This is a genomic window from Paraburkholderia humisilvae, assembly GCF_902859855.1.
Taxonomy (GTDB): Bacteria; Pseudomonadota; Gammaproteobacteria; order Burkholderiales; family Burkholderiaceae; genus Paraburkholderia; species Paraburkholderia humisilvae.
Genome location: NZ_CADIKH010000019.1, coordinates 115,344 through 166,907 on the forward strand (window position 1 = coordinate 115,344; position 51,564 = coordinate 166,907).

The following is a 51,564-nucleotide window of genomic DNA, read 5'->3' on the forward strand; positions in this document are numbered from 1 at the left end:
GCGCTCGGCGCGCAATGCGACATCGTGATTACGCTGGTCGTGAATGCGCAGCAGACCGACGCGGTGCTGTTCGGCGCCGATGGCGCCGCGCCTGCGATGAAGCCGGGCAGTGTGGTGCTATCGAGCGCGACGGTTCCGCCTGCTTTTGCGGCCGAGCTTGGGCGCCGGCTCGAAGCCGGCGGGCTGCTGATGCTCGATGCGCCGGTATCGGGCGGCGCCGCGCGCGCAGCGACCGGCGAGATGACGCTCATGACGTCGGGCCCCGCCGCTGCGTACGATGTTTGCGAGGACGTGCTGGATGCGATTGCCGCCAAGGTGTATCGCTTGGGCACCGAACACGGTATTGGCTCGAAGGTCAAGATCATCAACCAGTTGCTCGCGGGAGTGCATATCGCCGCCGCAGCGGAGGCCATGGCACTCGGCCTGCGTGAAGGCGTCGATCCGGAGATGCTGTATGAGGTCATCACGCACAGCGCGGGCAATTCGTGGATGTTTGAGAACCGCGTGCCGCATATTCTGCATGGCAACTATGCGCCACTGTCGGCTGTCGACATCTTCGTCAAAGATCTAGGCCTCGTGCTCGACACCGCGCGGACGACGAAGTTTCCGCTGCCACTGTCGGCGGCTGCGCATCAGATGTTCATGATGGCGTCGACGGCCGGCCACGGCGGTGAAGACGATTCGGCGGTGATCAAGGTGTTCCCGGGCATCGAACTGCCTAAGTCGGCTTGACGTTTGCGCCGCGGCAACGCGGCACGCACGCCGGGAAAACGCTCCCGCAGCTTGAGCCGGCGTGCGTCAGAAGGCCGTGCCGATCTGAAACTGGAATTTCTGGTACTGATCGCCCGCATGCTTGACCACCGGGAAGCCAAGGCTTAGCTTGAGCGGTCCGATCGGCGAGATCCACGCGAGGCCGAAACCGTAGCCGTAACGCAGGCCGTTCGCGCCCGTCGACGTGCCGCCCTGAGCCGGGTCGCCCCACACGTTGCCGCCGTCGAAGAACGTGAACACACGCAGCGTGCGGTCGTACCCGGTGCCGGGCAGCGGGAACGTCAGTTCGATATTGCCGACCGCCATCCGCGAGCCGCCGATCGGATCGCCGGTGGTCGCATCGCGCGGGCCGAGCGAGCTCGGCTCGTAGCCGCGCACCGAACCAATACCGCCCGCGAAGTAGTTCTTGAAGATCGGGAAGGTCTGGCCCGCGAGTCCTTTGCCGTAGCCACCCTGAAGATTGAGGCCCAGCACGAAACCGCGCGCGAACGAATAGTAGTACTGCGCCTGCGCGTCGAATTTCACGTAGGTGGTGTTGCCCGCAGGTGTGCCGTATTCGGCGTTCGCTTGCGAAAAATAGCCGCGGCTCGGCACGAGCGCACTATCGCGGTTGTCGCGCGACCAGCCGACGGTGACCGGCACGTTGTTCACGACGCGGCCAAATTCCTTCACGTAATCGAGGTAAGCCTGCGGCGTTTGTCCGTCGACGTCGAGCCGGTTCTGTTCCGCGCCGATGCCGAAGTACACGGTGTCCGCTTCCGAAAACGGAATGCCGAATTTCGTGTCCGCGCCGACCGTGATGATCCGGAAGCTCGAATCGGTCGAGAAAATCAGCGGCTGCACGGTGCGGTAATACGCATCGGTAATGCGTCTGATGCCGTCGACCGTGAAGTACGGGTCGACCTGCGTGACGGTTAGCGTGCGGAACGTCTTCGCCGTGTTCACGTTGACCGACAGACTCGTGCCCGAGCCGAATACGTTATCCTGGGAGACACCAGCGGACAACACCACCTTATCGGTCGACGAGAAGCCTGCGCCCAGCGTAATCGCGCCTGTCGGCTTTTCCGTTACGTCGACGTTGACATCGACCTGGTCATCGGTGCCTTCGACCGGCACGGTGGTGACGTCGACGTTCGTAAAGTAGCCGAGCCGGTTGACGCGGTCCTTCGATAGCGCAAGCTTGCTGGAATCGAACCACGAGCTTTCGAGCTGGCGCATTTCGCGGCGCACGACTTCATCGCGCGTGCGCGTGTTGCCTGTCACGTTGATGCGGCGCACGTACACACGCTTGCCAGGATCGACCTGTAGCGTGAGATCGACCTTGTGATGCTCCTGATCGATCTGCGGCACCGCATTGACCGACGCGAACGCATAGCCATAGTCGCCCAGTTTGTCGACGATCGCCTTGGTGGTGGCCTGCAGCTTCTCCGCGGAGAAGCGCTCACCCGGCTTGACCGTGATCACTTTCTGCAGTTCCGCCTCGCGATCGAGCAGGTTGCCCGCGAGCTTGATACTCGAGATTGTGTACGGTTCGCCCTCGTGCAGCGTGATCGTCAGGTACATGTCCTGCTTGTCGGGCGTAATCGACACCTGGGTCGACTCGATATTGAACTCGAGGTAGCCACGATTGAGGTAGTACGATCGAACATGTTCGAGGTCGCCGGTGAGCTTTTCCTTCGAGTACAGGTCGTTCTTCGTGTACCAGGAAAACCAGTTCGGCGTCGACAACTGCATTTCATCGAGCAGCGTGCCGCTGCTGAACACCTTGTTGCCGATGAAGTTGATCTGGCGGATTTTTGCGTTCGGTCCTTCGATAACCGAGAACAACAGGCCGACGCGATTGCGATCGATCGGCGAGATGGTGGTCGTCACTTCGGCCGCGTAATAGCCGCGCGTCAGGTACTGGCGCTTCAACTCCTGCTCGGCTTTATCGACGAGCGCCTTGTCGTAATAGCGGCCCAGCGACAGCCCGACCGAATTCAGCGCCTTGGTCAGGTTGTCTTTCTCGAACTCGTGAATGCCGGCGAAGTCGATCGTGCCGATCGCCGGACGCTCGACCACCGTGACGATCACGACGTCGCCTTCGGTGGAAATCTTCACGTCGTTGAAGAAGCCGGTCGCGTACAGCGCGCGGATGGCCGCCGAGGCTTTATCGTCGGTGAAGGTATCGCCCTGCTTGATCGGCAGATACGAGAATACCGTGCCGGGTTCGACCCGTTGCAGTCCGTCGATGCGAATGTCGCGAACCACGAATGAATCGGCAGCGTGCGCCGACACCGCCGCGATGCTCAAGCCAATACAGGTGAATGACTTCGCGCAGCGGGATAATAATATTCGTGATTTCATGCAGGCTAAACGAAAAGAAATCCGACCAGACGTCAGAATGGCTGCCGCGTCGCGTCAGTTGAATAACGGCGGCACGTGGAACAGAACGAAGGTTCGGCGAAGGCTCGTTGTTCTATTGCAGTCGCAATCCGGAAAGGTCGCTGCCTTTGGCAAGACCGGTTGCCAGCGCGAGCACCTCTGTCATGTGCGCCGCTTGCGAGCGGTGCAGCTGAAAGGACAACTCCGCGCCCCCGGGCAACCGGAACGTAAAAATCAAATAGGGCTTCCCGCCCGCATCCTTACCGAGCGCCCACGCTTCGCAGGGCATCGCGAACTTGACGCTCTTCTTCTTGCTCCGAATACGCTCGGACGAACCGATCGCATTCGACAGTGCCGCCAGCAGTTCATGCATGACCGAGCAATGCAACGCGATGCGATCGGGCTGATTGCTGTTCAGGATCAGATACTGACCATCCGCTGTCAGCTCGAACCCCTTGAACGAATCGATCGCAACAGCGGAGGGCGGGGTCATATGGTCACTCCATGACGAAACCAGACCACGAGGTTAGGTCAGATCGATGCGATTCATGTTACCTGCGGGTTACTGCATATTTCTTCCAAATAGGCGATCGATCGACTGGGTGCATCTCACTCAATTGCAAGCATCGCTGCAATCTGCGTGCAATCTGCGCACGCCTTCGATGCGCGTTTAAAGGGCTCTCGCGCATTACGTTTGCTTAAAAGCGCATGCTGCGAACTTCAATTCGTTTGTCGAATAAAGCTGCTAGTATCAGCGCGCTTCGATACGGTCCATTTATTCGCAAACACCACGTCATGAAAGACTTCGACACCTCCCCCGAATTTCCCGCGATACCGTCAAGGCGTGACTTTCTGATGAAGGCCGGCGTTGCATCGCTGGCAGCCGGCACCAGTTCGGTGCTTCCACGCACCGTGCTCGCCGCCGACGCGCCGGCTGACATCATCACGAAGAAGATTCCGCGTTCCGGCGAAGTGGTGCCGGCAATCGGCATGGGCTCGTTCATGACATTCGACGTGTTGCCGGGCTCGCCACGCGATCACTTGCGTGAAGTGTTAAAGCGTTTTTATCAGGGAGGCGGGCGTATCGTCGACACGTCGCCGCTATATGGTGAATCGGAAGTGAACGTCGGCGACCTGACCAACGGGCTTGGCATTGCCGAGCAGCTATTCTTTACCGACAAGATGTGGGTGACCGGAGAGTATCTGACCGACACCAGCCTCGCACGCAAGAGCCTCGATCAGTCGATGCGCCGCTTGTGGCGCAACAAGCTCGACGTCGTGCAGGTGCATAGCCTGACGAACGTCGAGATCATGGTGCCTTACCTGAATGAAATGAAAGCGCAGGGGCGCATCCGCTATGTCGGCGTGACACATCACGACCTGCACTATTTTGAACCGCTCGCGTGGTGGGTCGAGAACGGTCCCGTCGATTTCGTGCAGGTGCATTATTCGATCGCGACGCGTCCCGCGGAGAATCGCATTTTGCGCGCCGCGCAGGATCGCGGCATCGCGGTGATGCTCAATATGCCGCTCGAGAAAGCGCGTCTGCACAAGATTGTCGAGGGCCGGCCGCTGCCGGATTTCGCGAAGGAGTTCGGTGCGGCGAACTGGTCGCAATTCTTCCTGAAGTGGGCCATCGCGCATCCGGCCGTGACTTGTGCGTTACCGGCCACGACCAACCCTGATCATATGACCGAGAACATCGGCGCATTGCGTGGCCCGCTGCCTGACGAGGCCATGCGCGCGCGGATGGTGCGCTATATGGAGACCATTCCGAACTTCGATCGCGTGAACGATATGCCGTGGTATCCGGGCAAATCGTTTCATGGGCTCGTACAGTTGCACACGTAACGCGCGTCTGACGCAAACGAGGCCGCCATCATGCGGCCTCGAAGCGGCGTGGTTTCGCTAAACGTCGTGTCGTGTCGCGCCGGTCAGGAAGCCTCCAATTCGCGAATCGGTTTGCCCGCGAGCCACGCGCGAATCCCTTCGACGATCTGCGGATAGGCGCCGCGATACGTGTTCTCAGTCACATAACCGATATGCGGCGTAGCGAGCACGTTCGGTAGAAAGCGGTACGGATGCGCCGGCGGCAAAGGCTCTTCATCGAATACGTCGAGTGCGGCGCCGGCAATGCGCCGCGTCTGCAACGCTTCGATCAAGGCCGGCTCGGATACGATCGGGCCGCGTGACGTGTTGATCAGATAGGCGGTCGGCTTCATCGTGGCTAACTCAGCCGCGCCGACGAGGCCGCGCGAGCGGTCGCCAAGCTTCAGATGTATCGACACCACATCCGCTTCGCGGAATAGCGCTGTTTTGTCTACGTGCCGCGCGCCGGCTTGTGCGGCGCGTTCCGCCGTCAGGTTCGGGCTCCACGCAATCACATTCATGCCGAAGGCGGTGCCGAAGCGCGCCACCTGCGCTCCGATCTTGCCGAGTCCGAGCAAGCCGAGCGTCTTGCCATTCACGTCGACGCCAACACCGGTCTGCCAGCCGCCTGCGCGTACCGATGCCGACTCCCGATGCAGGTTTCGGGTAATCGCGAGAATCAGGCCCCAGGTCAGCGCCGGCGTCGCCGCGGATTCACTCGCGTCGGTGCCCGATACGATAATGCCGCGCGCTTTTGCCGCGTGCAGATCAATGGCGGCATTCCACATGCCGACCGTGACGATCAGCTTCAATCGCGGCAAGCTTGCGATCAGGTCCGCGTCGAACGCGGTGCGTTCCCGCATCAGCACGATGACATCGTACGGTGCGAGGCGCGCGACGAGCGCATCGCGATCGGCGACGTGATCATGGAAAAACACCGTATCCGCTTGTGGCCGCATGCTCATCCAATCGGCGAGTGTGGCGGCGATCTGCTGATAGTCATCAAGCACGGCGATATTGATCGCAGCGGTAGTCATTGAAATGATCTCCATGTTTGAACTGGGCACAGACGGTACATCCTTGCCGCAAGGCTTTCGGATGACCGACGGGGTAAAGACGAGCGGGTCGTGGAGGACACGGCAGCGACCCAATGGAGCATTGCGGCAGCCGACAATATTATTGACAACATTGACACTGATCCGCAGGCTAAAGTCGTCATACAATAAGACAGAGACTTGATTTGCGCAACTGGCTCAAACGACTGACTCAAACGATCGAGTTACGCAACCGGCTTACGCAACTCGACCGACCGGAACACGCATTCACTGCCACGACAAGCGCAGTGGCGCTTCCGGCACAGCGTTTCCTGAGCGAGACGGAGGAGACAAGCGGATGGCGCATCTTCGAAGCAGAGGACAGGAGGCGACAGCGGATGCCCGGCGCACAACGGGCGCAACGACCGTCGTTCTTCGAGATATTCAGCGGGCCGCAGTTGCGCACGACGGTGCTCGGCGCGATCTTCGTGATGGGCTGTCAAGGCGGCTACTACGCGATCTCCACATGGATTCCGACCTTCCTGAAAACCGAGCGGCATTTGAGCGTGATCAATTCGACCGGCTATCTGGGTTTTCTGATTGCCGGCAGCATCGCGGGTTATCTCACGGGGGCGTGGATATCCGACCGTTTCGGCCGCAAGACGTTATTCGTGTCGTTCGCGGTGGTTGCGATCGTCTCGGTGCTTGCCTATACACAGCTCACGATCAGCAATGACGTGATGCTATGGCTGGGCTTTCCGCTCGGGTTCTTCGGAAGCGGCTATCTGGCCGGTGTCGGTCCATTTTTGACAGAGCTGTATTCAACGCGTTTGCGCGGGTCCGGTCAGGGCTTCTGCTACAACTTCGGGCGCGGCATGGGTGCGCTGTTTCCGACGCTGGTTGGCGTGTTCTCGAAGCATTTTGGACTGGCCACCGCGATTGCGATTTTCACGGTACTCGCTTATGCGCTAATGCTGGCGAGCATCACGTTGTTGCCCGAAACCCGAGGTATTGCATTGGAGGACGTTTGAGTGACTGCAGCCAATAGTAATCGTGACGCGCCGCTTTGCCTTGCACCGCCTGCGCAGCAGAGCGGACCGACTGCTTTTACGATGCCGGCCGGGGCGGTCGATACGCATGCGCATGTCATCGGCGAGCCGCCGCTATATCCGTGGATGCCGGACCGCGCGTATACGCCTGTGCCGGCGCCGGCCGACGCGTACTTGAGGATGCTCGACGATACCGGTTCGACATATGGCGTGCTGGTTCAGGTCAGCGTGCACGGCCAGGACAATACGTTGATGCTCGAGACGTTGCGCGCGAATCGGGCGCGCTTGAAGGGGGTGGTCGTGCCGACGCTCAGGCTCGCGGACGCGGCATACCAGGCGATGGTCGATGCCGGTGCGGTCGGCATGCGCATCAATGTGCTGTTCGGCGGCGGCGGGATCACGTTTGCACAACTCGACGACTACGATGCACTCGCGCGGGACTGGGGCTGGCACATTCAGTTTTTGCTCGATGCACGCGATCTGCCCGAGCTCGGACCACGCCTGTCGAAACTGCGTTCACCGATCGTAGTCGACCATATGGGGCATTTGCCGATTTCAGCCGGGGTGCGGTCGAACGGCTTTCAGCGGCTCGTCGGACTGGTGCGCGATGGCGCGTGGGTCAAGCTATCGGGCGCTTACAGGCTCAGTGCCGAAGCGCCGCTGTATCAGGACACGATCGGCTATGCGCAAGCACTCGCGGACGCCGCGCCAACTCGTTGCGTCTGGGGTTCGGACTGGCCGCACGTCGCGCAATGGAACACGATGCCGACCGTCAGCCAACTGCTCGACACGCTCGCGCTATGGGTGCCCGACGCGGTATTGCGCAATCAGATTCTCACGACGAACGCCCATACGCTCTACGGATTTCAGCCATAGCGCCTGGCTTGCTAGTTGACTGACACCGTGTCGACCGCCGGCACCGTGGTGAGCACGTTGGCCGGCAGACGCTGCACCTCCTTCTTTGAAACCGCGCCGACGAACTTCCAGCCGGCCGGCAGCTTCACAAACGCGTACCCGGTCGGCTGGTCGACGAATACCGCGTAGAGGGGCGCCGAGTCGTGCGAGACGGCTGGCGCTGGCGTCTGCGCGCGGGCGGCAAGCGGACTCGCAAGCAGCATGACGGCGACCATTGAAAGGGGGGCTTTCATCTGAAACTCCTTTAGCTGACAATGCCTGCGCCGCGCACGAACATGATGTTCCGTTTTGCAGAACACCGTGTTCGGCGTGCGCGAAGACCATTTGTGTATTGGTTAATACATATTTGACCATCCATCGCGACCGATGTCCAGTGATTTCTGTTAAGATCGATACATAATTTAATCAGCGAACCTGCAACGGGAGACGCGACATGGCCGGCATTGAGCAGCGGCGCGAGCCCAGACCGCGCGGCAGACCGCGGGAATTCGACCGGCGCGCGGCATTGCGCAGCGCGATGGAGACTTTCTGGCTGAGGGGGTTCGACGCATGCTCGATCAGCGAGCTCGGCGATGCGATGGGCATCAATCCACCGAGCCTGTATGCCGCATTCGGCAGCAAAGAGGCGCTGTTTCGCGAAGCGGTCGAACTCTATGTCGATGCGGAGGGTGGGGCTGCGATGCGGCAATTGCACGCGCACGAATCAGTACGCGACGGTTTGCGCGCGATGTTTCGAACCAGCGCCGAACTCTTTACGGGCAAACGCCCGGCCAAAGGATGCATGATCTTTCTTGGCGGCATGAGCGTCAGCGCCGAGCATGAGGACTTGCGCGCGTATTTGCGCTCGTTGAGGCGCAAGGCGTCGACGGCGATCGCCGAACGCTTCACGCAGGCAAAGATGGGTGGCGAGCTTGCCGCCGATGCGGATCCGAAGGCGCTCGCGAGCCTGTGCATCACGGTGTTCGCGGGCCTGTCTGTCGAAGCGGCGGACGGCGTGCGACGCGCCGTCCTGTTCGATGCGATTGATCAGTTTATCGATGGATTGCCGTGGCGCAAGCGTGCCTGAAGAAGCTCAGGCAGCTTGCGCCCGCGGTGCGCGGTTACGCGAACCCGCCATTGGCCCGCAGAATCTGCCCGTTTATCCATGCGCCATCCGGACCGGCGAGAAATGAAACGGCGCTCGCGATGTCGTCGGGCGTACCGAGGCGTTCGAGCGGCGCCAGTTCGGCAAAGGTTTTGATCTGCTGCTCGGTCTTGCCCTTCAGGAACAATTCGGTGCCCACCGGGCCGGGCGCGATGCAGTTGACCGTAATGCTGCGTCCACGCAGTTCGTTGGCCAGCACGCGCACGAGCCCCTCCACCCCCGATTTCGATGCGATATACGCACCGTAATTCGGAAACGACTTGCCCAGTACGCTGCTCGAGAACGCGATAATGCGTCCGCCGCTGCCAAGCGCGTTAGCGGCCGCCGAAAATATCAGGAAGCTGCCGCGCAGATTGGTCGCGATCACCCGGTCGAATGTTTCGACGTCACCAGCCGCGATCGGCCCAAGCGGCATGATGCCGGCGCAATTCACGACCACGTCGACGCGTCCGAGGGTTTCGCGCGTGCTGCCGAACAGATGGGCCACGTCGTCGGTTTTCGCTACATCGGCTTTTATCGCAATCGCACGGCGCCCGAGTTTCTTCACATCTGACACGAGCGCGTCGGCCGCGTCGGAGTGGCCTGAGTAAGTCACGGTGATGTCGAAGCCGTCGCGGGCAAGGCGCGCGGCAACCGCACCGCCGATGCCACCCGATGCGCCGGTCACAATTGCAACCCGATTGGAAGTATCGGTCATCTGGATTCTCCTTTCATACACGTTGTCGAAGTAATGAATGTGATTTTAGACATCCTGTGTGAATGAACCAATACAGTTCGGTATCCGATTGTTATCGATGCACGTTCGTTTTTGAATGGGTGTGGCATAAAAGTTAAAGTACGATTTTTTATGCCATTGTTTCGCGACACGCGTGCTTAGGCGGCACGTGTCGCGAGACGCACCAGCAGGTCGGCGAGCAGATCCGGGTGGAGCACCATCGCGTCGTGGCCCGACGCGAGTTCTTCCCAATCCCAGCCGGGCAGCGAGCGTATCCGCTCGCGGATCGGCGCCAGCGCCTCGTACGAGGGCTGTACGCAATGCACATAGGTGCGCGGCAAGCCGTTGCCTAACGGATTTCGCAGTACCAGCGGGGTGCGGTAAGTGGCGAGTGGATGCGGCGTCAAACGGCGGCGCACCCAGTCCGCACGCGGGTGATCTTCAGGGATGCCCATCGCGCCGAGGTTCGGCACCGGCATCGCGAGCGGTTGTCCACTCGCGGTGATCGCTTTTAACCGCGCTTCGACAATATCGCGCGGCAGGATATCCAGCGCGGCCTGGCCGTTTTCAACGAGCAGACTGTCGAGGAACACCAGTGAGCGCAGCGCGTTGGGGCGCCGGTCCGCGACACCGGCGGCGACCAGCCCGCCATAGCTGTGCCCGACGAGCACCACGTCTTCGAGTTCTTCCGCTTCGAGCAGGTTTTCGATATCGGTAATCGGCACGTCGAGCGACGTTGCCGCGCTGAGCAGATGGTGGCGCTCGCCTTGACCGGTCAGCGTCGGCGTGAACACGCGATGTCCTTGTGCGCGCAGCGAGTCGGCGACGAATCGCCAGCACCAGCCGCCATGCCACGCACCGTGAATCAGCACGAAGGTATGGCTCGGCTCGGAGATGGACGGCGCAGGTGACGACGGGGCTTCGGAGGGCATGGTGTGTGCTCCATTCCGCACGCTTGTTGCGACGTGGTTTGGACGGGTAAGACCGTGATTCGCAGATGCTATCCGTATCGTGCACGCTGACACGTACGAGGACAAGGGGGCGGCGTTATGATGCCTCGTCGGCATGCGTGCCTTTTGCATTAGCGGCGCGTCTCGTGTCCCGTCACAGGAGGGCTGGCCCATGAATCACCTGCAAGGAAAGATCGTCGCCGTAACCGGCGCCTTCGGCGCGCTGGGTTTCGTCACAGCGCGGGTGCTGGCCGCGCGCGGCGCACAGGTCGCGCTGATCGGCCGCGGCGCGGCGCCTGCATCGGCAGCGCTGCCGGCGGAACTGGCGCAGGCGTGCGTCGTCGATCGCGTGGATCTCACCGATCCGCGGGCTGCGCAAGATGCGATCGCAACCATCACAAGCCGCTTTAATGGTTTGCATGCGCTCGTCAACATCGCCGGCGCGTTCCGCTGGGAGACGGTTTCGGACGGCAGCGCGGACAGCTGGGACCGGATGTTCAGCGCCAACGTGAAGACGACGCTCAATGCATCGAAGGCGGCGCTTGCGCATCTGACGGCCGCCGGCGGCAGCGGCCGGATCGTCAATATCGGCGCGATGGCCGCGTTGAAGGCGGGGGCCGGCATGGGCGCGTATGCGGCATCGAAGTCGGCGGTGATGCGTTTGACCGAGGCGCTCGCCGAAGAGCTGAAGGATAAGGGCGTGACCGTGAACGCTATTCTGCCGTCGATCATCGATACGCCGCAGAATCGCGCCGATATGCCCAATGCGGATTTCTCGCGCTGGGCCACGCCTGAACAGATCGCGAATGTGATTGCGTTTCTGTTGTCGCCGGAGGCGCAAGGCATCACGGGCGCGCTGGTTCCGGTGGCCGCGCGTGTTTGATGTTGTGTTTGATCCGATAGGGCGCGCGCGTGTTGCGCTGTGCTTCACGCGCGCGGCCGCCTGCCAGGACGGCGAGTGAAGATTGTGACGTATTGGGTTTTCCGTTAACGCGTCTTGCTCGACAACGAAAGCAGCGCATCCGTCGTCATCACGTCGCCGAACGTGTCCGCGATCGAGACGAGCGCCGCGCGGTGCAACGCTTTGTTCGTGACCGTGTCGTGGTCGCCCAGATCGAGATCTCGCGTGGCGCATGCATCGTCTGCGACGATCACGTTATAGCCGAGCGGCGCCGCGTCGCGTGCGGCGCCGGCGACGCACGCATGCGTCATCAGGCCGGCAATGATCAGCGTATCGATGCCTTTTTTCCGCAGGCGCTCGTTGAGATCGGTGGTCGGAAAGACGCTCACCGAGGTCTTTTGCACGAGCTGATGATGAGCGGCGGGCTGGATGTCGGCGTGGATCTGCGAGGTGGCGCTGTCTTCGGCGAAGATCGGGCTGCCCGCCGGCGTGACGTGCTGCACGTGGAACACGGCGATACCGTCAGCGTCGGCGCGTTCGATCAGCCGCCGGGTGTTCGCCAGCGCCTGCTTGCCGTCCGGAATCGGCAGCTTGCCGTCGAAATACTCGTTCTGGAAGTCAATCACCAGCAGCGCGGTCTTCGCTGGGTCGATCGCCTGTGGCGCGGTGGCGCCGGCAAGCGTCCGGATGGTCGGGTGTTGCATCGTGTGATCTCCCTGCTTCGGTGGAATGTGCACCGATTTTGAGGAGTATCCGCCGCTACGGAAAGGGGCCCGCATGACAGCGCGTGATGAAATCGGGCCAATCTGTTGCCTGACGCGGCGGGTCGCGCCGCATGGGCGAAGCGTTCACGACGGAAGCCGGGACTGGAACTGTTTGCGGTATGCCGCGGGCGCGATGGAGAAGGCCTGCGTAAAGTGCTGGCGGAACGTCACCGTCGACGAAAACCCCGCTGTTTCCGCGACGACGTCAATCGAACAGTTTCCTGTTTCGAGAAGACGCTGCGCCCGTTGCAGGCGATGATTCAGCAACCACTGAGTCAAGGTCGTGCCGGTCTTCTTGCGAAAGTGCCGGGTAAAGCTACGCACACTCATGCGCGCACGAGCTGCGAGGCTCTCCAGGCAGTGAGATTCGTCGAGATGTTCAAGCGTCCATGCCAGCGTCGTGGATAGCGGATCGCGGCCATCCGATTGCGGCAGTGGCTTCTCGATGTATTGCGCCTGCCCGCCGTGGCGATGAGGGGCGACGACGAGCCGCCGCGCGACGCGGTTGGCGATCTCGGCGCCATGATCGCGGCGCACGAGATGCAGGCAGCAGTCGATTGCGGCGGCCGTTCCCGCTGACGTCAGAATGTTGCCGTCTTCCACATACAGCGCTTTCTGATCCAGCTTGACTCGCGGATAGGCCGCTTTGAATTCTTCCGCCCACGCCCAATGCGTCGATGCTTTTCGTCCGTCGAGCAAGCCTGCTTCTGCCAGCACGAATGAACCGAGGCATAAGCCCACCACGCGGCAGCCGCGCGCATGCGCCGCGCGTAGCGCGGTCAGCAACGCGTCAGAGGGAGGCTGGGTGGTATCGCGCCAGGCCGGCATGATGACCGTATGCGCGCTTTCCAGCGCGGTGAGATCCCGGCGGATCGCGATATCGAAATCCGACATGGTCGGGATCGGGCCGGGCTTTTCCGCACACAGAACGACGTTGTAGCGAGGAACACCCAGCTTGAGCAGGTCGTCTCCGAAAACGACGCAGGGGACTGACAGATGAAACGCGCTAATCCCTTCGTAAGCGATGACCGCAATGGTGTGTGACACGCAATCTTCCTCAACAGCTCAAAAAGATTGGCCTGATCCTATCACAGGATGTCCGCCAGACTGCTTATGGATTGCCGCGAAATATCTGATGCTGCAGCCGCGAGAGATGAGGTTAATCGATCGACTTATATCGAAATAATTTCATCGTCTCGCGTACGTCTGGATGTATCGCTCAGGGGCAGCTTGTTATTTTTAGGACTATGAAGAAAATGGAAATTCAGGAAAAACGGATCAATAAACACGATTTGAAAATGGTTTCTTTCGAATCGGATCCGCTGGTTCGTAGCCGAAACGCAGTGATTGCGATCGACACCGCGATGCAGGACAGCTATGCAACGCTGAAAGCGGCGCTGCTGGCACATCTCGATCCGGTCATCATCGTCAACAATGACGACTGGGGTGGCACGTACACGCTGATTCACCATGGTGTGCGCGAAACACTCAGGCCGGTATCCGCCGTGTTCGAACTGGCCAAGTCGGTCAGCCATACACCGCTCGGGCTGTACGTCATCATCGCGCCGTACCTGGAGCAGCCCGAAGCGCAGGGGTGGGTGCCGGGTATCAAGGCGTTTCGAGTCGTGCTCCAGAAGGCGCTGGATAATCTGCAACGCACGGATCTGCCGCATGAAGGAAAAGTCGCGAGCCATCGTATTCTGATTAACGCGATTCGGTTTATCGATACTTCATTGGCCAATGGCCGTTTTAGCATCGAGAGCTTCGATGCGTTGACGGCCGGCGTCCATGACGATATCGCGACCAATATGCGCATTGCGGGCGAGGCGCAGGTGGACGGGGTCAGTGCTTTGCTGACCCGCTGGAAAGCGCAACTGGGCGAGAAAAACTGGAAGAATCTTTACGCGGTGGTGCTGTCGATGTGGACTACGATGATCGACAACCAGAATTCGATCATCATCCGGAAATTCATGAATCAGAAGCGGGTTGCCACTCATCTGATCGATATTTCGACCGCCGAAAAACCGGCTGACCCGATTCGCGTCGCACTCGACAATCTTGGCCGCATCGTGATGGACAATGTCGCGGCGGAGATGGTCTTCCCGACTGACAGAGTGCTCGCGGATTCGCTGAAGGGACCGCAGGACCTGCTGTCGAACGTCATCGAAAAGATACTGGTCTGTCCGCACGCGAACCGGCACGTACAGACCGCTGCCGCTGCGCTGTAAGTACCGGGTCCGCAACGCGTTGGTCGATGATCGGGTCGCCGTGGTCACGAACCCGGGAGACTGCGTTTCCGGTTGGCTGCGACGGCCCGCTGCGATGGTCCCTGCGACCACCCCGACACACTGACCAGGCGCCAGCCTCTCTCTCCGCGTTTTCCCGGTTGCGCGGAATTTCTGTCCGTGGAACACTCGCGGCCATCTGCTGTATCGGATTCGATTCCGGTATATCGGACGGCTTATCGGGCCGTTCAGGTTCGACGCAACTGCGCAGCATCGGTGAACATTCCTTCTCCAGACCGGGACGCCAACCATGAGCCTCGCCAAAGCACGCGTAAAACTCTTCTGCCTGTCCGCTCTTACCGGTTTGCTGGTGCTCGGCGCCTGCACGAAAGTCGACACGCCCGCGCAGAGCGCGGCGGCCGGTGATTCGGCGCTCAAGCAGGTGTTGCAGCGCGGCACGTTGCGCGTGGGCGATTGCCTGAGCTTTGCGCCGTTCGGTTTCTACGATCAGTCCGGCGCACCCGATGGCTACGACGTTGACCTTGCGAAAGAGCTCGCCAAACAATTGGGCGTGAAGCTGGAAATGGTCAATACGACGAGCGCGAACCGCATTCCGAACCTGCAGACCAGCAAGGTCGACGTCGTGTTCTGCAATTTCACACGCAATCTGGAGCGCGCGAAGGAGATCTCGTTCACGCACCCGTATGTGGTCGCCAGCGAGGCGTTGCTCGTGAAGAAGAGCAGCGGCATCACGTCGATCAAGGACATGTCGAACCGCACGATTGCGACGGTGAAGGGCTCGACGAACGGCGACGAGGTGCGCTCGCTGAACATGCAGGTCAAGATCCAGGAGTACGACAGCTCGCAGGCCGCGATTCTCGCGGTCAAGCAGGGCCAGGCCGACGCGATGATCGAGGACAACAACTTCCTCGCGTATCAGGCGAAGCTGGACCCTGAGCTGACGGTCACCGACGAAGCGCTGGTGCCGCTTGAATACAACGCGTTCGGCGTGAAGCAGGGCGATCAGGTGTGGCTCGACTATCTGAATCTGTTCCTGTTCCAGATCAACGCGTCGAAGCTGAACCAGCAGTTGTACAAGAAGTGGTTCGGCGTCGAGCCGCGCTATTCGCTGAACCCGCAGTTCTAACGCGTTGCGCGGCCCGTCGCCCGCGCGTTATCGCTTGCGCACCGGTTTGCGCACGGAGGAGCGATGAGCTATCAATGGATGACCCTCGCCGGTTATCTGAGCGATTTTGTTCATGCGGCATGGCTAACGCTGAGGGTCACGCTGCTCGCATTCGTGCTGGCGATGGCGCTCGGCCTGCTCGCGGCGCTGGCCGGTTCATCGCGCGCCGCGCCGCTGCGCTGGCTCGCGCGCATCTATATCGAGGCGATCCGCAACACGCCGGTGCTGCTGCAGATCTTTATCGTGTTCTTTGGCTTGCCGACGCTCGGCATTACGCTCGATGCGTTTACGGCCGGCGTGATCGCGCTCGGTGTCAATGTCGGTGCGTACCTCGCCGAAGTGTTTCGTGCCGGCATTCAATCGGTGCCGCGCGGGCAGCTGGAAGCGGCAACGATTCTCGGCCTCGAGCGTGCACAGATCTTTATCGACGTAGTGCTGCCCCAGGCTGCGCGCGCGGTCTATCCGGCGATCGTCAATAACCTGATCCAGCTGTTGCTCGGCACGTCGCTGCTATCGGCGATCGCGCTGCCGGAATTGAGCGGCACCGCGACCGTGATCAACTCACGCACGCTGCTCTATGTGCAGACCTTCACGATTACGCTGATCATCTATTTGCTGCTCAGCAACGGTCTTTCGTGGATCGCCGCGCAGATCGGCGCGCGGCTGTTTCATCCGCCGCTCGAACTGAAGAAACGCGCGCGCCGGCCGTTTTTCTTCGCACGCGAGGCGGACCGCACCTGAGCGCCACAGCACACCGGTAAGAGGCCGACGATGTCGAGCACATTGCTATTTTCCAGCCTGTCGATCCTGCTGCAAGGGTTGCTGGCCACGTTGCTGTTATCCGTCGCATCGATCGCGGGCGGCACGCTGATCGGCCTGTTCGCCGCGGTGCTGCGCTCGTTCGGCCCGCCCGGCACGCGCTTCCTGGCCAAGCTTTATACCGAGCTTTTTCGCGGCTCGCCGGTGCTGATCACGCTGCTCTTCATTTACTTCGGCGTGTCGTACTTCGGCTATGCGATCGATGTGTTCGCGGCGGGCGTCGTCGGCCTGAGCGTCTATCAGGGGGCGTATATCGCCGAAGTGTTCCGTTCCGGCATCGAGGCGGTGCCGAAAGGGCAGTGGGAAGTCTCGCAAATTCTGGGCTTGAGCAAGCTGCAGACGTTCTTTTCGGTGGTTCTGCCGCAGACCGGCAAGATCGTCTTGCCGCCGTTGATCGGCCAGTATCTGTCGCTGATCAAGGACACGTCGATTGTCAGCATGATTGGCATGTCGGAACTGATGCACGGCGGCCAGGCGATCGTCGACCGGATCGGCAAGCCGGTCGAGATTTACGGGCTCGTCGCCGTGCTGTATTTCATCGTGTGCTTTCCGCTGTCGCAGTGGGTGCGTCGTCATGATCGAAGAAGGAGCGTGCTGCAATGAACCGTGTCGTGACAGGCAAGCCGGTGATCAACCTGACCGGCGTCAGCAAGTCGTTCGGTGCGACCCAGGTGCTGCGCGATATCAACCTCGATGTGCAGCCCGGTGAAGTGCTGGTGCTGATTGGTGCATCGGGCTCCGGCAAAAGCACGGTGCTGCGCATCATGGCCGGGCTCGAAACCGCGGATGCCGGTGAGGTATGGGTCAACCACGTGCCACTGCATGATGCGCGGCGCGCGAAAGAAATTCGCGGCCACGTCGGGATGGTGTTTCAGCAGTTCAATCTGTTCCCGCATAAGAGTGCGCTCGGCAACGTGACGCTTGCGCTGATCAAGGCGCGCAAGATGAGCCCGGCCGATGCACGCAAGCGCGCGCTGGAAACGCTCGACCGTGTTGGCCTTGCCGATCGCGCGGAACACTATCCGAGCCAGCTGTCAGGTGGTCAGCAGCAGCGCGTCGCGATTGCGCGCGCGCTGGCCGTCGAGCCCGGCATCATGTTCTTCGACGAGGCGACCTCCGCACTCGATCCGGAACTGGTCGGCGAAGTGACCGAGGTGATGCGCGGGCTCGCGCGCGACGGGATGACGATGGTCGTCGTCACGCACGAGATGGGCTTTGCGCGCAAGACCGCGGACCGCGTCGTGTTTATGGATAAAGGCGTGATTGCGGAGCAGGGCGTGCCCGAGCAGATTTTCGTGAATCCGGGCAACGAGCGTACGCGCCAGTTTCTGCATCGGGTGCTCGACCATTGACCGCGAACCTGAACTCGAAGCCGGGCCGCCGCCGGGAGGGCGGCGCACGCACGGCCGCGTCGGCCACCGTTTCCGCCGCCGCTTCTGCATCCGCTTCTGCATCCGATTCGGCTTCGGCCGGCCCAGTGTCACCGCGCGCGCGAGGTGTCGATCGGGTCGTCACGCTGCTCAGGCAATTGCATGTCGCGCGACGTCCGTTGACGATGCGCGAGCTGATCGAGTCGAGCGGTGCGCCGCGCTCGAGCGTCTACGAACTGGTGACGATTCTGACCGATGCGGGCTGGCTCGAAACGAGGCCGGACGGCAGCGTGTTTTTCGGCCGCGAGATGCATTACTACGGCGCCGACTATGCGGTGCATAACGATCTGATCAGCCGCGCCCATCAGGCGATTCTCGCGCTCGTGAAGATTCACGACGAGACCGCGCAACTCTGCATGCTAGAAGGCAACAAGTACACGGTGGTGTTGTCTGAGAACAGTGCGCGGCCGTTCAATATCAGTTCCGATATCGGCGTAAAGGTGCCGATTCCGTGGACTGCGACGGGGCGGTTATTGCTCGCGCATTTGAGCGCGGAGGCAATCCGCGCGCTGATTCCCGATGACGATTTCGTGCTCGACAACGGCACGCGCGTCGAATTTGGCGATTTTCTACGCGATGTCGAGCGCGCGGCGCAGCAGGGGTACTGCTGCACGGAAGGCCTGTCGCAGACCTTCCGCTGCTGCATGGCCGCGCCGATTCGCGACCGCTCGGGGTGCGCAGTCGCGGCGCTGTGCTTCATGACCGGGCGCGACACCCATGCAGCCAAATGCGCCGCGATGCTCGACGATCTGATTCGCTCGGCGAAGGCGTTGTCGCAGACTGATGGGTGGTGAACCGCGCGACAGGTTGCGCGCTTCGCCGTCACTGCTGGCGGTTGCCCATGGGACCATCAACCGCATCAATGCGACTGATGCCCCAACGCCCAGACATATGCCGCCACCGCCTTCAGATCGTCCTGTGACAGTTGCACGCCGCCCATCGGCGGCATCACGCCGTTGTGTTCCTTCGGATGCGGCACGCCGTTCGTGATGGTCTGCTGGATGCCGGACAGGCTGCCGTCACTCCACAGCCATGTGCCGGCCGTCAGGTCCGCACCGATGCCGGAGCCTTTGCCGTCCGAGCCGTGGCAGCCCGAACAGGTCGCCCCGCCGACCTGGCCTGCGAACACACGCGCGCCGAGCGCGACCTGCTGCGCCGATGAACCCCGCGGCACAGGCAAGCCGGCGGCGGCTTTGCCGGCGTCCGGGTGGATCCCTTCAGGCGGTAGCTCCGAGTTCGACGAAGACTGCGCGCCCGGCGGCTTCGCGGCTGCCGCGACCGGCGCATCCGGATTGCCGCCGCGATAGGTGACGCGCCAGATGCGGCCATGCACGTCGTCGGAAATAAAGAGCGCGCCGTCGTGTGCGACCACCAGACCGGACGGACGGAATGCGGCCTGACCGGGTTCCTTCACGGCGCCCGCGAAGCCATCTGCGAAGACCACGAATTGACCGGCGCTGGCCTTGCCATGGTGGAACGGCTGGAACACCACGTTATAGCCGCCTTGCGGACCGGGGGCGCGGTTCCACGAACCGTGAAATGCGACGAACGCGCCGTCATCGTACGCATGCGGAAACCGGGCCGCGCCGCTCGTTGCTTCATAGAACACCATGTCGTTCGGCGCCCAGTGGCCAGGGAACCACGCGACCGGCGCGGTGCGCCCGCTGCACAGGCCCACCTTCGTGCCATCGCCGCCATATTCCGGGGCGAGCACCAGCTTTTCTTGCATCTGATCGAAATAGCATTCGGGCCAGCCATAATCCGCGCCCTGTTTCAGCTCGACGATCTCTTCCGCCGGCAGTTCCTGCCCATGTTTTGCGTCATAGTGTTCCGGCCAGTCCTCGTGAAGCTGATCGCGGCCGTGCTGCGTCGAAAAGATGCGGCCGGCGCCATCGAGCGCGATCCCTTCGCCGTTGCGGATGCCGCTCACGTAGCGCTCGGCCGGCGAAAACGTCTGATCGGCCTTGTTCGCGTCATATCGCCAGATGCCACCGCGTGTTTCCTTCTCCACGCAAGGCTGATCGCCCGGCGAATGAGGCGTGCGATTCTGCTGCTCGCATGCGTTGGTCGCCGAGCCAAGATCGACGAGCAGGTCGCCCTTCGGCGTGATCGCGAACGGATGCATCGGATGGTCGCCGGTCGTCGGCAAGCCCGATACGACGACTTCGCCGTTGCCGGAGGGCGCGACGTCGCCGGGCTTGAGCGCGTAGCGCATGATGCGATCGTTGCTTTCGGCGTAGATCGCGTGGTTGTAAAACGCGATGCCGGTGCCGCCGTGGCTGCCTTCGGCCACGCCTTCGCCGAAGCGCTGGACGACTTCCGCATGGCCGTCGCCGTTGGTGTCTTTCAACGCGACGAGATAGCCGCCCGGTGGCGGCGTGTTCACCTTGTAGTAGCGGCCGCTCCAGGTATTCACATACAGCGTATCGTCCGGGCCAACCGCCATTTGCCGCACATGGCCAAGGTTGTCCGCGACGACCGTCGCGCAGAAGCCGGGCGGCAACGTGATGCCGGTTGCTTCGTTATGGCAGGTCTGCGTGCTTTCGGCTGCGCTGACCGGCGGCACGATATGCGCCTTGGGCGCGAGCGCCAGCGCGAGGACAGCAACGCCGATTGCGGCGGCGAACCGCGCGAGGGAACGAACGGAAGACGCATACGTGACGCGCATTGAGCGGTCTCCTGGGAACGGTGGCGAGCGGGACGGCGGCGGGTGCGCACACGTGCATGGGCTGCGCCTGATTTCATGTCGCGCTTGAGTGGCTTCGCACGCGTGTGCGTACTCGGGCCGCGTGGCTCGTGCCGGCGGCAGCGTGCAATGAACTAGGAAGATCCTTCAAAACGAACTCGGCCGAACGAGTATAGGCGATAGTTAAGTGAACGTGGAAGAACGCGCGGATTGATGCGAAATCGCCGTCGGCGTTAGTCTTTGAGGCCGTCCGCATCGGCGCCTGCGTGGTCGCCTGCTGCGATTGTGCCGGCTGCGGCGCCCGTGCCCGCGACGCGCGATTCCGCGATTTGCCATGCAAGCATGCCGGGTACGAAGATCACCAGATCGCGCACGCGCCGGGCGCCGGCAAGTGCAAGACAGGTGGCGGGTTCGAGACCGAGTATGCCGCCGATCAGCAGGAAACCGCCTTCCTGCACGCCGAGCGCGGCCGGCACGAAGAACGCGGCGCTGCTTGCCGCTTGCACCAGTGAATCGATCACGAACGCCTTCACGAAGCTGACAGGCGTGCCGAAGAAATGCAGCGCAAGCCAGATCTCGAGTGCGGTGCCGCATGCCTGCAGCGGTTGCCAGATCAGCAGGTAGCGCAATATGACCGCGCGATGACGCCAGATGTGCTTGATCGTTTCGTCGATGCCGGCGGATTTGCCGACCAGTTCGGCGAGCTTGCCGCTCGCGATGCGATCGAGCACGCGCATCATCCGTTCGAAGGGGTTGGCATGCTGGATCAGCGCGAATATCGCGAACGCCGGCGCAATCACCGCGATGCCCCACGCGAGGTCGCTGACCACGCGCAGCGTGGCCGAGTGCACATGCGCGAACAGGTAGCCGATGCTGAGCCCCGCGAATATCAGCTGGCTGATGACGGTGAGCTGCATATCGACGATCAGGCTGGCGGCGGCCATTGCTGACGGAAAGCCGATCTTCAGAAGCAGCCTGAACGTGGCAAGGTCGCCGCCGATCCGTACTACGGGCAACAGGCCGTTGATCGACTCGCGAATCCAGATCAGACCGAGCAGCACCGGGTATCGCGGTCCGCGCGTTCCGAGCATCAGCGTCTGCCATGCGCGTGCGTTCGCAATCATGTGCAGCACATGCGCAAGCGCGGCCACCACCAGCCCGACGGCCGAGGCGCGCACGAGGGATAGCACCGCATCCGGGTCATCCCGCGACACGAGCCATAGCGCGATCAGCAGTCCCGCAGCGGCGGCGACACGGCCGAGATTCCGCATCGCGCGGCCCCCGACCATCGCCACCGGAAGGCGGCGCCGGAGGCGCTTGCGCGGCCGCGGCGCTGGCTGGCCGTGAGACCCGGATCGCACCATGCGCGGTAGTCGCATCGTTCGCCTCGTGTGGCCAGACGTGCGTGCACTGGTTCGAGCGCCGCGGGGCCGATTCAGGACGAAGCGACCGCCCGGCCTCTCGAGCGAGATTCAGCGACGTGTCAACGACTCATTCATTCATGATGGCGCTTGCGCATGAACCGCAACGCGAAGCGGGTGACTCTCGGCATCGTCTGCGGCCGCAGCAGACGCTCGTCGTAGCCTGCGAAGCGGCGATGATTCTCTTCGAGACACAGCAGCGCAAGCTCGCGCACGCTGATGTCTTGCGCCGACATCGATTGTGCGCCCGTTACCGTGAAGTTGTGATCAACGGCCTGTTCGTTGCCGTCCGCATCGAGCGAGCGGGCGATGCCGACGCGCTCCCACGCGAGAAACACCCAGACCGCCGCGACCTTCAGTTCGAAACGGATACGCTGCCACCAGCGCAGATTCGCGCGATGCCAGGCGACCCAGTTCGCGAACAGCAGGATATGCCGGCATTCCTCCTGCATCACCGGTTCGAAGGTGTCGACCAGCGCGGGCGGAAAAAAGCCGGAGCGCCGGGCGACCTCGAACAGCCCGAAGGCGAAGAAGCTGTCGATGCATTCGCTATAGCCGGTGACGAGATAGGCCCATTCCGGATCATCCGGATACGCATACGGCGCTTCGTTCGCAAGTTCGATGCCGTAGGCACCCACCATGCGCGACAGCACTTCCTTGTGGCGGTGCTCTTCCCATGCGTTCAGCGCGAGCGCATCGCGCACGTCGGTGTCGTCGACGGTGCTTGCATAGGCGGCCATGCGCAGGCGCGCCTTGCCTTCGGTTTGCACCGCGATGTCCCAGATCGGCAGCGACGTCAGGCGTTCCAGCGCTGTCGGCTCGAGCTTCGGCCAGTCCAGCACCGCGGGCCGGTAGGGGTTGAACGTCTCGCGAAACATGCGGCACATCTCGCGCTTGTGCGTCTCCGAGCCTGGCGTGAGTGGGCCGCTGATCTTGCTTTGCCAGTGCACCGATTTGCGCGTTGCAGCGTCGAGTGCCGCTGCGACATGCTCGCCGCCTTGCTGCGGTGGCCTGAAGCCGGGCACCAGTTGCGCCGCGTCGAAAGTGTCGAGAATGTGATGATCGAGAACCTGGTTGTTCATGCGTGAGACTCCCCGCTTTGATCTTGATGGCCGTCAATCGTCCGCGCGCGGCGGATGACGCATGGTAAAGCGGCTTGGTATTTTGCGTCCACGAAGCTTGCCGCGCGTCGTGCCGGAATCGTTTGGAATTTGCACTGCTGATTGCTTACTCCGCCTGGCCGTCGCGCATTCCGGCACCATTCATATGATTTGTTTTGTGCCCGGAGCCTTCTCAATTTGACCGTTGGCGTCCGCTTCGCGACGAAACGGACATCGGCGATTTCGCATACACGTTCAACATGACAACGCGCGGCCGGAAAACCTCACACGTATGCTGGTTTTCGGATCGGTATAGGATGGCCGCTGGTCGCCATCAGGCGATTGCGCTGCGCTTTGTTCCTTCAATGAGGTCGCCATGCAAAAAACGGTGAAGATTCCCGGTCCCGATCATCCGATCACGGTAACAAAGAGCCCGTCGCACGTTGTGGTCGTTGTGGCAGGCAAAGTGATCGCCGATACGAAAAACGCGCTCGTGCTGCGCGAAGCCGCCTATCCGGAGGTGCTTTATATCCCGCGCGAAGACGCGGACATGGCCCAGTTCGAGCGGACCGCGCACGCAACGTACTGCCCGTACAAAGGCGACTGCAGCTACTACAGCCTTCCGGCCGGCGGCGAACAGTCGGTCAATGCGGTCTGGACCTATGAAGACCCTTATGACGCGGTGAGCATGATCAAAGGCCACCTCGCGTTCTATCCGGACCGCGTCGACGCGGTCCAGATTCACCCGAACTGATCGGATCGCCCGGCGAGGATGACGCGCGCCGCGCGCTGTTGTGTGCGGGGTTGTGTGCGGTATTTCCGGCTGGATACCGAATTTGCTTGCGGCAAGAAAGGTGGCGCGCGAGTGCGGCTGCTCACCGCGCGCGGCGGGCAGTACGCGTTATTCCGGGCGCGGCAGCGACAGCATCGGCGCGAACGCTGCCGGCAACCACGGCTGCCATGCCCGCATCATCTCTGCCCACAGCACAAGCGGCGTGGCGAATGCAAAGACGTTGGGCTGCAGTAGCCATCGCGCAGCCGCGTCGAACGAAGGCGTCGCGGTGATATGAATCGTCACGACCTCGCCATTCCTTTCAGGCAGGTCGCGCCGGGTCAGTTCGACATCGATCGTCGGAAAGTGCGCGGTCAGTTTCGTGTGATCCATCTTCAACCTCCATCCGTTGTGCGTTCGCCGATCAACTAGTCTACCGCCCTGCGATTGGCGCAGCTAGCGCGCGCCTGTCACGCACACGAGGCATTCATGCATACCGCGTTCCATTGAGCTTGCGCAATGGGCTGTTCCGATGCCGGCAGGGAATAGCGGCAAGTCGAGGGGTGTTCTGTTGTCGGTGCAAATGCATCGATCGCGTCGCTTGCCGCATTCCGACTATTTTGGAAATGCGGCATCCCTATTATGGACATCCGCACATGAGAGACACCCTCGAGGCGGCTCAGCCGTCTGCCGAAAAGGACCGTGTATCGCCATGGCTCATCCTGCTGCTGGCCTTTTCCTGCGGCCTGATGGCGGCCAACGTGTACTACGCGCAGCCGCTTGCCGGATTGATCGGCGCCGCGCTTGGCGTGGCGAAGGGTGCGACCGGGTTGATCGTCACGATGACGCAGATCGGCACGGGCGCCGGCATGCTGTTTGTCGTTCCGCTGGGTGACCTGTTCGAAAGCCGGCGTCTTGTGCTGACGCTACTGTGCGTCGTCACGCTAGGACTGCTCGGCGCCGCGCTGTCGCAGCACGGTGCGCAGTTTCTGATTGCCGCGTGTCTGATCGGGCTGGGCAGCGTTGCGATTCACGTTCTCGTACCGTACGCGGCGCATCTCGCGCCGGAGCGGATTCGCGGGCGCGTAGTGGGCAACGTGACGAGCGGCGTGGTGCTCGGCATCATGCTGGCACGACCCGCGTCGAGTTTCGTTACTCAGATATCGTCGTCGTGGCATACGATTTTCTATTTGTCGGCCGCGCTGACTGTCGCATTGATGGTGTTGCTTGCGTTCGCACTTCCGAAGCGCGAGCCGCTGTCGAAGCTGCGCTATGTCGAGCTGCTTGCTTCAATGCGGCATCTGCTGCTCACGCAACCCGTCGTGCGGCGCCGATCGATCTATACCGGCTGCCTTGCTGCGGCGTTCAGTCTCTTCTGGACAACGACGCCGCTGCTGCTCGCCGGACCGGCGTTCGGAATGTCACAAGGCGGCATTGCGCTGTTTGCGCTGGTTGGGGTCTCGGGCGCGATCGCCGCCACGGTGTCGGGCAGCCTGGCGGATCGCGGCTGGACGCGCCCCACTACCGCCGTCGCGATGCTGGCTGTGTTCGCCGCATTCCTGCTGGCACGGGTGGTGCAGCCGGGCGCGCCGCTGTCGCTCACGTTGCTGGTCGTGGCGGGCATTGTGCTCGATTTCGGTGTGGCGTCGAATGTGTCGCTCGGTCAGCGCGCCATTTTCGCGCTTGGCGCGCAGTTCAGATCGCGCGTCAATGGCATCTATATGACGACGTTCTTTGCGGGTAGCGCGATCGGTTCCGCATTGGGCGGATGGTCGTACGCGCAGGGTGGGTGGCGGCTGACCTCACTCGTCGGTCTCGCCTTTCCGCTCGTTGCGCTCATCTACTTCGCGACTGATCGCGAACATTTCGTGAAACGCGAATCGCCGGTGCCCTGACGGTTCGGGGTGAATGTTCGTGATGAACCGACGACAGCGCGCGGTGTGCCGCGTGAGTGGCCGCTATTTACGCGATGTCCGCGTGCAGCGCTTCCCGAGCCGATGCGAGGATTTCATCGGATAGTGGATCGTCGCGCACCGCGCGCGCCAGCGTCAGCGCGCCGATCAGCATCGATAGCCGGGCGATTGCCCGTTGTCGCACCTTTCTCGAACGCCGCGCACTCGAAAAAGACATCAGCACGTCGATCATCGAGCGGATGCCGCGCAGATAGGCGCCGCGAATCGGCTTGTCCGCGGCTTCGCGGCCAACGTCGACCGCGAACCCCGCGGCCGCGCATGACAGGCCCGGCCGATCGCGCTGCGCAGGATTCAGATAGTGCTTCGCGAGCGCATCGATAAGCGACTGTTCATCGGCGCCATCCCTGGTCAGCGCACGCCAGCGGGTGACCGATTCCTCGAATGCCTGCGCACAGGCAATCGCGGCGAGTTCGTCCTTCGATTCGAAATGGCCGTAGAACCCCCCGTGCGTGAGGCCCGCGGTCGCCATGATGTCGACCACCGATACGCCATTGAGCCCATGCTCCTTGAACAGACGCGCGGACGCGGCCTCGATCACGGCACGGTTTTTATCGGCTTGTTCGCGGGATACGCGCGGCATGAGCATTCTCCAGAAAGGATGCCGTTAGCATAACGCAGTCTGCGCGTCAGCGTGTTGCATTACGTATATTGTGCGATGCCATTTCCGAACGACCAGTTTTCCTTCGCAACTTCGACGAGGTTGATAAACACGTCTTCGCGACGCAGGCCGATGCGGGCATGTAATCCATCTGCCAGCGCTTTGTAGAACGCACGTTTCATGTCGACGTCGCGCCCCGCATTCAGCGTGATCTGCACGATCACGCAGGCGCGCGAGCGGCTAATGCCCAGATAGATCGGATCGGCGATGAAATCGCCGGGCTTGTGCTCGCTGATCACCATGAAGCGGTCATTCTCAGGCACGTTCAACGTGGAGGTCATGGCCTTGTAAACTTCGTCCGCAATCGCGCTGCGGTATTCGGAAGGTTGACCTTCGACAAGGTCGATGCGTACGAGCGGCATAATCGTTTCCTCGATGGGAGCGGTGCGCGTGTTGGGTCGCGTACTACGTATTCCGTTCGTCCATAATAGATGACGACGGAAATTTATTCAATAAATGATTGTCGTAAGGTATTTTTCAGGGGGACGGGAGCGCGGGGTAGGCGTGTGGTCGACACGCCTTAGCCACTGCCAGTTTGCGAGACGAATCGCGTGAGAGCGGGCCGTCGCCGCGAGTCTTGCCGCGAATGTACAGTGGGATACACATTGGCAACGTTGCGACATCATGCGGCATAGCCGGCATGCGACGCTTCGGCTCAACCGATGGAGTACGAAATGACAACGACCACCTATACGGGATCGTGCCACTGCCGCAAGGTCAGATTCGAGATCGATTCCGCGATCACGCCCGCGCTGCGTCGCAACTGCAGCCTGCGCCGGCGCCGGGGCGCGCTGATGACACCGACCTTTGCGCAGGCCAACCTCCGTATAATCAGCGGCAGCGACGACCTCGCCGTCTACCCGTTCAACACGCGTGAGGCCAGGCATTTTTTCTGCTGGCACTGCGGCGTTTATCCGTTTCATCAGACGCGGAAGGACTGGGGTCTATGGCGCGCCAATATCGGCTGTTTGCATGGAGTAGATCCTTATGCCCTTGACGCGACCGTCAACGACGGTGCCGGCATTAACCCTGCCGGTGACGTATGAACCGTCTCTTCGCATCGCTGTGCCTGATCTTCAGCCTGGCGGCGGCCGAGCTGGTACGCCCATTGAGTTGCGCGTGCGCGTACTCCGAGATGCGGGTGAAGCCGCGCAACCGGACAGGGGCGGCTAAATGGAGAAAGTCGAGCACGTGCTGATTGTCGACGACGACCGGGAAATTCGTGAGCTGATCGGCACCTACCTGCAAAAGAACGGCGCAAGGGTGTCCAAGGCGTCCGGCGGTCGCGAGATGTGGGCTGTGCTGGCTAACGAGCGGCCGGACATCATCGTGCTGGACGTGACGCTGCCCGGAGAAAACGGGCTGGCGCTGTGTCGGGATCTGCGGGCCGGACAGTGGCGCACGATTCCGATCCTGATGCTGACGGCGCTCGGCGATGAAACGGACCGCGTGGTGGGTCTCGAGGTCGGCGCGGACGACTACCTCGTCAAGCCGTTCGCGGTTCGCGAGCTGCTCGCGCGCATTCGCGCGATTTTGCGCCGCTCGCGTATGGCGCCGCATGGCTTCGAGCGTGCGGAATCGCCGCAGTTTCTGCTGTTCGGGGAATGGAAGCTCGATACGATCGGCCGCCATCTACTGGACAGCGAGGGCACGATGGTCGCGCTGAGCGGCGCGGAGTACCGGCTGCTGCGTGTATTCACCGATCACCCTCAGCGCGTGCTCACGCGCGACCAGCTATTGACGCTGACACAAGGGCGGCAGACCGAGCCATTCGACCGGTCGATCGACCTGCTTGTGAGCCGGCTGCGGCAGCGCCTCAAGGACGAGGCCAAAGACCCGCGCTACATCAAGACCCTGCGCAACGAAGGCTATGTGTTTTCGGCTGCGGTGACGCCACAGGAAGGCAACTCGTGAACGTATCGGCTTGGTTCAGAGGTCCGCGCACGCTATTCGTGCGCTTGACCCTGATCTTTTTCGCGGGCCTTGCCGTCGCGCAGTTTCTTGCGTTCTGGGCGACGATGTCCGAGCGCAATGACGCGCAGACCGCGTTCATGATAAGCAACCTCGAACGTGACGTCGCGACCGCGGTCGCGCTGCTCGACCGGGTGCCGGCCGCCGAGCGGCCCGAGTGGCTGCCACGGCTGATGCGCCGCAATTACAGTTTTCTGCTCGGTCCCGGCGTCGGCGGCGCGCCACCCGATGCGAAGCTTTCCGAGCAGATCGCCGCGGCGATCGAACGCAGCATCGGCACGCGCTTTCCGGTTTCGGTGAATGCGGTGCCCGATACGCGGGAGCATCTGCAGGCGCACTTGCGATTGAGCGACGGCTCGCCGCTCACGATCGATATCCGTCCCGTCGCGCGAATTCCGCTGTCGTACTGGCTGCTGGTGGTGCTGGTCATCGAACTCGTGGTGATCGCGCTATGCGCGTGGCTCGCCGTGAGGCTGGCGACGCGGCCGCTTAACCAGCTCGCAATGGCGGCTGACACGCTCGGCCCCGACATGACCACGACCCGGCTTCCGGAAACCGGGCCTGCCGAAGTGGCGCGCGCGGCAAAAGCGTTCAACGCGATGCAGGGCCGTATTGGCCAGTACATGAAGGAACGCATCCAGATTCTCGCCGCGATCTCGCACGACCTGCAAACGCCGATCACACGGATGCGCATTCGCACCGACCTGCTCGACGACGAAGCCGAGCGGAGCAAATTCCAGCAGGACCTGACCGAAATGGAAACGCTGGTGCGGGAAGGTGTGGCATACGGACGGGCGCTGCATGGCGCGGCGGAGGCGCCGCGCCGTGTCGATCCGGATGCACTGCTCGAAAGCCTCGTGTCCGACTACGCCGATGCCGGCGCGAAGGTGACGCTGTCCGGTTCGATCGGCGCGCCGATCGTCACGCGTCCGGTTGCGTTGCGCCGCATTCTTGCCAATCTGCTCGATAACGCGGTCAAGTTTTCCGGTGCCGGGGAGTTGAAGGCGGATGTGTCAAACACCATGCAGATTACGATCAGCGTGCTTGATCGCGGCCCCGGTATTCCGCCGGACCAGCTCGAGACGGTATTCCAGCCGTTCTTCCGGCTTGAAGCGGAAGGCCAGCCGCGCATCGGCGGCAACGGGCTGGGTCTCGCGATCGCGAAGCAGCTTGCGCTGGCAATGAACGCGACGCTCGAGTTGAAGAATCGCGCGGACGGTGGGCTCGAGGCCACATTGGTACTGGAAAGGCCCATTGGTTAGGCCGGATTGCAGCAGCGCTTCTTCCTACGCACAGTCAGACAGGCCCTTCCGAGGTCTTGCGGAAACGACAATGCCTGCACCCGTTCCGGCGTGCAGGCATCACGTGCGGCGGCGGCTGCAGGGTGCGGTCAGACTGGTTAGCTGCCAAAGAAGATATTGCAATAGCTGACCGGGCCTACGCACGTTTGCGAAGGCTTCGAGTACGGCACGTGCTTGCCGGAATCCGATTTGCCAGATTCGGACATGCCGCCGACGGCGTTGTCCGTTTGCGTAGCGGCGGCCGTGTTGGCGGGACTCGTGGTGTCCCCGGTCGCCGCGACATTGGCTTCGGCAACCTGAATGTCTTGAGGATAGCGCGCGTCGGCGGCGGTCAACGGGTTGTAGCCCGCCTGTTCAAGTTGAACCAGTTCGGCGCGCACTTGCGCGCGAGTGAGACCCTGGTCCGCGCTTTGTGCGAAGCCCAAAACCGGAGCCGTCAGTGCGGCCGCGGTGACCAGAAGAGTGGCGATCGTTTTCATGATGGCATTCCCAATAAGTTGAGTGAGTCGCTATTGCGCGGCGCTGGCTTCAGTCGACGACCGGATTAGCCGCCGACGTACGGGTTGCAGAAGCTGACCGGGCCGACGCAACTCGCCGGGTTGATCGCGGTGTGATGGCCCGTCTGGCTTGTGCCCGCCATGCCGGCGCCGACGCCGCTATCGTTCTGTTGTTGCATGCGAGCGACCTGTTGCGCGTAGATCGGGCTGACGTCCGGATACGACGCGTCGGTGACGAAGCGCGAACCGTTGTTCTCCGCCTGGATCAGTTCCTGACGCACTTCAGCGCGCGTCTTTTCCCCGGCCGATGCGCTATTGACGATGCCAAACGATGTGAAGGCGATCAAGGAAAGGCCGATAAGCATTTTCGCGTTCATTTCGAATTCCTAAATAGAGTGAAAAGAATGTTCCGTCTCGTTGATGCGAACATTGGCTGTTCGCGTTTTATTCCCACTGGTCCGGCCGCGTCGCGGTGCAAGCGTCAGGCGTTACGAGAAGCAAAACACCGTATCGTCTGAATTTATTCCCGTATTCACTCGCGAGCATTGGGCTGCGTGCTACGTAGTGACAAACAAGGCGAATCCTTTCTTTATTCCCACTTTTTTCAGAGAAGGGCATTCGGCGCCGGTGGAAGCGCTGGCGGAAAGGACGGTGGGGCGACTGATTGCGGCGTGGGGCCAGTGACGAAGCGGCCCGGGGGGGGGGGCGGCGCCGCCATGCGCAACGCATGGCGGCCGCAGGAAGGCCGATTTGCGCCGCTTGCGCACAATCGGCTATGGACGGCGACCGACTAGGAAGAAGTGGCCTGCTGTTGCAACGCCTGTACCCGTTGCTGGAGTTCCTGCGTATACAGCAGATTGCCGGGCTTCAGCAGATGCCGGACTTCGACCATCAGCCGGTGAAGGTCGGCGTCCTGCACCGCAAGCTGCATGATGGCCGCCTGATACTCGGCACTCTGTTGCATGTCGGGTGGCCGGATGCCAGTCGTTTCCGGGTACGCGAGGTCGATCGACGCGGCTGTCCGCCACGGCGTATTCGCCAGTTTTTCAATACCGTCGAGAAATTCCGGCCCGATCGTTTCCAGCGAGTCCGACTCGCCGTCGGTGCCCGCGAGCAGCGTGTGCAGCAGCTGCGCCTCCTTCGCGGCGACCGTCATGCCCTGGCCGAACATCGGATTGATGTTGCAGGCGGCGTCGCCGATCGGCAGCAAGCCGACGGGGAAGTCGGGGATGCTCGTAAAGTGGCGTCGACGGCTCTCGGGGTAACCGTAACGGATGACCGGCGTTTCCCGGCGGCCTCTACGCAATGCATCGCCGATCGTGCGCGTCGGCAGACCGTCGGCGAAGGCGAGAAACGCGTCTTCTTCGGTCGGCGGCAGGTCGCCGAAACGGCCGCCCACCACGACGTCCCAGAGGCCGTTTTCGCGTACCGATAGCAGACCCATGCGGCGTTGCTTCGGGGCTTTCCCAAACGAGATCACCAATTTGCAGTCCGGCTCTGCGCCGGGCGCAAACGTGTAGATGGCGGAACCGTAGGTAATGTCCGCGCCGATCACGGTTTCCTCGGGCATCGGGCGGCCGGTTGCCTTCAGGAACGCAAGCGTGGGCATGCCGCGTCCGCTTGCATCGACGACCAGCGTCGCGCTTGACGTGTCGTGCCTGCCTTCGAGCGTTTCGAAGCGCACGCCCGCGACGCGATCGTTCTCATCGGCAACGATTTCGATCACACGGCACTTATCGCGCAACACGACGTTCCGCCGCGTTAGCAACTGCTTGCGCAATTGCGTTTCGAGCAGTGGCCGTGACAACAGGTACGTGTAGACGTCCAGCTTGCGGCGCGGCAGTTCAGGTGTACCGGCCATCTCGAAGCGGACATCCGCGCCCACATCGGACTTTTGCGCGCCGGCCGCGAGGAGATGAGCCTCGAGGCCGGGAAACAGTTCGGAAAGCGCGGCCGAGCCGCCGGAGAGCAGCCCGTGAAGATGCCGGCCTTGTGCGACACCCGGCCTCGGACGCGCGTCGGCAGGCAACGGGTCGCGCTCGAGCACGGTCACCTGTTCGAAATAAGGGGAAAGCGCCGCTGCCGCAGCCAGGCCGCCGACGCCCGCGCCGATCACGATCGCGCGTTGTTCAGAAAAGCGATTTTTCATTCCGGCTCCATGGATCAATCAATGAGTCGATCAGCAACACGAAAGGCCGATCCGCTGCTGATGTAACACCCATCGGGCGGGCTTATTCCTCGCTGACCGTGCTACGACATCCTATGCATCGGCGTGAATTTCGCTGCGGATCGGCTGCCTGCGAGCCCGATGCGATCGAGTGAACGCCTGGGTGCAGTGCCGATCCGAGACGTCGGATAGAATGATTTCCCTTACATCGCGGTATCGTCGTTGAACGGGTGGGAGTGCAACGCGAACATGGAAGGTAATTGGAAGTTTCAGCTAAGAATCATGGTGTCCGCGCGCCTCGCGGCGCTGTTGCGCGGCGACCCTTCATGCGCGGCGCACCCGGCGCTTCACGACGTGCTGCACGGGTATGGTGCGTCGATGATGTGCCTGTACGACTCGTTCGCCGAATATGTCGACGAGGCAGAGCGCGTCGGGCCGGAGAACTATCCGCTCTACGAGTGGACGCGGGACACGATCGAAAACCCCGAGAAGAAGGCGAGGTACCTGGAAACCTTCACCGTCTACGTCGGTGACGAAGCGGTCTACGACCGGCACGTTGCCGATTCGCTGCAGACTGCGCTGTCCCGGCTGGTTGATCACGCGGAGATCAAGGGCGTTGCGCGTGTCGATACGAATCCGGCGAACCGGCAGCCACCCGCAACCCGGCAATAAAAAGGATGCGACGCGGCTTTTTGCACCGCATGCGTGAAAGCGCACACGTCCAGGTTCGATTCGCCGAAGTCACGTACCATTCCTGACGCGCGTGCCACGCGGCGACCGGCTGTCGTTCGGCACAGGCCGTGGCCGGCGATCAGCGTGTGGGTGAACATTGTGTGACAGCAGTGCGCCCGTTGCCGCCATCGATGCATGCGCACGCCTGACGAAAACAATCTGAATTCCGGAGAAACACAGATGAAAGCAGTGGGTTATTACGAGCCTCTCGCCATCACCGAAGCGAAGGCGCTGATCGATCTCGACCTGCCGGACCCGCAATCGGGCGAACGCGACCTGATTGTCGAGGTTCGCGCGGTATCGGTGAATCCGGTCGACACCAAAGTGCGCAAGAGCCGCAAGGCGGAAGGCAACGCGCCGGTGGTGCTCGGTTGGGATGCAGCGGGCGTCGTGCGCAGCGTCGGTTCGAAGGTCACGCTATTCAAACCGGGCGATCGCGTCTGGTACGCGGGCACGCTGATGCGTCCGGGCACCAACAGCGAACTGCATGCTGTCGATGAGCGCATCGTCGGACGCATGCCGGACAGTATCGACTTCGCGGCGGCTGCGTCGTTGCCGCTGACAGCGGTGACCGCGTGGGAAATGCTGTTCGATCGGCTGCAAGTGCCGACGCTCGGCGACGCGGCCACCGGCGGTGTGTTGCTGATCGTCGGCGCCGCGGGCGGCGTCGGCTCGATCATGGTTCAGCTGGCGCGCAAGCTGACCGGACTGACCGTGATCGGCACCGCGTCGCGCCCGGAAACGCAACAGTGGGTGAAGGCGTTGGGCGCGCACCATGTGGTCGATCATACGAAGCCACTGGCCGCGGAGATCGCCCGCGTCGGCATTCGCGAAGCGCAATACGTCGCGTCGCTCACGCATACCGACCAGCATTTCGCGCAGATCGTCGAGGCGCTCGCGCCGCAAGGACGGCTCGGCCTGATCGACGACCCGGACATGATCGACGTGCGGCTGCTCAAGCGCAAGAGCGCATCGCTGCATTGGGAACTGATGTACACGCGCTCGATCTTCGACACGCCCGATGTGATCCGGCAGCACGAGATTCTGTGCAAGGTGGCCGAGCTGGTCGACAGCGGCATGCTCAAGACCACCACGGGCGAGCATTTCGGCAAGATCAACGCTGAGAATCTGCGGCGCGCGCACCAACTGCTCGAAAGCCATCGTGCGAAGGGCAAGATCGTGCTCGAAGGCTTCGGGCAATAACGGGCGCGCTGTGTTCGCTTCGTTGCGTGTGCAACGTTCCTTGCATGCTGCATGCAGCGCTTAGTGTGCCGGCTAGTGTGCTGCTGTTGCAACGAAGCGAATGCCCTGGTTGATCGTGCAACGATACGAGCCGCGCGACTGTGCGGTGTCGGCTCCCTGCGCGGCGAACGCGGCGTCGATGGTCACCGTGTTGTCCGGCGTCACATGGTAGCGAACGTATTCGGTTACCGGATGATTCTTCGGGTCGAGCGTTCGATGTTCGTCGATGAACGCGATATAGCGGCCGTCCGGAATCAGCCAGGCGTCGATGCGCATACCGCCGCGTAACGCCGGACCGGGCTTGCCGCTTTCAATGGACGTACAGCGGCTCAGATCGAGACGCACGTTGACGATGCTCCCGCCATCGGCCAACGCATGCTCCAGCGCGGTGTAGTCCGCAAGCGCGCCGGCGGGATTCGCGGCGCGTGCGCTCTCGCCGGGCACGGCCAGTGCCGCGATCAGCGCGATGCCCGCAACGCGCGTACAGACGGCGAACCTCGTGAATCGACCCGTGTTCAGGCTTCGTTGCTGAGCCGGTTGGCAGAACATGGTGTGTATCCTCCTGATTAGTGGTTACATGCGGGAATAGACGCGCGAATCGAGGCACGGCCGGATGTCGTGATTTCGCCTTGGTTCAACACGCGTACCCACAGGTTTATTCCTTCTTGTTCCTTCCCGGTGCGCCGCGGCGGAACGCGCAACCATTGCATGACCCCCCTATACACGCGTATGCGTGCGCTAAGCCGATGAACGACCGGACGACACTCACCGATGATGGTTGGGGTCGAAAAGGACGTCTAAGCTTGGTTCATCGGGCCTCAAATCCGGGGCACGCGTGGTTTGGGGGTTGTCATGCTGAACGTTCTGCATCACTGGATCTACATCGGAAGCAACGCATACGACGAGTACACATTCGTGCCGTGGCTGAACAAGAACGTGTACAGGCGCACGGTCGAACTCAGCCGGATCTGCATCCAGTAAGCGCGCCGGCCGCGCGCGTCGCGTGACACGTCGTCCGCGCGCGATCGATGGGCGTGATTGACTGGACTTGAGCGGACTGTCAACATGAAGCGCTTCTGCACAACGAGACTCCACTCTTCGCATGCGCGCGCCTCAACACCTGAATGCGCTGCGAGCCTTCGAAGCCGTGGCGCGCCACCTGAGCTACGTGGGCGCAGCCGACGAATTGCACGTGACCCCGGCGGCCGTCGGGCAATTGATACGCGGCCTCGAAGAGACGCTCGACGTCGAGCTCTTTCATCGCGCCCCGTCGGGTCCGTCGCGGCTCATGCTGACCGATGCGGCACGGGCCGTGATCCCCGATCTGCAGGCCGGCTTCGATCTGCTGTCGACCGCGGTCGAACGGCTCAAGGCGAGCAAGGCGCGCATCACGATCACAGTCACCGTGCCGCCCGCGTTCGCTCACAAGTGGTTTTTGCCGCGCGTCGAACGGTTCCAGCAACGCCACCCTACTACGATCTGCGCATCGATACGAACGGTCAGCTCGTCGATTTCACCGCGGACCGGGTCGACGCGGGCATTCGTTATGGCGCCGGGCACTGGCCGGATCTCGATGCGACTTTCCTGTTGCGCGACGAGTACTTTCCGGTTTGCAGTCCGGCGCTGCTCGCCGGTGCGCATCCGCTGCGCGCGCCGCAAGACCTGACATTCCATCCGCTGATTCACGATACGTCGATGCGTGCCGCGCCGGTATTTCCGACCTGGCGGTCGTGGCTGCGGTGGGCGAAGTTGCCGGAACTCGTCGACTGCGATCGCGGTTTGCAGATCAACGATTCGGCCGCGGCGCTGCAGACCGCAATCTCGGGTCTCGGCGTCGCGCTGGGGCGCACGACGCTGGTGGAGCGGGATCTGGCGGAAGGGCGCCTGGTGCGTCCGTTCGGCGACGCGCAAAGCTGCGAGCTTGCCTACTATGTGGTGCATCGGAAAGAAAGCGCCCAGACGCCGCCGATCATTGCGTTCAAGGAGTGGCTGATCGACGAAGCGAGCCGCCACTAGCCGGCGCGCGGCTGCGGCATCGGTGCTGCAAAGGCGGCGGTCTTCCAATAGACTGTGCGCTGCGCGCAGTTGCCGAAGCGGACCGAGGTTCCGGACCGGGACCCAGCAACCCGCGCGTGAGGCGCCGGCGCAACGAATCGCAAGGTGCGCGATGGCGCCTCTTTTGTCAGAACATCCAGATAAAAGCGGGGGGCGCGTTGCAAAGGGTGATCCATATACGGCCATGGCCTTATTTCGCGGCGCTTGCGCTGACGCTGATGTTTTATGCGAACAACGTTGCCGCGCAACACAAGCCCGATACCGCGTTCCACAGCGACGACCCGGTTGCCGTGCGCGCCGCGCTGACCGGCAAGCCGGAAGACGCGGGTAAGCGTTCCATTGCCGCCCGGCTGCACGATCTCGTCGCCGCGCTTCCGCATCGCGCGTCGCATCGCGAGGCCGCGTCCAGCGTCGATCCCGAGGAGCGCAGCTTCGTATTCGTCGTGAACGCGCCGCTCGGCATCCTTTACGAGTCGCGCACGCATCTCCTGAAAGTGGACGTGCCGCTCGCCGATGACGAACGGCCCGGCTACATTGTGCTGAAGAAAACCGTCACCGGATCGAGCGGCCGGCGCCTCGTGATCGCGCCTGATGCGAAGGCGAAAGGCTACGTTCAGACCATCGACCGCATCGAGCTCGAAACCGCGGGCAAGCGCGCCACCGCGCACGGCCGGCTCAGGTTGTCGCAGTCCGCGTTCGCGGCGGCGAACGGCGATTTCGCGATTGCGCTGGTGTGTCATCTGGTGCCGCCGTATCTGACCGACCGGCACGATCATCAGGACCCGACCGACGATGAACCGACCGACATCACAACGCGAACCTCGACGCTGTATGCCAATGTCGATGAAGTCTGGCTGATCGATGTCGGTGACGGCAGTGTGCTGTCGACGAGTCTGCGCCTGACGAAGTAGCCCGTGGCCTCGCCGGGTTGACCGCGAGGCGACCGCGTCAGCTGCGTCGTTACGGTGCGCCGGGCGAGCCGCGCACCGCGAGCTTTTCCACGAGGAACTCGACGAACGCGCGCACCCGCGATGACAGATGCCGCGCATGCGGGTATAGCAGAATGAACGGCCGCGAACGGCCGCCCTTGTCCTTCAACACCTCGACAAGCCGCCCTTCGCGCAAATCCGCGTCGACCACAAACCGGTAGGTCTGAAAGAGGCCGGCGTCGTGGCGCGCAAGCGTCGCGCCGGCCAACACGTCGCCCGATGCGCCGTAGCCGCCGTGCGGCACCAGTTCGAGTTCTTCGCCGTTGTCGTTGAAAATCCAGGGCACCGGACGGCCGCTGCTCGGCAACTCGAACTGGATGCAATCGTGCATCTGCAACTCATCGATCGACTGCGGCGTACCCGAGCGCTTCAGATAAGCGGGCGACGCGACGATCACGAGCTCCGCGTCTTCGAGCTTGCGTGCGATCAGGTTTGAATCGACTGGCGCCTTGCCGCGAATCGCGAGGTCGAAGGCTTCATCGGCGAAGTCGATGTTGCGGTTGCTGAGGTGCGTGTCGACCTGCACGTTGGGAAAGCGCTCACGAAACTCGGCGAGCAACGGCAGCACGCGATAGTGCCCGTACGGCGTCGGCATGCTGATGCGCAGCAGGCCGCCCGGCGCGGTCTGCTGACCGGTCACTTCGCGCTCGGCGTCGACCAGCTGGTTGAGCGCCGAGCGGCATTGTTCGAAATAGTGGCGCCCGGCATCGGTCAGGCGGATCTGGCGCGTCGTGCGTACGAAGAGCCTTACGCCGAGCCGTTCCTCGAGTCGCGCAATCGAGCGGCTGACGGCCGCTGGCGTGACGCTCGCGGCGGTCGCGGCGAGCGTGAAGCTGCCGAGCTCGGCGGCCAGGCAAAAGAGTTCGATGCTGCCCAGCAGAAGGTCGTCGAATTGTCGCTGCATCGCAGAGTGCCTCGGGCTTTGCATTCGGGTGTACCGGGTGTCCGAGCTTACCACTTGGCCGACGTGGCGCTACCGTCGACCGCCAGCACAGCGCCGGTCGTGAACCGCGCATCGGTCCAGATAAAACATCGCGTCGACGATATCCTGCTCTTGCCCGTTCTCGCAGCCGCAACTGCCCGCTAACGCGACGGTCGTGCTGGTCGTGACTGCGCAGAGGGAGCGGACGCGTTGATCGCGGGTCGCCCCGCGTCAGCTCGGGGAAGCGTCACGACGCAAACTGGAATTGTTCGAAGCCGTGCAGCCCGTTTTCGATCGCGGCCTTGAGCGGTTGCCGTTTGCGCGTGCCGATCCAGCTCCATTGCTGGATCTGCAGCGTGCGGCGCTCGCGGTCGGCCTTCAGGTCGAGCGCCGCGACAATCTCGCCATCGACCAGCACGGGCAACGCAAAGTAGCCGTATAGGCGCTTTTCTTTCGGCACATACGCTTCGAAACGGTGCTCGTAGCCGAAAAGCAGATTCAGCCGTTTGCGCTGGATGATCAACGGATCGAACGGCGACAGGATATGCACGCCTTCCACTTGTTCGGGCATCTCGTCCAGCGTTTGTGGCGTGGCCCAGTGCTCGATCTTGCCGGCGCCTTCGATGGTCACCGGCACGAGCAGCCCCTTTTTCACGCGCATGTCGATCGCCGCGCGTACGAGCGGCTTGCGCTTCGCGTTCAGGTGGCACACGGAATCGAGGCTTACCACGCCTTGTGAGCGCAATGCACGCGCTAGCAGATAGTCGGTCGTCTCCTTTTCGGTCGCCCGCTTCGGCGGCCGTTCCCAGTCGAAGTGCCGCTCGATCAGCTCGTAGGTCTTCAGCATGCCGGAGCGTTCGCTGACGGTCAGCTTGCCGATAAAGAACGCGAGTTGCAGCGCGCGCTTCGACGGCTTGCGGCTTGCCCACGGGTGGTCTTTTTCGACCGGGATGTCGTCGTCGATGTCGCGGATCGACAGTGCGCCGTTCTTGCGAATGCGCGCGATCACCTTGCGCAGGTCGGCCGGCGTGACCGAATTGAACCAGGTTTTCGGCGTGGTCTGATGCAGTTTCATATCCGCGAGGTAGTACTTGAGATCGCGGGTCGGTACGTACGACAGCGCATGCGTCCAGTATTCGAAGACCGTCTTGTCGACGCTTTGTGCTTGGTACAGATGCTCGCGCCGGTAGGCGGGGATGCGGTTCCACAGAATATGATGGTGGCAACGCTCGATGACGTTGATCGTATCGATCTGCACATACCCGAGATGCTCGATCGCGGCCACTGTGGCGCTGGCATCGGCTCCGAACGGCTCCGGCGTATCGAGCCGCTGCGCGCGCAACCAGATGCGCCGCGCGCTGGCTTGGGTGAGGGTGGCGGGAGCGGGCGTGGCGGACGTACGCGGCATGATCGTTTGACGGCGATTCGGGTTGAGCGAGAGTCGGAGAGTCAGAGTGTCGGTTGAGCATGCCGATTTTACGCAAAACACCGCCGCCGCGTGCAGCGTGCTCGCGGCGACGGTGTTGCAGTGCGGTGTACCGATTGATGAACCGCCGCGGCGCGGCGAACGGACTGGTTGCATCCGCAACGGTGTTGTTCTAGATCTGCGTGAACCCTCCGTCGACGACGAGCTCGGCGCCCGTGATGTACGACGCGTCATCGCTTGCGAGAAAGAGCGCCGCTTTCGCGATTTCGGCGGGTTCGCCGAGCCGCTTGAGCGGCACACCCGCTTCCAGTGCCGCCGCGGTTTGCGACACCCGCTCGGCTGACAGACCCAGCTTGCCGTGAAACGGCGTCGCGATCGGGCCGGGGCTCACCGCGTTCACGCGGATGCGGCGCGGCGCCAGTTCCGCGCCGAGCGAGCGCACGAGGGAGCGTACCGCGGCCTTCGTTGCGGAGAGGATGGACAGCCCCGGTGCGCCGACTTCATTGAGGAAGGACGTGGTGACGATGACCGCGCTACCCGACGACAGATACGGCGCGGCCTTCTGCACCGTGAAGAAAAGGCCTTTAAAGTTCAGCGCGAACTGCTCGTCGATCTGCTCGCTGGTGACCTCTTCGAGCGGCGCGGCGGTCGCGGCGCCGGCATTCGCAAATACGATGTCGATGCGCCCGTATCGTGTCACGACCTCGGTGATCGCGGCGTCGATGTCGGCGAGGTGGCGCAAGTCCGCGCGGATCGCGAGCGCGTCGTGGCCGAGTTCGACGGCCGCGCGGGTCAGGCGCGCCGGGTTTGTGCCGACCACGGCCACCTGTGCGCCTTCGTCACGAAACAGTCTGGCGGTTTCCAGCCCGATGCCCGACGTGCCGCCGGTGATTAAAACAACCTTGTCCTTCAGCTTCATTCTGCTTCTCCATTCGTTAGCGGGAAACGAAAGTGCATTGCGCTTTCGGTGAAAGCACTATCGTTTTTGCGGCCGTTTGCGGCAAACGAGAAGAAATCAGCAACCGGGATAGAAAAGCTTTTGCGCCGCGCCGGGGGAATACAGCGGGGCGGCACGGCGAGGGAACGCGTGCGCGTGATCGGCGTCTCACGCAGAAACGGCATTAACAAAACCCGAACGCGACCTTAAGAAATAACAACTTCGAAAAGCCGCGCGCGCGGTGCATAGTGGTTACCAAACCCGCATACAGGCCGGAGACACAGCAATGCCTCAATCGAATCCGTCACTCGACACCTGGGTCGGACGCAGCGAATCGCACGACGACTACCTGTCCGCATTTCCCGTCACCGCGCTCGCGGCCACGCTTGAGCGCGCGGTCCCGCCCGGCACCATTCCGCCGCTCTGGCATTGGTTGTACTTTCTGCCGGTCGCGCCGCTTTCCGATGTCGGCCCGGACGGCCATCCGAAGCGCGGCGGCTTTCTGCCGCCGGTCGCCTTGCCGCGACGCATGTGGGCGGGCGGGCGCCTGACGTTCCACGCGCCGCTTGAAGTGGGTGGGACCGCGACGCGCACGTCGACGATCGAAAAAGTGGACGAAAAGACCGGCCGTACCGGCAAGCTCGTGTTCGTCACCGTTTCGCACAGCGTCGCGCAGGCCGGGCGCGTCGCGATCGAAGAAGAGCATGACATCGTCTATCGTGATCCGCCGCAGCCGGCGGAGGCGAGCAAGGTGCCCGAGCGGGCGCCGGATGGCGAACACTGGAGCCGCACGATCCATCCCGATCCGGTGATGCTGTTCCGCTACTCGGCGCTGACCTTCAACGGCCACCGGATTCACTACGACTACCCGTATGTGACGAACGAAGAGGGCTATCCGGACCTGGTCGTGCATGGGCCGCTGATTGCGACTTGCCTGATCGACCTCGTGCACCGCGAGCAACCCGCGGCCGTCGTGCGTCGCTTCGAATTCCGCGCGCAGCGCCCGACCTTCGCGAATCGTCCGTTCACCGTATGTGGCGTGCCGTCCGCCGATGGCAAGACCGTCGAGCTATGGGCCAAGGACCACGAAGGCTATCAGACGATGCGCGCGACCGCGCAACTGGCGTGAGCGCTGCCGCCGCGCCTGACTTCCAACCGATTTCCTGTGATTCGATCATGCAGACCACTCATTCCGATTCATTCACCGACATCCGCGAAGCGGTGCGCGATTTGTGCCAGCAGTTTCCCGCCGAATACTTCCGCAAGATCGACGAAGCGCGCGGCTATCCTGAAGCGTTCGTCGATGCGTTGACCCAAGCCGGCTGGCTCGCCGCGCTGATTCCGCAGGAATACGGCGGCTCGGGCCTGGGCCTGACCGAGGCGTCGGTGATCATGGAAGAGATCAACCGCGCGGGCGGCAACTCGGGCGCTTGCCATGGACAGATGTACAACATGGGCACGCTGCTGCGCCACGGTTCGCAGGAGCAGAAGCAGCGCTACCTGCCGAAGATCGCGAGCGGCGAGTTGCGCTTGCAGTCGATGGGCGTGACCGAGCCGACCACCGGCACCGACACGACGAAGATCAAGACCACCGCGGTGCGGCGCGGCGAACGCTATGTCGTGAATGGCCAGAAGGTCTGGATTTCACGTGTGCAGCATTCGGACTTGATGATCCTGCTCGCGCGCACCACGCCGTTGTCGGATGTGCAGCGCAAATCCGAGGGGATGTCGATTTTTATCGTCGATTTGCGTGAAGCAATCGGCCACGGAATGTCGGTGCAGCCGATTGCGAACATGGTCAATCACGAGACCAACGAGCTGTTCTTCGATAACCTCGAAATTCCCGCGGAAAACCTGATCGGCGAGGAAGGCAAGGGCTTCAAATACATCCTCGACGGACTGAACGCCGAACGCACGCTGATCGCGGCCGAATGTATCGGCGACGGCTACTGGTTTGTCGACAAGGTGTCGCAGTATGCGAAAGAACGGATCGTATTCGGCCGGCCGATCGGGCAGAACCAGGGGGTGCAGTTTCCGATCGCGCGCTCGTTCGTGAACGTCGAGGCGGCCAGCCTGATGCGTTTCGAAGCGGCGCGCCGCTTCGATGCGCAGGAGCCGTGCGGCGCGCAGGCGAATATGGCCAAGCTGCTCGCCGCGGATGCGTCGTGGGAAGCGGCGAACGCGTGCCTGCAGTTTCACGGCGGGTTCGGCTTTGCCAGCGAATATGACGTCGAACGCAAGTTCCGCGAAACGCGTCTGTACCAGGTTGCGCCGATCTCGACGAACCTGATTCTGTCGTACGTGGCCGAGCATATCCTCGGTCTGCCGCGTTCATTCTGATGGAGCCGATCATGCGACCTCTCGACGGTATCAAGGTCGTGACGCTCGAGCATGCGATTGCCGCGCCGTTCTGCACGCGGCAACTCGCGGACCTCGGCGCACGCGTGATCAAGGTGGAACGCCCCGGCGCCGGCGACTTTGCGCGTGGCTACGATGAGCGCGTGAACGGGCTGTCGTCGCACTTCGTGTGGACCAACCGCTCGAAGGAAAGCCTGACGCTGGACGTCAAGAACCCGGACGCGTCGGCCATTCTCGCCGCGTTGCTCGCCGATGCGGATGTGCTGGTGCAAAACCTCGCGCCGGGAGCGGCCGACCGGCTCGGGCTGGGCTACGACACGCTGTCGGCCGAGCATCCGCGGCTGATCGTCTGCAATATCTCCGGCTATGGCGACAACGGACCGTATCGCGACAAGAAGGCCTATGACCTGCTGATCCAGAGCGAAGCCGGCTTTCTGTCGGTCACGGGTTCGCCCGACGCGCCCGCGAAAGCCGGCTGCTCGATCGCGGATATCGCGGCGGGCATGTACGCGTATACGAACATCCTGAGCGCGCTGCTGTTGCGTGGCCGCACCGGCAAAGGCTGCCGGATCGACGTGTCGATGCTCGAGAGCATGGTCGAGTGGATGGGGTATCCGATGTACTACGCGTTTGAAGGGCAAACGCCGCCCGCGCTGTCCGGCGCATCGCACGCGACCATCTATCCGTACGGTCCTTTTATGGCCGGCGATCGCAGAACCGTGATGATGGGCCTGCAGAACGAGCGCGAATGGCGGCTCTTTTGCGAGGACGTGCTTGGTCAGCCGGAACTCGTGACCGACGAACGCTTCTCGTCGAACTCGAAACGCAGCGCAGCGCGCGATGCGTTGCGCGAGATCATCGAGCATGCGTTTTCCAGCATGAGCGCGGCGCAGGTGATCGAGCGGCTCGACAAGGTGGGCATTGCGAACGCGCAGATGAACGCGATGCAGGATGTCTGGGCGCATCCGCAATTGAAGGCGCGCGAACGCTGGCGCTCGGTGCGCACGCCTGCCGGCGAGGTCCCGGCGCTGCTGCCGCCGGGCGTCCCTGAGAACTTCGTGCCACGCATGGATGCGGTGCCCGCGCTCGGCGAGCATACCGATTCGATCTTGCGCGAACTCGGCTACGACGCGGCGCACATTGCTGCGCTGCGCAGCGCGAAAGCAATCTAGCGGATACGCCGCGTTGAAGCGGCGATTTGAACTGAACGGCATTCCCGAACGAACACCGGAGACACGCGATGACGTCCACCCCATCCACCGCAAGCGCGGACACTCAGAGCAATCAGAGCGAGGTGCTCGCGACCTTCGCGGCCAATCTTTCATTCGAGCGTATTCCTCGTGACGTGGTTGAGCGCACCGTCAATCTGTATGTCGACTGGCTCGGTTCCACCCTGGCAGGCAAGGGCGCGCGGCCTGTCGAAAGCATCGCGCGCTTCGCGCGCACGACGGGGCCGGCCGACGGTCCCGCTGAAGTGCTGATCGACGGCAGCCGTACGTCGCCGTTCTTCGCGGCGATGGTCAACGGCGCCGCTGCGCATTTCGTCGAGCAGGACGACGTGCACAACGGTTCGGTGTTTCATCCGGCCGCGGTGGTGTTTCCAGTTGCGCTCGCGCTCGCGCAGCAGCTCGGCGCTTCGGGTGAGGAGTTGATTACCGCGGCGGTCGCAGGCTACGAAGTCGGCATCCGCATCGGCGAATTTCTCGGCCGCTCGCACTACAAGGTGTTTCATACGACCGGCACCGCGGGGACGGTCGCGGCGGCGGCTACCGCCGGCCGGCTGTTGAAACTGTCGCCAGTCGCGATGCTCGACGCGTTTGGTTCCGCGGGCACGCAGGCGGCGGGCCTGTGGGAGTTTCTGCGCGATGCCGCCGATTCGAAGCAGTTGCATACGGCGATGGCCGCCGCGAACGGCCTGATGGCCGCGCAACTTGCGGCGGACGGCTTCAAGGGAGCGAAGCACATTCTGGAAGGCGCGAAGGGAATGGCGGCTGGCATGTCGAGCGATGCCGATCCGGCGAGGCTCGTCGATCGGCTCGGCGAACGGTGGGCAACCGTCGAAACGTCGTTCAAATACCATGCCGCGTGCCGTCATACGCATCCGGCCGCGGACGCATTGCTCGACGTCATTGTCAAAAATAAACTGAAGCCGCAGGAGATCGAGCGGGTGGTCGCGCATGTGCATCAAGGTGCGATCGACGTGCTCGGTGCGGTCGTCAAGCCGCAGACCGTGCATCAGGCGAAGTTCAATATGGGCACGGTGCTCGCGATCATCAGCTACTACGGCTATGCGGGCGTGAACGAGTTCGAACAGCATTTCCTCGCGGACCCGATCGTCGCGTTTCGCGGCAAGGTCGAGATGGTGTACGACGTGGAAGTCGATCGTGCGTATCCGGTGCGCTGGATCGGCAAGGTCAGCGTGCACCTGACCGATGGACGCGTGCTGCATGGCCGCGTCGACGAACCGAAGGGCGACCCCGGCAATACGCTGTCCCGCGAGGAGATTTCGACGAAGCTCCGGCAACTGGTGAAGTTTTCCGGCGCGCTCGGCGAGGCGGAGGTCGAGCATCTGCTCAACGACGCATGGCGAATTGTTTCGCAGGAGCGGGTGGGACGCGTCGTCGGTCATGCGGCGGTGGCGGCATGAGCGCGCCGTGCTCGTATCTGTTCGTGCCGGGCAACCGGCCCGAACGTTTCGGCAAGGCGCGCAACGCGGGCGCGGACGCGGTGATTTTCGATCTCGAAGATGCGGTACAGCCCGCTGAAAAGACGCTCGCGCGCGACGCGGTGCTCGCCGGGCTCGATGCCGCGGCGCCCATGTACGTGCGCATCAACGGCGCGCAGACCGAATGGTTTGCCGCGGACGTTGCCGCGCTCGCCGCGCATCCTGGCGTGGCCGGCATTGTGCTGCCGAAGGCCGAGGACAGCGCGTCGATCGCGGTAATTCGCGAACTCGCGCATGCGCGCCTCAAGGTTTCGCCGATCATCGAATCGGCGCGAGGTTACGCGCGGCTTGACGAAGTGTGCCGCGCCGAATCGGTAGACCGCCTGATGTTCGGCACACTCGACTTCCAGGTCGATCTCGGTATGGAAGCCAACGAGGACGAGCTGATCGCATTCCGTTCGGGCATCGTACTCGCGTCGCGTCTGGCGGGTCTCGCGGCGCCGGTCGACGGCGTATCGACCGCCATCGACGACCTGCAATCGGTCGAAGCGGATGCGCGCCGCGCCCGGCGCCTGGGCTTCGGCGGCAAGTTGTGCATTCACCCGAAGCAACTGGCGGCGGTACATCGCGCCTATGCATGGAGCGAAGCGGAATATGACTGGGCGAAGCGCGTCTTGCACGCGGTCGGGCAAAGCGGCGGCGCGGCGGTCGCGGTCGACGGCAGGATGGTCGATATGCCGGTCATCCTGAAGGCGCAGCGCATCGCGGACACACCGCGCCGCAACGAATGACGCATTCGATTTTGCTGAACGCGGCGTTTGAAAAAAGCAAATTGCGCGGCCGCCGCGCTGACGGCACTCTCTTCACGTAGCAGTAACGCATCGCCATTCGCATGACGCAGGGACGTGCTCGCTCAGAAAGCACCGGTGAATGGCTTCGAACTCAAACAAAACGGAGACGGATTTGGCTATCGTCAATTCGGGCGCTCGCCTCGATCGCCTGCCCATTACGTCGTTTCACTGGAAAATCCTGTTCCTGATCGGAGCGGGCGCCTTTCTCGATGCTTTCGACATCTATCTCGCGAACGGCTCATTGGCCGCGATGGTGAAGACCGGGTTTACCGATCTGCACGTCGGCTCGTTTTTTATCTCGGCGACGTTTCTCGGGATGATGATCGGCGCCGGCCTATCCGGCTATCTGGGCGACCGCTTCGGCCGCCGTTATTCGTATCAGGCGAATCTCGCGATTTTCGGGCTTGCATCGATCGCCGCGACCTTTGCGCCGAATATCGAATGGCTGATTCTGCTGCGCTTGCTGATGGGCATTGGTCTCGGCGCGGAACTGGTCGTCGCGGCCGGCACACTGAGCGAATTTGTGCCGCCGGGCACACGCGGCCGATGGATCTCGCTACTCGCGCTGATTACAAACTCGGGGCTGCTCGGCGCGACCGCGATCGGCTACTGGGTGATACCGCATCTGGGCTGGCGCTATATGTTCGCGATTGCGGGCGTCGGCGCGGTGATCGTCTGGGTGCTGCGCCACCGGATGCCGGAGTCGCCGCGCTGGCTCGAGACGGTCGGGCGCCTCGAAGAGGCGGAAGCGACCGTCGCGGAGATCGAGCGCGAGGTGGCGGCGAAGGTCGGAACACTGCCGCCCGTCGCGCATGTGTTCAATCATGAAGCGCCGCGCGCGCCGTTTTCCGCGCTGTTCGAGCGCGGTGTGATCGGCCGCACGCTGGTTGCCGCGCTCACCTGTATGGCGATCAACATGTCGCTGTATGGCTTTGTGGCGTGGCTGCCGACCTTCTTCGTGAAAGAAGGGCTGACGATCGTCCAGTCGCTCGGGTTTGTGCTGCTGATGTCGTTCGGTGCGCCGGCGGGTGCGATTGTCGGGTACTTCATCGCGGACCGGCTGGGCCGACGTAACGGGCTCGTGCTGTTTTCGGTGCTGACTGTCGTGCTCGGTTACGTCTATGTCCAGATGCGCGACCCTGCGGCGATTTCGGTGGTCGGCTTCGCGCTGGTGACGACGATTTACACCGTGTGCACGCTGGGTCTGTTCGGCTACATTCCCGAGCTGTTTCCAACGACGCACCGGCTGCGCGGGACCGGTGTGGCGGGAACCTGCGGACGCGCGGCGTCGATGTCGACACCGTATGTCGCGATCGTGCTGTACACGCATTTCGGTGTGACGGGCGTCGTGTCGATGGTGAGCGCGGTGCTGGTACTGATGAGTCTGGCCATTCTCGCGCTGCGGATTGAAACGAGTCAGCAGACGCTGGAAGCCATTGCGCCGGAGATCATACCGGGCGAGGACGCGGCCCGCGCGGTCAATGTGGTGGCGAATCGGTCCACGCAGGCCTAGCGAGAATGGCACTCCAAAAGTACGGAAGTCCTAAACGACCTTCGGAGTGCGATGCCATCGTTAGATGAACGGTTACCTGTGTCGGCCTGATGCGGTGTCGAACCGGATCGGATTGTCCATATAGGCATTCAGCTTGTTTCGCGTCCATGGCTCGGGGTTGCCGACCGTCGAGATGATTCCGGTTGTCGAGCCGCCTCCGAGCAGTACAGAGAAGATGCCGCGCAACGGAAAGTCGGTGTAAGCAGGTTGGCTGATATCGAACGGCTCCGAACGGATGAACATATCTTCGGCGGTTGCGCCCATATCGGCCTGAAATGACGACGGAAATTGCAGCGCGAGAATCGTCGGATGCACGTTGTGATAGTCGGCGCCGATTGCTGGGTCGCCCAGTATGCAACTGCCGCCGGTGCCCCAGTGCTGGCTATCGAAATCCGTGTTCACCGGATCGGCCGTATTCGGTGTGCGGCTCGCCGGAATCTGCCACGGCATCACCGGTAGTTTGAGTGCGCGGCTCATGCCCTGGCAGAAATCGAAGTAGCGGCCCCATTCGCGCGGGCCGTAGCAATAGCCGTTCACGTACGCGCGCTGTGTGAAATCGTCGGCTTCGTAACGGTCGATCGCGAGGAAGTGCGGCTTCCATGTGCCGCTGTACACGGCGAGATTGTCGACATACGCGGCGGTTTGTTGTGCAATATCGAGCGGGTCCGCGTCTTCGTAGATCCATTCGGATCTGCCGAGCCCCCACAGGTTGATTTGCCAGCCGAAGACGATGGCGGGCGCCACCGTCTGGACAAGCCAGTTGACGGCTGCGACGTACCCCGTCACGTCTTCGGTGATGCTGTCCGGAATGGTCGCTTTGATTGACCAATGCTCCAACGCGGTTTGCAGTGGCTGGCGCACCGGCATCGCGTAAGTGGCCGGGATGCCGCCTTGCTGGCACGCGCCGATGAAGTCGGGGTTCACGATGATCCCGGCCGGTATCGGATGGGTGCTGTCGATCGCATCGTTTGCCGTGTTCAGTGTCAGAATCAGATTTGCGAAACTGTGTGCGTGCTGATCGGTGTTGGCCAGGATGCTTTTCGTATCGCCTTGCGACAGATTGCACGTGTAGGAGATCATCACGGGCAAGACAGACTGTCCGCCCAATTTCGCCTCGACATTGCGAGCAAGGGTGATCGTGCTGGTGGTCGCGGTGTCGTCAGTGAGGTAGGTGTTGGGGTCACCCGCGCCGTCGTTGCCTGCGTATTTGAATACGGACGTTGCGCGCGCACTGACGAAATCGGCCTGGTTCCCTGGCGTGAGGTCCGCACAGCCGCCGAAGGACAGATAAGAAGGAAACCCCGGTACGTTCAGGTTGGCTGATGTTTCGATCGACACTTCGAGCGTGGTCGCGGCGACGCTGTCGACGATGAGTTGAGCCGGGGTGTCGACCTCGTATACCGTGCCGTCGAACAGGAAATCCGGTGCCGACACCGTGTACGTGTCGGGTTTCACCGGTATGTCGAAGCGGGTCAGCTGGGTTTCGGCGGTGATCGTCTGCGTATAGTTCATGCTGCTTCCGGATAGCCGTAGCGTGATTTGCTGAGGCAACGTCGCATCGGCGGTGATATCGATCGGGACAGTGACGAATCCGCTGGAATCGACGGGCGTGCGTTCGACCGTCGAGTTCGTGATGGGGACGGTCTGCAACTGGTTGGCCAACACCACGTCGACGTCCGTGAAGCGGTAGTCGACGTTGTTGACCGATATATCGCCGATTCTGATCTGTGCATTGCCGCTGGGTGGTAGCAGGCGCACTTGGGTTGTCGTACCGGTTTTGCTCGAGAATGCCGCGAGTGTTGTCTCGTTCGCTACGTCGACCACCTTGACGTCGAGTGTTTCGCTTTCGAGACCAGTTAGTGTGTCAATGACGATATCGATTGCGCTCGACCGTTGCACGGTCCCGAACGACACGTTGACCGGAATCGTTTCACCGGTGCTGACTGTCAACTGGCCCGGCGAGATCACGAGCGGTGCGCTTACCGTCTGGTCGATGGTGCTGACGTTACCACCCTGAATTGTGTAGTCGCCTTGCGCGAGCGCCTGGTTGACCGTCGCGCCGTACTCGAGCGTAACTGGCGTGATCTCGCTGCCGCGAAGGAATTGAATAACCGGCGCGACGCTGGATAGCGCGGGGTCGGGTACGGCTGCACAGGCGATCGCCGCGGTGCCGTTCACGTCAGGCGAAGCGTCGGCGGCAATGACAAACGAGTTCAGGTAGGAGTCAGGGTCCTTTGTCAGATCGCCGTTTACGGCGATTGTGATCTGGTCGTTCGGATCCATCGAATGCGGCTCTGCGAAATCGACTGTCGCTGAAATGGAAAACAGATTGGTGTCGATCTGAACCGACTGAACGGTGACTGTGGTTTCCACCCATGATTTGTCAAACGCCAGGTAAATATCTGTGTCGGTGACGGCCGCTGGTGCGTTAAAAGTCATCGCCAGATATTGGTTGACCTGCACGGAGCTGTCATCTTCGTAGTGAAGATTGGAGACGATCAGCTGGCCGTACCACTGTCCGGCTCCCGATCCGACCACTGCATCGTATTCGATTCTCATATTGCCTCCACGAACATCAAACTGAGCACCTTCATCCGTCGGCGCTTTCTGCGCATCCGACAGATATTTAATACATATGGATACCTAAATAAAATGTGATCGTGATTCAACTCCATGTCGGCTCAAGTACGAACGAGTATAGGAAAGGAAAAGAGGAAAGATACCGTTGACTTGCGAGATCGATCTGGAAACGTTTAGAGAGTGTTAACGATGCGTGACGACCGGTGGCTGTAGAGGTTTGTTTGGCGCAGGCACATAAAAGCCCCTCAGGCTGGAGTTGTATCCAACCTTCGGGGCAGGGCTTATGACGATGAGGCGGCTTAGACGAGGGCGCTTACCAGGTCGGGTATCGCCGCAAACAGATCGGCTTCAAGCGCGTAATCCGCCACGCTAAAAATCGGCGCCTCCGGGTCCTTGTTGATCGCGACGATCACCTTCGAGTCTTTCATCCCCGCGAGGTGCTGGATCGCACCGGAGATGCCGACCGCCACATACAGTTGCGGCGCGACGATCTTGCCGGTCTGTCCGACCTGATAGTCATTCGGCACATAACCCGCATCGACCGCCGCGCGCGATGCGCCCATGGCCGCACCG

At 62.3% G+C, this 51,564-nt stretch carries 50 protein-coding genes and 1 pseudogene (1 of these 51 cut by a window edge); 28 read left to right on the forward strand and 23 right to left on the reverse strand.

From position 1 onward, the window contains the following. Positions 1-732: the 3' portion of an L-threonate dehydrogenase gene (ltnD, locus tag HV796_RS20990; protein ID WP_175228428.1), read on the forward strand. Its footprint begins 204 nt before the window's first position; the window shows 732 of its 936 coding nt (coding positions 205-936); the start codon falls outside the window, past its left edge; its stop codon occupies positions 730-732. Positions 733-798: 66 nt separating this feature from the next. Here ltnD and bamA read toward each other — a convergent pair whose 3' ends face one another. Together bamA and HV796_RS21000 are read right to left on the reverse strand one after the other, a co-directional pair. Continuing rightward, entirely contained in the window at positions 799-3,117 is a 2,319-nt protein-coding gene (gene bamA / locus HV796_RS20995) for an outer membrane protein assembly factor BamA (protein WP_175228429.1), read from the reverse strand. 112 nt (positions 3,118-3,229) lie between these two features. Beyond that, positions 3,230-3,628 carry a hypothetical protein gene (locus HV796_RS21000; RefSeq protein ID WP_175228430.1) on the reverse strand — a complete coding sequence of 133 codons (399 nt, stop codon included), beginning with the start codon at positions 3,626-3,628 and terminating at the stop codon, positions 3,230-3,232. A 302-nt stretch (positions 3,629-3,930) separates the two neighbouring features. Here HV796_RS21000 and HV796_RS21005 point away from each other — a divergent pair, with 302 nt between their 5' ends. Next, positions 3,931-4,986 (forward strand): aldo/keto reductase, encoded by a 1,056-nt coding sequence (locus HV796_RS21005; RefSeq protein ID WP_175228431.1) that lies wholly within the window; start codon positions 3,931-3,933, stop codon positions 4,984-4,986. 83 nt (positions 4,987-5,069) lie between these two features. Here HV796_RS21005 and HV796_RS21010 read toward each other — a convergent pair whose 3' ends face one another. Further along, positions 5,070-6,041 (reverse strand): D-2-hydroxyacid dehydrogenase family protein, encoded by a 972-nt coding sequence (locus HV796_RS21010; protein WP_175228432.1) that lies wholly within the window; start codon positions 6,039-6,041, stop codon positions 5,070-5,072. 305 nt (positions 6,042-6,346) lie between these two features. On the opposite strand from HV796_RS21010, the gene HV796_RS21015 reads away from it, so the two are divergent. Further along, entirely contained in the window at positions 6,347-7,069 is a 723-nt protein-coding gene (locus HV796_RS21015) for an MFS transporter (protein ID WP_217477961.1), read from the forward strand. Next, positions 7,070-7,963 carry an amidohydrolase family protein gene (locus tag HV796_RS21020; RefSeq protein ID WP_246355961.1) on the forward strand — a complete coding sequence of 298 codons (894 nt, stop codon included), beginning with the start codon at positions 7,070-7,072 and terminating at the stop codon, positions 7,961-7,963. Positions 7,964-7,974: 11 nt separating this feature from the next. Here the strand turns inward: HV796_RS21020 and HV796_RS21025 are convergent, their stop codons facing one another. Beyond that, positions 7,975-8,235, reverse strand: coding sequence for a hypothetical protein (locus HV796_RS21025; RefSeq protein ID WP_175228433.1), 261 nt, complete (start codon positions 8,233-8,235; stop codon positions 7,975-7,977). 200 nt (positions 8,236-8,435) lie between these two features. On the opposite strand from HV796_RS21025, the gene HV796_RS21030 reads away from it, so the two are divergent. Beyond that, positions 8,436-9,068 carry a TetR/AcrR family transcriptional regulator gene (locus HV796_RS21030; protein ID WP_175228434.1) on the forward strand — a complete coding sequence of 211 codons (633 nt, stop codon included), beginning with the start codon at positions 8,436-8,438 and terminating at the stop codon, positions 9,066-9,068. Positions 9,069-9,102: 34 nt separating this feature from the next. Here HV796_RS21030 and HV796_RS21035 read toward each other — a convergent pair whose 3' ends face one another. Further along, a complete protein-coding gene (locus HV796_RS21035) occupies positions 9,103-9,843 on the reverse strand; it encodes an SDR family oxidoreductase (RefSeq protein ID WP_175228435.1) in 741 nt (246 codons plus the stop codon). A 176-nt stretch (positions 9,844-10,019) separates the two neighbouring features. Continuing rightward, positions 10,020-10,793: an alpha/beta fold hydrolase gene (locus tag HV796_RS21040; RefSeq protein WP_175228436.1), complete on the reverse strand. Its 774-nt coding sequence runs from the start codon at positions 10,791-10,793 to the stop codon at positions 10,020-10,022. 190 nt (positions 10,794-10,983) lie between these two features. On the opposite strand from HV796_RS21040, the gene HV796_RS21045 reads away from it, so the two are divergent. After that, positions 10,984-11,694: an SDR family NAD(P)-dependent oxidoreductase gene (locus tag HV796_RS21045; protein ID WP_175228437.1), complete on the forward strand. Its 711-nt coding sequence runs from the start codon at positions 10,984-10,986 to the stop codon at positions 11,692-11,694. A gap of 104 nt (positions 11,695-11,798) precedes the next feature. On the opposite strand, the gene HV796_RS21050 is transcribed toward HV796_RS21045, so the two are convergent. Next, the gene (locus HV796_RS21050) at positions 11,799-12,416 is read right to left on the reverse strand and encodes a cysteine hydrolase family protein (protein ID WP_175228438.1); all 618 of its coding nucleotides are present in this window, start codon (positions 12,414-12,416) and stop codon (positions 11,799-11,801) included. A 144-nt stretch (positions 12,417-12,560) separates the two neighbouring features. Then, on the reverse strand, positions 12,561-13,523 hold the full coding sequence (locus HV796_RS21055) for a GlxA family transcriptional regulator (RefSeq protein WP_175228439.1): 963 nt from the start codon (positions 13,521-13,523) through the stop codon (positions 12,561-12,563). Positions 13,524-13,774: 251 nt separating this feature from the next. Here HV796_RS21055 and HV796_RS21060 point away from each other — a divergent pair, with 251 nt between their 5' ends. From HV796_RS21060 to HV796_RS21085, 6 genes are all read left to right on the forward strand, one after another. Continuing rightward, positions 13,775-14,704 carry a hypothetical protein gene (locus HV796_RS21060; protein WP_217477962.1) on the forward strand — a complete coding sequence of 310 codons (930 nt, stop codon included), beginning with the start codon at positions 13,775-13,777 and terminating at the stop codon, positions 14,702-14,704. A gap of 307 nt (positions 14,705-15,011) precedes the next feature. Continuing rightward, on the forward strand, positions 15,012-15,848 hold the full coding sequence (locus HV796_RS21065; protein WP_175228441.1) for an ABC transporter substrate-binding protein: 837 nt from the start codon (positions 15,012-15,014) through the stop codon (positions 15,846-15,848). A gap of 63 nt (positions 15,849-15,911) precedes the next feature. Further along, positions 15,912-16,628, forward strand: coding sequence for an amino acid ABC transporter permease (locus tag HV796_RS21070; protein WP_175228442.1), 717 nt, complete (start codon positions 15,912-15,914; stop codon positions 16,626-16,628). Positions 16,629-16,658: 30 nt separating this feature from the next. After that, positions 16,659-17,309 carry an amino acid ABC transporter permease gene (locus HV796_RS21075; RefSeq protein WP_175228443.1) on the forward strand — a complete coding sequence of 217 codons (651 nt, stop codon included), beginning with the start codon at positions 16,659-16,661 and terminating at the stop codon, positions 17,307-17,309. Beyond that, a complete protein-coding gene (locus HV796_RS21080) occupies positions 17,306-18,058 on the forward strand; it encodes an amino acid ABC transporter ATP-binding protein (RefSeq protein ID WP_175228444.1) in 753 nt (250 codons plus the stop codon). Before HV796_RS21075 ends, HV796_RS21080 begins: the two co-directional genes overlap by 4 nt. Before the next feature lie 125 nt (positions 18,059-18,183). Beyond that, positions 18,184-18,930, forward strand: a complete 747-nt coding sequence (locus HV796_RS21085; protein WP_175228477.1) for an IclR family transcriptional regulator — start codon at positions 18,184-18,186, stop codon at positions 18,928-18,930. Between the two features lie 65 nt (positions 18,931-18,995). On the opposite strand, the gene HV796_RS21090 is transcribed toward HV796_RS21085, so the two are convergent. The 3 genes from HV796_RS21090 to HV796_RS21100 all read right to left on the reverse strand — a co-directional run bounded on the left by HV796_RS21090 (position 18,996) and on the right by HV796_RS21100 (position 23,325). Then, on the reverse strand, positions 18,996-20,804 hold the full coding sequence (locus HV796_RS21090; protein WP_175228445.1) for a c-type cytochrome: 1,809 nt from the start codon (positions 20,802-20,804) through the stop codon (positions 18,996-18,998). Positions 20,805-21,055: 251 nt separating this feature from the next. Further along, on the reverse strand, positions 21,056-22,093 hold the full coding sequence (locus tag HV796_RS21095) for a lysylphosphatidylglycerol synthase domain-containing protein (RefSeq protein WP_175228446.1): 1,038 nt from the start codon (positions 22,091-22,093) through the stop codon (positions 21,056-21,058). A gap of 224 nt (positions 22,094-22,317) precedes the next feature. After that, on the reverse strand, positions 22,318-23,325 hold the full coding sequence (locus tag HV796_RS21100; protein ID WP_175228447.1) for a ferritin-like domain-containing protein: 1,008 nt from the start codon (positions 23,323-23,325) through the stop codon (positions 22,318-22,320). 394 nt (positions 23,326-23,719) lie between these two features. Between HV796_RS21100 and HV796_RS21105 the strand changes: the two genes are divergently transcribed. Beyond that, a complete protein-coding gene (locus HV796_RS21105) occupies positions 23,720-24,097 on the forward strand; it encodes a DUF427 domain-containing protein (RefSeq protein ID WP_175228448.1) in 378 nt (125 codons plus the stop codon). Between the two features lie 147 nt (positions 24,098-24,244). Here HV796_RS21105 and HV796_RS21110 read toward each other — a convergent pair whose 3' ends face one another. After that, a complete protein-coding gene (locus HV796_RS21110) occupies positions 24,245-24,508 on the reverse strand; it encodes a hypothetical protein (RefSeq protein ID WP_175228449.1) in 264 nt (87 codons plus the stop codon). A gap of 263 nt (positions 24,509-24,771) precedes the next feature. Between HV796_RS21110 and HV796_RS21115 the strand changes: the two genes are divergently transcribed. After that, positions 24,772-26,010, forward strand: a complete 1,239-nt coding sequence (locus tag HV796_RS21115) for an MFS transporter (RefSeq protein ID WP_175228450.1) — start codon at positions 24,772-24,774, stop codon at positions 26,008-26,010. 67 nt (positions 26,011-26,077) lie between these two features. Here HV796_RS21115 and HV796_RS21120 read toward each other — a convergent pair whose 3' ends face one another. After that, positions 26,078-26,668, reverse strand: a complete 591-nt coding sequence (locus HV796_RS21120; protein WP_175228451.1) for a TetR family transcriptional regulator — start codon at positions 26,666-26,668, stop codon at positions 26,078-26,080. A 59-nt stretch (positions 26,669-26,727) separates the two neighbouring features. Continuing rightward, positions 26,728-27,108 (reverse strand): tautomerase family protein, encoded by a 381-nt coding sequence (locus HV796_RS21125; RefSeq protein WP_175228452.1) that lies wholly within the window; start codon positions 27,106-27,108, stop codon positions 26,728-26,730. Positions 27,109-27,420: 312 nt separating this feature from the next. On the opposite strand from HV796_RS21125, the gene HV796_RS21130 reads away from it, so the two are divergent. The 3 genes from HV796_RS21130 to HV796_RS21140 all read left to right on the forward strand — a co-directional run bounded on the left by HV796_RS21130 (position 27,421) and on the right by HV796_RS21140 (position 29,979). Continuing rightward, positions 27,421-27,792: a GFA family protein gene (locus HV796_RS21130; RefSeq protein WP_175228453.1), complete on the forward strand. Its 372-nt coding sequence runs from the start codon at positions 27,421-27,423 to the stop codon at positions 27,790-27,792. A gap of 127 nt (positions 27,793-27,919) precedes the next feature. Further along, entirely contained in the window at positions 27,920-28,660 is a 741-nt protein-coding gene (locus HV796_RS21135; protein ID WP_175228454.1) for a response regulator, read from the forward strand. Further along, a complete protein-coding gene (locus HV796_RS21140; protein WP_246355963.1) occupies positions 28,657-29,979 on the forward strand; it encodes a sensor histidine kinase in 1,323 nt (440 codons plus the stop codon). The genes HV796_RS21135 and HV796_RS21140 overlap by 4 nt, the downstream gene beginning before the upstream one ends. 137 nt (positions 29,980-30,116) lie before the next feature. On the opposite strand, the gene HV796_RS21145 is transcribed toward HV796_RS21140, so the two are convergent. The 3 genes from HV796_RS21145 to HV796_RS21155 form a co-directional block, all read right to left on the reverse strand. Further along, the gene (locus HV796_RS21145) at positions 30,117-30,497 is read right to left on the reverse strand and encodes a DUF4148 domain-containing protein (RefSeq protein ID WP_175228455.1); all 381 of its coding nucleotides are present in this window, start codon (positions 30,495-30,497) and stop codon (positions 30,117-30,119) included. Positions 30,498-30,562: 65 nt separating this feature from the next. Then, a complete protein-coding gene (locus HV796_RS21150; protein WP_175228456.1) occupies positions 30,563-30,892 on the reverse strand; it encodes a DUF4148 domain-containing protein in 330 nt (109 codons plus the stop codon). Positions 30,893-31,305: 413 nt separating this feature from the next. After that, entirely contained in the window at positions 31,306-32,664 is a 1,359-nt protein-coding gene (locus tag HV796_RS21155) for an NAD(P)/FAD-dependent oxidoreductase (protein ID WP_175228457.1), read from the reverse strand. Positions 32,665-32,931: 267 nt separating this feature from the next. Between HV796_RS21155 and HV796_RS21160 the strand changes: the two genes are divergently transcribed. Both HV796_RS21160 and HV796_RS21165 read left to right on the forward strand, forming a co-directional pair. After that, positions 32,932-33,354, forward strand: a complete 423-nt coding sequence (locus HV796_RS21160) for a hypothetical protein (protein WP_175228458.1) — start codon at positions 32,932-32,934, stop codon at positions 33,352-33,354. A gap of 240 nt (positions 33,355-33,594) precedes the next feature. Further along, positions 33,595-34,617: a zinc-binding alcohol dehydrogenase family protein gene (locus tag HV796_RS21165; RefSeq protein WP_175228459.1), complete on the forward strand. Its 1,023-nt coding sequence runs from the start codon at positions 33,595-33,597 to the stop codon at positions 34,615-34,617. 72 nt (positions 34,618-34,689) lie between these two features. On the opposite strand, the gene HV796_RS21170 is transcribed toward HV796_RS21165, so the two are convergent. Further along, positions 34,690-35,205 carry a VirK family protein gene (locus HV796_RS21170; protein ID WP_175228460.1) on the reverse strand — a complete coding sequence of 172 codons (516 nt, stop codon included), beginning with the start codon at positions 35,203-35,205 and terminating at the stop codon, positions 34,690-34,692. Positions 35,206-35,508: 303 nt separating this feature from the next. Here HV796_RS21170 and HV796_RS45420 point away from each other — a divergent pair, with 303 nt between their 5' ends. From HV796_RS45420 to HV796_RS21180, 3 genes and pseudogenes are all read left to right on the forward strand, one after another. Continuing rightward, positions 35,509-35,637 (forward strand): hypothetical protein, encoded by a 129-nt coding sequence (locus HV796_RS45420; protein ID WP_281369810.1) that lies wholly within the window; start codon positions 35,509-35,511, stop codon positions 35,635-35,637. 121 nt (positions 35,638-35,758) lie between these two features. Continuing rightward, a pseudogene (gcvA, locus tag HV796_RS21175) lies at positions 35,759-36,672 on the forward strand (transcriptional regulator GcvA). Between the two features lie 206 nt (positions 36,673-36,878). Next, positions 36,879-37,622 (forward strand): hypothetical protein, encoded by a 744-nt coding sequence (locus HV796_RS21180; RefSeq protein ID WP_246355967.1) that lies wholly within the window; start codon positions 36,879-36,881, stop codon positions 37,620-37,622. 49 nt (positions 37,623-37,671) lie between these two features. Here the strand turns inward: HV796_RS21180 and HV796_RS21185 are convergent, their stop codons facing one another. From HV796_RS21185 to HV796_RS21195, 3 genes are all read right to left on the reverse strand, one after another. Further along, on the reverse strand, positions 37,672-38,604 hold the full coding sequence (locus tag HV796_RS21185; RefSeq protein WP_175228462.1) for a LysR family transcriptional regulator: 933 nt from the start codon (positions 38,602-38,604) through the stop codon (positions 37,672-37,674). Positions 38,605-38,869: 265 nt separating this feature from the next. Then, positions 38,870-40,030: a winged helix-turn-helix domain-containing protein gene (locus tag HV796_RS21190; protein ID WP_175228463.1), complete on the reverse strand. Its 1,161-nt coding sequence runs from the start codon at positions 40,028-40,030 to the stop codon at positions 38,870-38,872. Positions 40,031-40,220: 190 nt separating this feature from the next. Further along, the gene (locus tag HV796_RS21195) at positions 40,221-40,967 is read right to left on the reverse strand and encodes an SDR family oxidoreductase (RefSeq protein WP_175228464.1); all 747 of its coding nucleotides are present in this window, start codon (positions 40,965-40,967) and stop codon (positions 40,221-40,223) included. Between the two features lie 304 nt (positions 40,968-41,271). On the opposite strand from HV796_RS21195, the gene HV796_RS21200 reads away from it, so the two are divergent. The 6 genes from HV796_RS21200 to HV796_RS21225 all read left to right on the forward strand — a co-directional run bounded on the left by HV796_RS21200 (position 41,272) and on the right by HV796_RS21225 (position 48,372). Then, positions 41,272-42,114, forward strand: coding sequence for an HTD2 family dehydratase (locus tag HV796_RS21200; protein WP_175228465.1), 843 nt, complete (start codon positions 41,272-41,274; stop codon positions 42,112-42,114). 47 nt (positions 42,115-42,161) lie between these two features. After that, positions 42,162-43,325: an acyl-CoA dehydrogenase family protein gene (locus tag HV796_RS21205; protein WP_175228466.1), complete on the forward strand. Its 1,164-nt coding sequence runs from the start codon at positions 42,162-42,164 to the stop codon at positions 43,323-43,325. An 11-nt stretch (positions 43,326-43,336) separates the two neighbouring features. Next, positions 43,337-44,515, forward strand: a complete 1,179-nt coding sequence (locus HV796_RS21210; protein WP_175228467.1) for a CaiB/BaiF CoA transferase family protein — start codon at positions 43,337-43,339, stop codon at positions 44,513-44,515. 68 nt (positions 44,516-44,583) lie between these two features. Then, positions 44,584-45,990 (forward strand): MmgE/PrpD family protein, encoded by a 1,407-nt coding sequence (locus tag HV796_RS21215; RefSeq protein WP_175228468.1) that lies wholly within the window; start codon positions 44,584-44,586, stop codon positions 45,988-45,990. Further along, complete coding sequence (locus HV796_RS21220) at positions 45,987-46,799, forward strand: HpcH/HpaI aldolase/citrate lyase family protein (RefSeq protein ID WP_175228469.1); 813 nt, start codon at positions 45,987-45,989, stop codon at positions 46,797-46,799. Before HV796_RS21215 ends, HV796_RS21220 begins: the two co-directional genes overlap by 4 nt. Positions 46,800-46,938: 139 nt before the next feature. Beyond that, the gene (locus HV796_RS21225; protein WP_175228470.1) at positions 46,939-48,372 is read left to right on the forward strand and encodes an MFS transporter; all 1,434 of its coding nucleotides are present in this window, start codon (positions 46,939-46,941) and stop codon (positions 48,370-48,372) included. A gap of 72 nt (positions 48,373-48,444) precedes the next feature. Here HV796_RS21225 and HV796_RS21230 read toward each other — a convergent pair whose 3' ends face one another. After that, on the reverse strand, positions 48,445-50,970 hold the full coding sequence (locus HV796_RS21230) for a hypothetical protein (protein ID WP_175228471.1): 2,526 nt from the start codon (positions 50,968-50,970) through the stop codon (positions 48,445-48,447). A 320-nt stretch (positions 50,971-51,290) separates the two neighbouring features. Then, positions 51,291-51,564: FAD-binding protein (locus tag HV796_RS21235; protein WP_217477963.1), on the reverse strand; the 274-nt coding region annotated here is incomplete at its 5' end.

Excerpts from the sequence above, each read along its gene's own strand:
- bamA (WP_175228429.1), bottom strand. The coding sequence starts at position 3,117 with ATGAAATCACGAATATTATTATCCCGCTGCGCGAAGTCATTCACCTGT.
- HV796_RS21000 (WP_175228430.1), bottom strand. The coding sequence starts at position 3,628 with ATGACCCCGCCCTCCGCTGTTGCGATCGATTCGTTCAAGGGGTTCGAG.
- HV796_RS21005 (WP_175228431.1), top strand. The coding sequence starts at position 3,931 with ATGAAAGACTTCGACACCTCCCCCGAATTTCCCGCGATACCGTCAAGG.
- HV796_RS21010 (WP_175228432.1), bottom strand. The coding sequence starts at position 6,041 with ATGACTACCGCTGCGATCAATATCGCCGTGCTTGATGACTATCAGCAG.
- HV796_RS21025 (WP_175228433.1), bottom strand. The coding sequence starts at position 8,235 with ATGAAAGCCCCCCTTTCAATGGTCGCCGTCATGCTGCTTGCGAGTCCG.
- HV796_RS21030 (WP_175228434.1), top strand. The coding sequence starts at position 8,436 with ATGGCCGGCATTGAGCAGCGGCGCGAGCCCAGACCGCGCGGCAGACCG.
- HV796_RS21035 (WP_175228435.1), bottom strand. The coding sequence starts at position 9,843 with ATGACCGATACTTCCAATCGGGTTGCAATTGTGACCGGCGCATCGGGT.
- HV796_RS21040 (WP_175228436.1), bottom strand. The coding sequence starts at position 10,793 with ATGCCCTCCGAAGCCCCGTCGTCACCTGCGCCGTCCATCTCCGAGCCG.
- HV796_RS21045 (WP_175228437.1), top strand. The coding sequence starts at position 10,984 with ATGAATCACCTGCAAGGAAAGATCGTCGCCGTAACCGGCGCCTTCGGC.
- HV796_RS21050 (WP_175228438.1), bottom strand. The coding sequence starts at position 12,416 with ATGCAACACCCGACCATCCGGACGCTTGCCGGCGCCACCGCGCCACAG.
- HV796_RS21060 (WP_217477962.1), top strand. The coding sequence starts at position 13,775 with ATGGTTTCTTTCGAATCGGATCCGCTGGTTCGTAGCCGAAACGCAGTG.
- HV796_RS21065 (WP_175228441.1), top strand. The coding sequence starts at position 15,012 with ATGAGCCTCGCCAAAGCACGCGTAAAACTCTTCTGCCTGTCCGCTCTT.
- HV796_RS21070 (WP_175228442.1), top strand. The coding sequence starts at position 15,912 with ATGAGCTATCAATGGATGACCCTCGCCGGTTATCTGAGCGATTTTGTT.
- HV796_RS21075 (WP_175228443.1), top strand. The coding sequence starts at position 16,659 with ATGTCGAGCACATTGCTATTTTCCAGCCTGTCGATCCTGCTGCAAGGG.
- HV796_RS21080 (WP_175228444.1), top strand. The coding sequence starts at position 17,306 with ATGAACCGTGTCGTGACAGGCAAGCCGGTGATCAACCTGACCGGCGTC.
- HV796_RS21090 (WP_175228445.1), bottom strand. The coding sequence starts at position 20,804 with ATGCGCGTCACGTATGCGTCTTCCGTTCGTTCCCTCGCGCGGTTCGCC.
- HV796_RS21095 (WP_175228446.1), bottom strand. The coding sequence starts at position 22,093 with ATGCGGAATCTCGGCCGTGTCGCCGCCGCTGCGGGACTGCTGATCGCG.
- HV796_RS21100 (WP_175228447.1), bottom strand. The coding sequence starts at position 23,325 with ATGAACAACCAGGTTCTCGATCATCACATTCTCGACACTTTCGACGCG.
- HV796_RS21105 (WP_175228448.1), top strand. The coding sequence starts at position 23,720 with ATGCAAAAAACGGTGAAGATTCCCGGTCCCGATCATCCGATCACGGTA.
- HV796_RS21110 (WP_175228449.1), bottom strand. The coding sequence starts at position 24,508 with ATGGATCACACGAAACTGACCGCGCACTTTCCGACGATCGATGTCGAA.
- HV796_RS21115 (WP_175228450.1), top strand. The coding sequence starts at position 24,772 with ATGAGAGACACCCTCGAGGCGGCTCAGCCGTCTGCCGAAAAGGACCGT.
- HV796_RS21120 (WP_175228451.1), bottom strand. The coding sequence starts at position 26,668 with ATGCCGCGCGTATCCCGCGAACAAGCCGATAAAAACCGTGCCGTGATC.
- HV796_RS21125 (WP_175228452.1), bottom strand. The coding sequence starts at position 27,108 with ATGCCGCTCGTACGCATCGACCTTGTCGAAGGTCAACCTTCCGAATAC.
- HV796_RS21130 (WP_175228453.1), top strand. The coding sequence starts at position 27,421 with ATGACAACGACCACCTATACGGGATCGTGCCACTGCCGCAAGGTCAGA.
- HV796_RS21135 (WP_175228454.1), top strand. The coding sequence starts at position 27,920 with ATGGAGAAAGTCGAGCACGTGCTGATTGTCGACGACGACCGGGAAATT.
- HV796_RS21145 (WP_175228455.1), bottom strand. The coding sequence starts at position 30,497 with ATGAAAACGATCGCCACTCTTCTGGTCACCGCGGCCGCACTGACGGCT.
- HV796_RS21150 (WP_175228456.1), bottom strand. The coding sequence starts at position 30,892 with ATGAACGCGAAAATGCTTATCGGCCTTTCCTTGATCGCCTTCACATCG.
- HV796_RS21155 (WP_175228457.1), bottom strand. The coding sequence starts at position 32,664 with ATGAAAAATCGCTTTTCTGAACAACGCGCGATCGTGATCGGCGCGGGC.
- HV796_RS21160 (WP_175228458.1), top strand. The coding sequence starts at position 32,932 with ATGGAAGGTAATTGGAAGTTTCAGCTAAGAATCATGGTGTCCGCGCGC.
- HV796_RS21165 (WP_175228459.1), top strand. The coding sequence starts at position 33,595 with ATGAAAGCAGTGGGTTATTACGAGCCTCTCGCCATCACCGAAGCGAAG.
- HV796_RS21170 (WP_175228460.1), bottom strand. The coding sequence starts at position 35,205 with ATGTTCTGCCAACCGGCTCAGCAACGAAGCCTGAACACGGGTCGATTC.
- HV796_RS45420 (WP_281369810.1), top strand. The coding sequence starts at position 35,509 with ATGCTGAACGTTCTGCATCACTGGATCTACATCGGAAGCAACGCATAC.
- HV796_RS21185 (WP_175228462.1), bottom strand. The coding sequence starts at position 38,604 with ATGCAGCGACAATTCGACGACCTTCTGCTGGGCAGCATCGAACTCTTT.
- HV796_RS21190 (WP_175228463.1), bottom strand. The coding sequence starts at position 40,030 with ATGCCGCGTACGTCCGCCACGCCCGCTCCCGCCACCCTCACCCAAGCC.
- HV796_RS21195 (WP_175228464.1), bottom strand. The coding sequence starts at position 40,967 with ATGAAGCTGAAGGACAAGGTTGTTTTAATCACCGGCGGCACGTCGGGC.
- HV796_RS21200 (WP_175228465.1), top strand. The coding sequence starts at position 41,272 with ATGCCTCAATCGAATCCGTCACTCGACACCTGGGTCGGACGCAGCGAA.
- HV796_RS21205 (WP_175228466.1), top strand. The coding sequence starts at position 42,162 with ATGCAGACCACTCATTCCGATTCATTCACCGACATCCGCGAAGCGGTG.
- HV796_RS21210 (WP_175228467.1), top strand. The coding sequence starts at position 43,337 with ATGCGACCTCTCGACGGTATCAAGGTCGTGACGCTCGAGCATGCGATT.
- HV796_RS21215 (WP_175228468.1), top strand. The coding sequence starts at position 44,584 with ATGACGTCCACCCCATCCACCGCAAGCGCGGACACTCAGAGCAATCAG.
- HV796_RS21220 (WP_175228469.1), top strand. The coding sequence starts at position 45,987 with ATGAGCGCGCCGTGCTCGTATCTGTTCGTGCCGGGCAACCGGCCCGAA.
- HV796_RS21225 (WP_175228470.1), top strand. The coding sequence starts at position 46,939 with ATGGCTTCGAACTCAAACAAAACGGAGACGGATTTGGCTATCGTCAAT.
- HV796_RS21230 (WP_175228471.1), bottom strand. The coding sequence starts at position 50,970 with ATGAGAATCGAATACGATGCAGTGGTCGGATCGGGAGCCGGACAGTGG.